General features: G+C 37.8%; 50 protein-coding genes and 1 riboswitch (2 of these 51 only partly in view). Of the genes, 6 read left to right on the top strand and 44 right to left on the bottom strand.

What is annotated here, in order from left to right; translation table 11 throughout:
* From FHY60_RS04725 to FHY60_RS17810, 11 genes are all read right to left on the bottom strand, one after another.
* Nucleotides 1–352: the start of a gluconeogenesis factor YvcK family protein gene (locus tag FHY60_RS04725; RefSeq protein ID WP_139903913.1), read on the bottom strand. It extends 986 nt beyond the left edge of the window; only the first 352 of its 1,338 coding nucleotides appear in the window; the start codon lies at nt 350–352; the stop codon falls past the left edge of the window.
* The gene (gene rapZ / locus FHY60_RS04720) at nt 349–1,233 is read right to left on the bottom strand and encodes an RNase adapter RapZ (RefSeq protein WP_139903911.1); all 885 of its coding nucleotides are present in this window, start codon (nt 1,231–1,233) and stop codon (nt 349–351) included. Before rapZ ends, FHY60_RS04725 begins: the two co-directional genes overlap by 4 nt.
* Before the next feature lie 411 nt (nt 1,234–1,644).
* Nucleotides 1,645–3,069: an NCS2 family permease gene (locus tag FHY60_RS04715; RefSeq protein ID WP_139903908.1), complete on the bottom strand. Its 1,425-nt coding sequence runs from the start codon at nt 3,067–3,069 to the stop codon at nt 1,645–1,647.
* A 204-nt stretch (nt 3,070–3,273) separates the two neighbouring features.
* Nucleotides 3,274–3,373: riboswitch (purine riboswitch) on the bottom strand.
* A 133-nt stretch (nt 3,374–3,506) separates the two neighbouring features.
* A complete protein-coding gene (murB, locus tag FHY60_RS04710; protein WP_139903907.1) occupies nt 3,507–4,430 on the bottom strand; it encodes a UDP-N-acetylmuramate dehydrogenase in 924 nt (307 codons plus the stop codon).
* A 122-nt stretch (nt 4,431–4,552) separates the two neighbouring features.
* Nucleotides 4,553–6,430: an excinuclease ABC subunit UvrC gene (uvrC, locus tag FHY60_RS04705; protein WP_139903905.1), complete on the bottom strand. Its 1,878-nt coding sequence runs from the start codon at nt 6,428–6,430 to the stop codon at nt 4,553–4,555.
* Nucleotides 6,431–6,458: 28 nt separating this feature from the next.
* Entirely contained in the window at nt 6,459–7,877 is a 1,419-nt protein-coding gene (locus FHY60_RS04700; protein ID WP_139903904.1) for a peptidoglycan D,D-transpeptidase FtsI family protein, read from the bottom strand.
* Between the two features lie 24 nt (nt 7,878–7,901).
* Nucleotides 7,902–9,101, bottom strand: coding sequence for an FtsW/RodA/SpoVE family cell cycle protein (locus FHY60_RS04695; protein WP_139903902.1), 1,200 nt, complete (start codon nt 9,099–9,101; stop codon nt 7,902–7,904).
* Nucleotides 9,102–9,154: 53 nt separating this feature from the next.
* Complete coding sequence (locus FHY60_RS04690) at nt 9,155–9,592, bottom strand: FHA domain-containing protein (protein WP_139903900.1); 438 nt, start codon at nt 9,590–9,592, stop codon at nt 9,155–9,157.
* Between the two features lie 66 nt (nt 9,593–9,658).
* Nucleotides 9,659–12,481 carry an excinuclease ABC subunit UvrA gene (gene uvrA / locus FHY60_RS04685; RefSeq protein ID WP_139906288.1) on the bottom strand — a complete coding sequence of 941 codons (2,823 nt, stop codon included), beginning with the start codon at nt 12,479–12,481 and terminating at the stop codon, nt 9,659–9,661.
* Between the two features lie 26 nt (nt 12,482–12,507).
* Entirely contained in the window at nt 12,508–14,502 is a 1,995-nt protein-coding gene (uvrB, locus tag FHY60_RS04680) for an excinuclease ABC subunit UvrB (RefSeq protein WP_139903898.1), read from the bottom strand.
* Nucleotides 14,503–14,909: 407 nt separating this feature from the next.
* On the bottom strand, nt 14,910–15,074 hold the full coding sequence (locus FHY60_RS17810) for a hypothetical protein (protein ID WP_163193845.1): 165 nt from the start codon (nt 15,072–15,074) through the stop codon (nt 14,910–14,912).
* A gap of 328 nt (nt 15,075–15,402) precedes the next feature.
* On the opposite strand from FHY60_RS17810, the gene FHY60_RS04675 reads away from it, so the two are divergent.
* Complete coding sequence (locus FHY60_RS04675; RefSeq protein WP_139903896.1) at nt 15,403–16,098, top strand: hypothetical protein; 696 nt, start codon at nt 15,403–15,405, stop codon at nt 16,096–16,098.
* 57 nt (nt 16,099–16,155) lie between these two features.
* On the opposite strand, the gene FHY60_RS18445 is transcribed toward FHY60_RS04675, so the two are convergent.
* From FHY60_RS18445 to FHY60_RS04600, 16 genes are all read right to left on the bottom strand, one after another.
* Nucleotides 16,156–16,290 (bottom strand): hypothetical protein, encoded by a 135-nt coding sequence (locus FHY60_RS18445; RefSeq protein WP_279230385.1) that lies wholly within the window; start codon nt 16,288–16,290, stop codon nt 16,156–16,158.
* Nucleotides 16,280–17,587 (bottom strand): IS91 family transposase, encoded by a 1,308-nt coding sequence (locus tag FHY60_RS04670; RefSeq protein WP_139903760.1) that lies wholly within the window; start codon nt 17,585–17,587, stop codon nt 16,280–16,282. Before FHY60_RS04670 ends, FHY60_RS18445 begins: the two co-directional genes overlap by 11 nt.
* Before the next feature lie 128 nt (nt 17,588–17,715).
* A complete protein-coding gene (locus FHY60_RS04665; RefSeq protein ID WP_139903894.1) occupies nt 17,716–19,050 on the bottom strand; it encodes a PDZ domain-containing protein in 1,335 nt (444 codons plus the stop codon).
* 16 nt (nt 19,051–19,066) lie between these two features.
* Complete coding sequence (locus FHY60_RS04660) at nt 19,067–20,407, bottom strand: S41 family peptidase (RefSeq protein ID WP_139906287.1); 1,341 nt, start codon at nt 20,405–20,407, stop codon at nt 19,067–19,069.
* Between the two features lie 253 nt (nt 20,408–20,660).
* A complete protein-coding gene (locus FHY60_RS04655) occupies nt 20,661–21,782 on the bottom strand; it encodes a murein hydrolase activator EnvC family protein (RefSeq protein ID WP_139903892.1) in 1,122 nt (373 codons plus the stop codon).
* 36 nt (nt 21,783–21,818) lie between these two features.
* Nucleotides 21,819–22,715 carry a permease-like cell division protein FtsX gene (gene ftsX, locus FHY60_RS04650; protein ID WP_139903891.1) on the bottom strand — a complete coding sequence of 299 codons (897 nt, stop codon included), beginning with the start codon at nt 22,713–22,715 and terminating at the stop codon, nt 21,819–21,821.
* On the bottom strand, nt 22,705–23,391 hold the full coding sequence (gene ftsE / locus FHY60_RS04645) for a cell division ATP-binding protein FtsE (RefSeq protein WP_139903889.1): 687 nt from the start codon (nt 23,389–23,391) through the stop codon (nt 22,705–22,707). The genes ftsX and ftsE overlap by 11 nt, the downstream gene beginning before the upstream one ends.
* A 148-nt stretch (nt 23,392–23,539) precedes the next feature.
* Nucleotides 23,540–24,391: a YitT family protein gene (locus tag FHY60_RS04640; protein ID WP_139903887.1), complete on the bottom strand. Its 852-nt coding sequence runs from the start codon at nt 24,389–24,391 to the stop codon at nt 23,540–23,542.
* An 80-nt stretch (nt 24,392–24,471) separates the two neighbouring features.
* Nucleotides 24,472–24,951, bottom strand: coding sequence for a peptidoglycan-binding domain-containing protein (locus FHY60_RS04635; protein ID WP_139903885.1), 480 nt, complete (start codon nt 24,949–24,951; stop codon nt 24,472–24,474).
* A gap of 191 nt (nt 24,952–25,142) precedes the next feature.
* Nucleotides 25,143–25,493, bottom strand: a complete 351-nt coding sequence (locus tag FHY60_RS04630; protein WP_139903884.1) for a type II toxin-antitoxin system PemK/MazF family toxin — start codon at nt 25,491–25,493, stop codon at nt 25,143–25,145.
* Nucleotides 25,453–25,773, bottom strand: a complete 321-nt coding sequence (locus FHY60_RS04625; protein WP_139903872.1) for a CopG family transcriptional regulator — start codon at nt 25,771–25,773, stop codon at nt 25,453–25,455. Before FHY60_RS04625 ends, FHY60_RS04630 begins: the two co-directional genes overlap by 41 nt.
* A 250-nt stretch (nt 25,774–26,023) precedes the next feature.
* Entirely contained in the window at nt 26,024–27,187 is a 1,164-nt protein-coding gene (alr, locus tag FHY60_RS04620; RefSeq protein ID WP_139903870.1) for an alanine racemase, read from the bottom strand.
* Nucleotides 27,188–27,256: 69 nt separating this feature from the next.
* The gene (locus tag FHY60_RS04615) at nt 27,257–27,862 is read right to left on the bottom strand and encodes a germination lipoprotein GerS-related protein (RefSeq protein ID WP_139903868.1); all 606 of its coding nucleotides are present in this window, start codon (nt 27,860–27,862) and stop codon (nt 27,257–27,259) included.
* A 194-nt stretch (nt 27,863–28,056) separates the two neighbouring features.
* Nucleotides 28,057–28,437 carry a holo-ACP synthase gene (gene acpS / locus FHY60_RS04610; protein ID WP_139903866.1) on the bottom strand — a complete coding sequence of 127 codons (381 nt, stop codon included), beginning with the start codon at nt 28,435–28,437 and terminating at the stop codon, nt 28,057–28,059.
* Nucleotides 28,438–28,586: 149 nt separating this feature from the next.
* On the bottom strand, nt 28,587–28,940 hold the full coding sequence (locus FHY60_RS04605; RefSeq protein WP_243122224.1) for a DUF6514 family protein: 354 nt from the start codon (nt 28,938–28,940) through the stop codon (nt 28,587–28,589).
* A gap of 222 nt (nt 28,941–29,162) precedes the next feature.
* Nucleotides 29,163–29,765 carry a hypothetical protein gene (locus FHY60_RS04600; protein ID WP_139903865.1) on the bottom strand — a complete coding sequence of 201 codons (603 nt, stop codon included), beginning with the start codon at nt 29,763–29,765 and terminating at the stop codon, nt 29,163–29,165.
* Nucleotides 29,766–30,178: 413 nt separating this feature from the next.
* Here FHY60_RS04600 and FHY60_RS04595 point away from each other — a divergent pair, with 413 nt between their 5' ends.
* Nucleotides 30,179–31,375: an NAD(P)/FAD-dependent oxidoreductase gene (locus FHY60_RS04595; RefSeq protein ID WP_139903863.1), complete on the top strand. Its 1,197-nt coding sequence runs from the start codon at nt 30,179–30,181 to the stop codon at nt 31,373–31,375.
* Nucleotides 31,376–31,434: 59 nt separating this feature from the next.
* Here FHY60_RS04595 and FHY60_RS04590 read toward each other — a convergent pair whose 3' ends face one another.
* Nucleotides 31,435–31,776 carry a single-stranded DNA-binding protein gene (locus FHY60_RS04590; RefSeq protein WP_139903861.1) on the bottom strand — a complete coding sequence of 114 codons (342 nt, stop codon included), beginning with the start codon at nt 31,774–31,776 and terminating at the stop codon, nt 31,435–31,437.
* A 111-nt stretch (nt 31,777–31,887) separates the two neighbouring features.
* Between FHY60_RS04590 and FHY60_RS04585 the strand changes: the two genes are divergently transcribed.
* The gene (locus FHY60_RS04585) at nt 31,888–32,613 is read left to right on the top strand and encodes a WecB/TagA/CpsF family glycosyltransferase (RefSeq protein WP_139903860.1); all 726 of its coding nucleotides are present in this window, start codon (nt 31,888–31,890) and stop codon (nt 32,611–32,613) included.
* Between the two features lie 405 nt (nt 32,614–33,018).
* Here FHY60_RS04585 and rfbD read toward each other — a convergent pair whose 3' ends face one another.
* From rfbD to FHY60_RS04570, 3 genes are read right to left on the bottom strand one after another with little or no spacing between them, the layout of a single operon-like run.
* Nucleotides 33,019–33,849: a dTDP-4-dehydrorhamnose reductase gene (rfbD, locus tag FHY60_RS04580; RefSeq protein WP_139903858.1), complete on the bottom strand. Its 831-nt coding sequence runs from the start codon at nt 33,847–33,849 to the stop codon at nt 33,019–33,021.
* Between the two features lie 36 nt (nt 33,850–33,885).
* Nucleotides 33,886–34,704: a YihY/virulence factor BrkB family protein gene (locus FHY60_RS04575; protein ID WP_243122223.1), complete on the bottom strand. Its 819-nt coding sequence runs from the start codon at nt 34,702–34,704 to the stop codon at nt 33,886–33,888.
* 20 nt (nt 34,705–34,724) lie between these two features.
* On the bottom strand, nt 34,725–35,000 hold the full coding sequence (locus FHY60_RS04570; RefSeq protein ID WP_139903855.1) for a hypothetical protein: 276 nt from the start codon (nt 34,998–35,000) through the stop codon (nt 34,725–34,727).
* Nucleotides 35,001–35,251: 251 nt separating this feature from the next.
* On the opposite strand from FHY60_RS04570, the gene FHY60_RS04565 reads away from it, so the two are divergent.
* Nucleotides 35,252–36,148, top strand: coding sequence for a zinc ribbon domain-containing protein (locus FHY60_RS04565; RefSeq protein ID WP_139903853.1), 897 nt, complete (start codon nt 35,252–35,254; stop codon nt 36,146–36,148).
* Nucleotides 36,149–36,257: 109 nt separating this feature from the next.
* On the opposite strand, the gene FHY60_RS04560 is transcribed toward FHY60_RS04565, so the two are convergent.
* From FHY60_RS04560 to secA, 9 genes are all read right to left on the bottom strand, one after another.
* Nucleotides 36,258–37,511, bottom strand: coding sequence for an ABC transporter permease (locus tag FHY60_RS04560; RefSeq protein ID WP_139903851.1), 1,254 nt, complete (start codon nt 37,509–37,511; stop codon nt 36,258–36,260).
* Complete coding sequence (locus FHY60_RS04555) at nt 37,508–38,713, bottom strand: ABC transporter permease (RefSeq protein WP_180375472.1); 1,206 nt, start codon at nt 38,711–38,713, stop codon at nt 37,508–37,510. The genes FHY60_RS04560 and FHY60_RS04555 overlap by 4 nt, the downstream gene beginning before the upstream one ends.
* Before the next feature lie 36 nt (nt 38,714–38,749).
* Nucleotides 38,750–39,391 carry a hypothetical protein gene (locus tag FHY60_RS04550; RefSeq protein WP_139903848.1) on the bottom strand — a complete coding sequence of 214 codons (642 nt, stop codon included), beginning with the start codon at nt 39,389–39,391 and terminating at the stop codon, nt 38,750–38,752.
* 30 nt (nt 39,392–39,421) lie between these two features.
* Nucleotides 39,422–40,219, bottom strand: coding sequence for a zinc ribbon domain-containing protein (locus FHY60_RS04545; protein WP_139903846.1), 798 nt, complete (start codon nt 40,217–40,219; stop codon nt 39,422–39,424).
* Nucleotides 40,220–40,551: 332 nt separating this feature from the next.
* Entirely contained in the window at nt 40,552–41,223 is a 672-nt protein-coding gene (locus FHY60_RS04540) for a sugar transferase (protein ID WP_139903845.1), read from the bottom strand.
* A gap of 154 nt (nt 41,224–41,377) precedes the next feature.
* The gene (locus FHY60_RS04535) at nt 41,378–42,586 is read right to left on the bottom strand and encodes a Coenzyme F420 hydrogenase/dehydrogenase, beta subunit C-terminal domain (protein ID WP_139903843.1); all 1,209 of its coding nucleotides are present in this window, start codon (nt 42,584–42,586) and stop codon (nt 41,378–41,380) included.
* A 39-nt stretch (nt 42,587–42,625) separates the two neighbouring features.
* Entirely contained in the window at nt 42,626–44,071 is a 1,446-nt protein-coding gene (locus tag FHY60_RS04530; protein ID WP_139903841.1) for an oligosaccharide flippase family protein, read from the bottom strand.
* 23 nt (nt 44,072–44,094) lie between these two features.
* Nucleotides 44,095–45,306: a polysaccharide pyruvyl transferase family protein gene (locus FHY60_RS04525; protein ID WP_139903839.1), complete on the bottom strand. Its 1,212-nt coding sequence runs from the start codon at nt 45,304–45,306 to the stop codon at nt 44,095–44,097.
* A gap of 127 nt (nt 45,307–45,433) precedes the next feature.
* Nucleotides 45,434–47,800: a preprotein translocase subunit SecA gene (gene secA / locus FHY60_RS04520; RefSeq protein WP_139903837.1), complete on the bottom strand. Its 2,367-nt coding sequence runs from the start codon at nt 47,798–47,800 to the stop codon at nt 45,434–45,436.
* 449 nt (nt 47,801–48,249) lie between these two features.
* Here secA and FHY60_RS04515 point away from each other — a divergent pair, with 449 nt between their 5' ends.
* Nucleotides 48,250–49,497 (top strand): MBOAT family O-acyltransferase, encoded by a 1,248-nt coding sequence (locus FHY60_RS04515; RefSeq protein ID WP_180375471.1) that lies wholly within the window; start codon nt 48,250–48,252, stop codon nt 49,495–49,497.
* Nucleotides 49,498–49,514: 17 nt separating this feature from the next.
* A complete protein-coding gene (locus tag FHY60_RS04510) occupies nt 49,515–50,993 on the top strand; it encodes an alginate O-acetyltransferase AlgX-related protein (protein ID WP_139903833.1) in 1,479 nt (492 codons plus the stop codon).
* A 324-nt stretch (nt 50,994–51,317) separates the two neighbouring features.
* On the opposite strand, the gene FHY60_RS04505 is transcribed toward FHY60_RS04510, so the two are convergent.
* The 4 genes from FHY60_RS04505 to FHY60_RS04490 all read right to left on the bottom strand — a co-directional run.
* Entirely contained in the window at nt 51,318–52,124 is an 807-nt protein-coding gene (locus FHY60_RS04505) for an SLAP domain-containing protein (protein WP_139903831.1), read from the bottom strand.
* Between the two features lie 124 nt (nt 52,125–52,248).
* Entirely contained in the window at nt 52,249–54,948 is a 2,700-nt protein-coding gene (locus tag FHY60_RS04500) for an Ig-like domain-containing protein (protein WP_139903829.1), read from the bottom strand.
* A gap of 750 nt (nt 54,949–55,698) precedes the next feature.
* Complete coding sequence (locus FHY60_RS04495; protein WP_139903735.1) at nt 55,699–56,925, bottom strand: transposase; 1,227 nt, start codon at nt 56,923–56,925, stop codon at nt 55,699–55,701.
* Nucleotides 56,926–57,023: 98 nt separating this feature from the next.
* On the bottom strand, nt 57,024–57,671 hold the 3' portion of the coding sequence (locus FHY60_RS04490) for a glycosyltransferase family 2 protein (RefSeq protein WP_139903827.1). It continues 243 nt past the right edge of the window; 648 of the gene's 891 nt are visible here — the last part of the coding sequence; the start codon falls outside the window, past its right edge; the stop codon is at nt 57,024–57,026.

Raw genomic sequence — 57,671 nt, 5'->3', positions numbered from 1 at the left:
TAAGCATAGTCGATAGACCTGTTCCACCACCAATTACAACTATTTTAGGTCCCTTTACCAACAACCTTTTCTCGTAGATAAGACTTTCAAGTTTTTTAGAATCCAATCTTACATTTATATAGCCTTTATTAATGAGGGCTATTATGGACCTCATTCCTTGGGTAATGGACACATAGATTACAAAAATGCCAATAATATTTAAGAAAAGCCAGAAGGCCTTGTAATAAATATTGTAAAACTGCCTTTCAACTATTTCCACCAGACCAAAAAATATTAGGAACACACCCATGATACCAAAGAGTATCCAGCGCTTAACCTTTATCCCCGGCTTTAGCCAGTCTGAAAACTTCATAGCTTCATACCACCTCTATTAATATCCTCATGAATATCCCTGTGCTCAATGGTTACCTTGTGGCCTTTAGCTTTCAATCTTTCATATATAGCGTTGGAGATGGCCACTGAGCGGTGTCTTCCACCGGTACAGCCGATGGATATAATAAGCTGTCTTTTGCCCTCTTTTATATAGTTAGGAATTAAAAAAGTAAACATGTCGTCAAGCTTGTCAATAAACTTAGTGGTAACTTCATGCTTCAGAACATATTCCTTTACCGGCTCATCATTCCCTGAATACTGTTTTAGTTCATGTATATAGAAAGGATTAGGTATAAATCTCACGTCAAATACTAAATCCGAATCTACCGGTATGCCGTACTTAAAGCCAAAGGAAAGCACTGTTATCATCAGTTCTACTTCAACCTGGCCCTCTTCTCCATAAATTTCAGTAATCTTCTGCCTTAAATCCCAAATGGACAGCTTAGTTGTATCGATGATGTTGGTAGCTCTGTTTCTGAGTTCATTTAGCTTGCTTCTCTCCAGTTCAATCCCCTGAAGAACTCTGCCTTCAGGCGCTAGAGGGTGCTTCCTTCTGGATTCTTTATATCTCTTTATAAGTACTTCATTGGAGGCATCCAAATAAAGAATTTCATATTCGTATTCCTGAGACTCCAGGTGCTTCAAACTTTCGAAAAGGGCATCGAAAAACATTCCACCTCTAATGTCCATCACTAATGCTATCTTATCTATTTTCCCACCGGTCTGGAAACATGCTTCTGCAAATTTTGGTATTAATGTAGGAGGTAAATTATCTACACAAAAATATCCAATATCCTCAAGGCTCCGCATAGCCTGTGTTTTTCCTGCTCCTGATAATCCAGTAACAATTACAAATCTCATATAAATCCTCCTTTACGCAAATACTTACATAAGTACTCTCTTACTATTAATGTCTATAATATTTTCAAGCTATAATGTATTCAATCTATAATATGTAGTAATGGCTATAAAGAATCATAAGTTGTCTATAAAATCAAAGTATTTTAACTACATATTTCTATTAGCTGTACCATAATTTTAATACAGATATATTTTTTATTATAACACAACGACTAAAGAAATAAATAGCATTTGCCAAAGAATTAGAGCAGGTAGAAGAGGTGGGGACGGTTCACAAGGTTTATACCTAATGGCTTATTAATTAGTGCAGCTTTGTTTTATATTATGTTTAAGCTGTTATGCCAAAATAATAAATAAAAGCAGCATAATATTATAATAAATATCATGCTGCTGTACTAATCAAATATATAATTATTGAGGTAATAGTATAAATCTTAAGATAAACAATCCTGCAAGAACGTACATTATAGTATGTACTTCCTTATGTCGACCTGTAGCCAATTTCATTATTGGATAAAAAATTATTCCTGCAGCAATACCATTGGCTATGCTGTAGCTGAATGGCATGATTGCTATAGTGAAGAAAGCAGGCAGGGCTTCTGTAAAGTCACTGAAATCCACATCTTTTATAGATTCCATCATAAGTATCCCCACAATAACAAGGGCCGGAGCAGTTGCCTCTGAAGGAACAATCCCAACAATTCCACCGAAGAATAAGGCTAATATGAATAATATAGATACAACAGTAGACGATAAACCTGTCCTACCGCCTTCTGCAATTCCGGCTGTAGACTCAACATATGTTGAAGTAGTTGTTAAGCCAAACATTGAACTTATTGTTGTTGCTATAGCATCTGTAAGTAGTGCCTTTCTCATATTTTTTATTTTCCCGTCAGGTAATACCATGTCAGCCTTTTGTGCTGTTCCAACTAAAGTCCCTATGGTATCAAATAGGTCAACTAAGCTGAAAGTAAGTACAACCATTATTACACTGGTTAAGGCTCCTATTATACCAGAACCATTGTGGCTCAATAAACCTTTAAAATCCATGGCCATAAAAGTTGGCGCAAAGGATTTAGGCATACCAATAAATTGTATATTACTAATATCCGTAACTCCTAGTGGAATTCCAATTATTGTAGTAATGATTATTGAAAGAAGCATGGCTCCTTTCACCTTTCTAGCCATCATAATTCCCATTAAAGCTATACCTATTATCGTTAATATGGGTTTAGGTTGAGTAAAATCGCCAAAGGATACCAATGTATCCGGATTAGATATAATTAAGCCACCACTTTTTAAGCCAATCAAGGCTATGAACAAGCCTATTCCTGCTGTAATGGCAATCTTAATGTTTTTGGGCAGGCAATCTACTATTTTTTCTCTTAAAGACGTAACAGTTATTAAGATAAATAATAATCCTGATATAAAAACAGCTGCCAAAGCCTGCTGCCATGTAAATCCAAGAGTCATACAAACTCCATATGTGAAAAAGGCCGTTAGTCCAATTCCCGGTGCAACGGCAAAAGGAAGATTAGCATAAAGCCCCATTATCAGGGTACTTATTGCTGATACAATACATATGGCTGTAAAAGCTGAAGCCACATAGGGGTCATTGATAATGCTCAAATCTTGTGAACCGTCCCCCATAATTCCAGCTGCGTTCATGCCGGAAATCTTCAAAACATTCGGTATAACCAATAATGCATAAGCCATTGTTATAAATGTAGTAAATCCCGCAATAACTTCTGTCCTTATGGTTGTACCATTTTCTGATAGCTTAAAGGTTCTTTCTAATAAGCCACCTTTTCCATCTTTTGTACTTTGTTGTTTCATTAAACTGTCCCTCCTAAATGCTCTTTTGATACGCTTTGAAACTTCTTTAGTACTTTTTAGTGCTTTCTTCTTATTGGTTCTTTGAGAACTGTTTGGACCTAGATACTAAAAAATAATAAAAGAATATGATTCAAAGGAAATAATAAAAAAATTATTAAAATCAAAAATTCCACCAGAAAATATGGATAAATCTCATGGTGGAATTGCATCCGGAAGATTACCCATAGGGAAGCATTATCGGTGCTTCGTAGAAACGTCTGAACCCTATTATCAGACTTATATGGATGGAATTATTTAGCTTTTACTTTTTTTCGCTTCATTTATATTAACACCTTGTTCATAATATATCAATGCAAAGAATATGTATCTTCTGTAATAAAAAGGTTTTACCAATAAATCTTGTAAAAAAGAGCCTGAGAAGTCCCAAGCTCTTGGTCTTAATTATTAAGTTCCTCGCCCATGATTCTTACCTCTGTATGAAGCTCAACGCCAAACTTTTCAAATACAGTCTTTTGAACGTAGGCAATTAAGCTTAAGATATCTTTTGCTGTGGCATTTCCGGTATTTATAATGAAACCACTGTGTTTATTGGAAACTTGCGCACCTCCAATGGACACACCTTTTAGGTTGGAGTCCTCGATAAGCTTTCCCGCGAAATAGCCCTCAGGGCGCTTAAAGGTACTTCCTGCAGATGGGTAATCCAGTGGCTGTTTGTCTGTTCTTCTTTTCTGCAAATCATCAATGAGAGTTTTTATGTCATTGTAATTTCCTGGTTTTAAGTTAAACACTGCTTCCAAAACAATAAAGCCCTGTTTTAGTATAATGCTGTTTCTATAACTCAGTTCCAGTTCCTGCAAATCCAATCTTCTTATATTGGCATCATTATCAATGACAAGTGCATTTTCTATTACATTTTTCATTTCGCTTATGTAGGCACCGGCATTCATAGCCACAGCCCCTCCTACACAGCCGGGAATTCCGCAGGCAAATTCGAATCCTGTGAGACTATGGTCCAAAGCACATGTGGACACATCACTGAGAAGAGCACCGCTTTGGGCAATAATTTTGTTTCCTTGAACCTCTATTTTGTTTAAAGCCGTAAGTTTAATAACTACCCCTCTTATCCCACCGTCTTTAACTAAAAGGTTTGAACCATTGCCAATGATAAAATAGGGTACATTCTGATCCTTGCAAACTTTAACTAATTGCTGTACTTCCTGATAGTCCTTTGGTATAACAAATATGTCTGCCGGGCCCCCCACCTTAAAGGAAGTGTGGTTTTTCATCGGCTCATCTGCTAGAACATTACTTTCTCCAACGATTTCCTTGATTTCACCTAATAGGTATAAATAATTCTTCATATTTCTTCCCCTAACACATATTGTTAACTAAACATATTAAGTCTAAAGACACCAACATCAGTATACATTATAGCAAACTAATCCATCAAGTATATTATTCAATTATTCTATACTTATCAGTATTAACCATTTTTTTGCCTTTGATACGTAAAATAGCATTTTATACTTTCCGCTGCCCTTCTATCTATAGAAGGTGTCTCCAGTAATTCTTCTATAGTCGCATTTTTGATATTTTCTACAGACCCAAATTTCTTTAACAGTGCAATCCTTCTCTTCTCGCCTATATTAGGAATCTCATCCAGCACTGAATGAAGGGTCCTCTTATCCCTTAGGGTTCTGTGATAGGTAATAGCAAATCTATGCACCTCATCCTGGATCCTTGTAATCAACTGCATAACCTTTGAATTAGGTTTAATGGGAAGCTCAATATTATTATATATTAAACCTCTTGTTTTGTGACTATCATCCTTTACCATGCCGGCAACGGGTATGTTGATGCCTAGCTCCTCCAATACCTCAAGGGCCACATTAACCTGGCCCCGTCCTCCATCCATCAATATGAGGTCTGGAAACACGGAGAACTTCCCATTGCTGAACTCCAGCTTTCTTTCCTGAATATTTTTGACTTCTTCAAGGCCGTGACGGAACCTTCTTTCTAATATTTCACGCATGCTGTCATAATCGTTGGCACCTATTACAGATTTTATTTTAAATCTTCTATAATCGCTGTTCTTGGCCTTGCCTTCCTCAAAGACGATCATACTTCCAACGGAATCAAAGCCCTGAATATTTGAAATATCATAACTCTCTATTCTGTGAGGCAGCTCATCCAGCTCCAGTAATTCTGCTAATTCCTTGAGAACCGTCCCCTGTATTTCTTTATCCATGAGCAGCTTCTGCTTGAACTGTTCCAGAGTCATCTTGGCATTCTTTTTTACCATCTCAAGGAATTGAACCTTTTCTCCACGCTTAGGTACCTTGAGAGATACCTTACTCCCCTTCTTAGTTGATAGCCACTCCTCCAGCAGGTCTTGGTCCACAATATCATGTATGTATATATGGGATGGAATAAAGGGGGTGCCGCCATAAAATTCTTTAATAATCTGGGAGATAATTTCTCCTGGTTCTTCACCGGCAGTGTCTTCAAGAATAAAGTGTTCTCGCCCTACAACCTTTCCCTGTCTCATAAAGAATACTTGAGCACAGGTATCTTTTTCATCGCTGTAGATATCGATATAATCTTCATCCTCAAAGCTACCGGTAATGATTTTCTGTCTTTCTTGAATTTTCTCCACAGCATTAATTTTATCTCTTAAGGCCGCCGCTTTCTCAAACTCCAGATTTTCCGCCGCGGCTTCCATATCCTTTTTAAGTTTTTTCAATACCTCCGTATCCCTTGCGGATAAGAGATTTATTACATCCAGGACTATCTTTCTATATTCCTCTTTTGATATCAGCCCTGCACAGGGAGCCTTGCACATGCCTATATGATAGTTTAAGCAGGGTCTTGTGACTTCTCCGTTTTCAACTATATTTCTCTTGCAGTTTCTTAGGGGAAATATTTTTCTTATCAATTCTAAGGTCTCATAAACTACAGACACATCGGTATAAGGGCCGAAATACTTATTTCCGTCCTTTACATAATTTCTTGTGGTGAATACCCTTGGGAAATCTTCATTGGTAGTTATCTTAATAAAGGGATAATGCTTGTCATCCTTTAATAAGATGTTATACCTGGGTCTATACTTTTTAATTAAATTACATTCTAGTATGAGGGCTTCACTCTCAGAGTCTGTCACGATGTACTCAAACTCAGCTATGTTTTTAACCATAGCCACAACCTTCGCAGAATGGTTGGATGAGTTTTGGAAGTATTGTCTGACTCTATTTTTCAGCACCTTTGCCTTACCTACATATATAACTTCACCCAGGGAATTCTTCATGAGATATACTCCCGGTTTATCCGGGAGCATTTTTAATTGGTATTCAAAATCAAACATTTCTCTCACTTCCTTAAAATTAAAGAAATTATCTCTTCTCTAGTGCCTTTTGAATAACTCGGGAGGCTATCTTTGAAGCAGCCCCGCCGCCGGTACCTCCTTTTTCCACAATAACCGCTATAGCTACTTTAGGATTTTCGTAGGGAGCAAAGCCGATAAACCAGGAATGAGGCTCACCTTCTTCACTATGGTCTGCTGTACCTGTCTTACCAGCTACCTGTACACCACTTACAGCGGCAGCTTTACCGGTACCGCTGGTAACAACGTCCTTCATGTAGCTGCCTATGGTATCTGCTACTTCCTTGGAAGTAGCCTGTGCCAATTTTTCATCGGGTATGACCCTTATACTCTCATTTTCAAAGGTCAAGACTTCACTAACAAGCTTTGGTTTCATCATCACTCCGCCGTTGGCTATGGTAGCTGCTGTCAAGGCCATTTCCATAGGAGTAGCCAATATACTGCTCTGGCCTATACCGCTTTGAGCCATATTTCCCGGCTCGGTCTTTGGTATCTCCGGGAATCTGCTGTTATCCACCACAATACCATCGCCCTTAATGTCCCGGTTAAAATAAAACTTCTCTGCCACGTCCTTTAATTTATCATTTCCTAATTCCATGGCCAAGGTTCCAAAAACCACATTGCTGGACTTCATAAAGGCAGTTCTCAAATTGATATTTCCCATGACACTGCCACCATAATTACTCAGTGAATACTTGCTGTTAAAAACAATCTTTCCCTTGTCTTCAAAGATCCTATCCTCTACCCCTTCAATATTTTCCAGTGCTGCAGCGGCCGTAATTACCTTAAAAATAGACCCCGGAGGATATAGGCCTGAAACAGAACGGTTCAGCAGTGGCCTATCCTCATTTGCATTTATATCCTTCCATATCTCTTCCAGATTATTAGGATCAAAGGAAGGCTTTGAAACCATAGCAAGAATTTCTCCGGTCTTAGGATCAAGCACTACAACAGAACCTTTACGGTCTCCCAATAAATCATAGGCTGCCCTTTGAACATCTGAATCCAGAGTAGTTTTTATGCTGTGGCCTATTTTTTCCTTAACTTCCCCCTTATTTCTGATCAGCTCAAAATATGAAAGAGAATTATCTGCCATGAGCTCCTGATCATAAGTGGCTTCCAAACCGGTTATTCCATATCTCTGGTCCACATACCCCAGAGCATGGGCAAATAAGGCCCCACCGGTATATTCTCTCTTTTGAGTTAAAGTACTCTCCTTCTCACTTTTAGTTAAGGCATTACCATCTCTATCATAGATAGTCCCTCTTAAAACTTCATTCCTCTTAGCCCAAAGTCTCTTATTCTGTGAATTGTTTGCGATGGCCGGCCCCTTCACTGCTATAAAATAGCTAAAATAAGATATCAGGGCCACAAAAAGCAACAAAAACACAATAAGAACTTTCTTTATATTAACAGACAAATCGCCCATAATAACCTCCTTATCCGATTAAAATCAACCTTCTTCCGAAATCTTCTGTATTATACCTAATGCAAAGAAGGTAGCAAACATGGAAGTACCTCCATAGCTGATAATAGGCAGAGTGATTCCGGTAAGTGGAATGGCACCTACCACGCCGCCTATAATCACTAAAACCTGACTGGCTATCATAGCACTGTAGCCCACTGCCAGCAGCTGAGAAAACTTATCTTCTACATATAGTGAGGCTCTCATGCAGCGATAGAAAAGAAGGAAGAATAAGATTATAATTCCAAACCCCATAAAGATACCAAATTCCTCGCATATGGCTGCGAAGATAAAGTCACTTTCAACCACAGGTATAAAATTTGGATGGCCCATACCTAGTCCCGTGCCAAAAAAGCCGCCGGAAGCTATGGCCATTAGTGATTCCACCAGCTGATAGCCCTTGTTGGTTGGGTCCGCCCAGGGATTTATCCAGATGTCTACTCTTGTCTGTACATGAGAGAACATCTTGTAACTGATAAAACCACCTGCCAAGAACAGCAGCAGACAAACAGCCACATACTTAAACTTAGAAGTGGAAATATACAGCATGGTCACAGAAAATCCAAAGAATATGAGAGCAGATCCCAAATCTCTCTGAAGCACCATGAAGCCCAAGGAAACCATCACTATGAGCGCGGGCTGGATCAGGGTTTTTATGTCCTTATAGTCCTTTAAAGCCGACGCCAGATAGGCAATGAGAAAGAGTTTTCCAAGTTCTGAGGGCTGAAAGCCGATGGGGCCCAAGGATACCCAGTTTTTTGCACCGCCTCTTTCCGTTCCTATAAAGGTAGCCATGGACATAAGAATTAATGTAATTATCAAATATAGGTACTTGTACTTGGCAAAGGTCTTTACATCCGGCAGCAGCACAACCAAAGCAATAAAGCCGGCCATGCCCAGGGTATACCACACCACCTGTTTTATTGCCAAGGCAGTATTAAGCCTATAGAGCATTCCAATGCCTATAACCGAAAATATTGCCGTAAACATTATTATGAATTTGTCCCCATCAGGAAAAAATTTTCGGATGATTATGTAGCCATAGGTAAAAAGCAGACATATGATAAGGGCCATTACCAGGGCCCCTTTATCAAAAGGCTGCTTTAATACAAATAGGTTTCCAAAAATAGCAAAGCATAATAAATAGGTCATGAACAAAAGCCTGAGTTCTCCTCTTCTGCTCTTCAAGTAATCACCTTCTTTTAAGCTTATTAATCTGCATAAATAATACTGACATTGAATTATCCTATTACCTTAAACAAGGTAGTACCAATGCGTATCTCATCTCCAGGTTCCAGCATGACCTTGCCTTCAACCTTTTCTTCATTTAGCAGAGTACCGTTGGTACTGTTCAGGTCCTCAAGATAGTAGTCCGTATTTCTTACATACACCTTTGCGTGATAGCCGGAAGCATAGGGATCATTTAAAATAACCATATTGTCTTCCTTTCGGCCAATGGTAATCAAGCGGTTTATAGGAATAATGCTGCCTTTGCCCAGATTGGAATTCTCAGGAGCTGCAATTACTTCTAACCCCCAGGACTTTTTTAAAATCTTCTTTTTATCCCCATTTTTAACATCCTTATACATAATCCTTAAAGCCATAAATATAATAATGTATATAATCAGTATGAATAGAATAATAAAAATAGGCCTGAAAATACTTGCATAATCTATCATAATATCACCTGCCATAATAATATTTTAAAGACTAGCATTAAATACTTTATGCTAGTCTAAAATTAATTATAACATCTTTTTAAGATATTGTCCCGTATAAGAATTTTTATTTACACTTATTTCCTCCGGTGTACCGGTGGCAATGACAGTTCCACCTTTAGCTCCGCCTTCAGGCCCTAAATCTATGATATAGTCAACACATTTTATAACATCCAGATTGTGCTCGATAACTATAACAGTATTGCCTGCATCTACAAGCCTTTGCAGTATTTGTATCAACCTTCTGACGTCATCAATATGAAGACCGGTAGTAGGTTCATCCAAGATGTACAGGGTCTTTCCGGTGCTTTTCTTCGAAAGCTCATAGGCCAATTTAATTCTTTGAGCCTCTCCTCCGGATAGTTGTGTTGAAGGTTGGCCAAGCCTTATATAGCCTAAGCCTACATCATATAAGGTTTGAATCTTATTTTTTACCCTTGGAATATTTTCAAAGAACTCCAAGGCCTCTTCTACAGTCATGTTTAAAAGGTCATCTATATTTTTACCCTTGTACTTCACCTCAAGAGTTTCTCTGTTATACCTCTTACCCTTGCAGACTTCACAGGGTACATAAACATCGGAGAGGAACTGCATTTCTATTTTAATTATACCGTCTCCGGAACAGGCCTCACAGCGGCCGCCCTTCACATTAAAGCTGAATCTTCCGGGCTTGTAGCCTCTTAGCTTTGCTTCTGAAGAGTTGGCATAGATTTCTCTTATGATATCAAAAACACCGGTATAGGTGGCAGGATTTGATCTTGGAGTTCTTCCTATAGGACTTTGATCTATGTCGATAATCTTATCTATATTTTCATACCCAAGTATCTCCCTGTGAGCTCCCGGGATGGCTCTTGACTTGTTGATCAGCTTATATAAGCCCTTATACAGGATTTCATTTACCAAGGTACTCTTTCCGGAACCGGATACTCCGGTAACTGCAGTGAATACCCCCAGCGGGAAATCCACATTTATATTCTTAAGGTTATTTTCCCTGGCCCCCTTAACCTTAATCCAGTTTCCATTTGGCTTTCTCCTCTGGTCCGGTACCTCTATCTTCTTTTTACCGGTCAAATATTGTCCTGTAATAGATGCTTCAGTGGACTTAATCACATCCAGTGGACCGGCTGCAATTATATTACCACCATGCTCTCCTGCTCCCGGACCGATATCCACTACAAAATCCGCTGCCCTTATGGTATCCTCATCATGCTCAACAACTACAAGTGTATTACCGATATCCCGTAAATGCTTCAAGGTTGCAATGAGCTTATCATTGTCCCTCTGATGAAGTCCTATGCTTGGTTCATCCAATATATAGAGCACACCTACCAAGGATGAGCCTATCTGAGTAGCCAGTCTGATTCTCTGTGCCTCTCCTCCGGAAAGTGTTCCTGCGGTTCTGGCCAAGTCCAGATAATCCAGCCCCACATCCACTAAAAATTTCAATCTGCTGCTTATTTCTTTCACAATCTGATCACTTATAATCTTATTCTTCACAGAAAGTTCCAGATTATTTATGAAATCCAGTTCATCTTTTATAGAAAGTCTGCAGAATTCATTTATATTTTTATTTCCTACAGTCACAGCCAGAGCTTCCGGCTTTAATCTGGCCCCCTTACATTTAGGACATGGGTTGTCACTCATGAACTGCTCTATTTCTGCCTTTATATAGTCGGAATTGGTCTCCATATACCGTCTCTTTAAGGAGTTAATTTCCCCTTCAAAGCTGTGCCAGAATTCACCGGAAGAAAACTCTTTATCATACTTTACAAGGACCTTTTCACCTTTAGTACCGTAAAGCAAAATGTCCACAATTTTATCAGGCAGTTCATTTATTGGAGTATTTAAATCGAATTTATATTTTTCACTCAAGGCTGTCATTACGCTGTAAGTCCAGGAGTCTTCCTTTAATCTTCCCTCCCCCCATGTGGCAAAGGCACCTTCTAAGATGCTCTTGCTCCTGTCCGGCAAGACCAGGTTCTCATCTATCTCCAATAAAGTACCTAGACCATCACAATGGTCGCACTTTCCGAAAGGTGAGTTAAAGGAAAATAATCTTGGAGCCAATTCATCTATACTGATGCCGCATTCAGCACAGGCAAACTTTTCACTGAATAAAATATCCTCACCGTCCATGACATTTATAATTACAAGTCCTTCTGCTAATTTTAGGGCGGTTTCGATAGAATCTGCCAAACGGCTTCTTATGTCTGCCTTTACTACCAATCTGTCTGCAACTGCTTCAATAGTATGCTTTATATTCTTTTGAAGCTTTACTTCGTCTTCGGACAAGTCGTAGATTTCCCCGTCAATTCTGGCCCTTACAAAGCCATTCTTCTTTATATTTTCGATTACTTTTTCATGTTCTCCTTTTCTTCCTCGGACTATAGGAGCAATGACCTGTATCTTGCTTCTTTCAGGAAGCTCCATAACCTTATCTACCATTTGGTCTACTGACTGCTGCTGGATTTCCTTACCGCACTTAGGACAGTGAGGTATACCTATTCTGGCATAGAGCAGTCTCAGGTAATCGTATATTTCTGTAACTGTACCAACAGTGGAACGGGGATTTCTGCTGGTAGTCTTTTGATCTATGGAAATAGCCGGTGACAAGCCTTCAATATAGTCCACGTCAGGCTTATCCATCTGTCCTAAGAACATTCTTGCATAAGAAGAAAGTGATTCTACATATCTTCTCTGGCCTTCAGCATATAGGGTATCAAAGGCCAAAGAAGACTTACCCGAACCGGACAATCCTGTAAATACCACAAGCTTATCTCTTGGTATTTCAAGGTCCACATTCTTAAGATTATGAACTCTGGCCCCCTTAATCTTTATAGTCTCTCTCATGTATTTCAACCTCAATTCTCTCTCAATTAACTTTTACTGATCCTGTTCAACTTTTTCCTTAACTCAAAGATTTGATCTCTAAGCTGTGCCGCCCTTTCGAATTGCAGGTCTTTGGAAGCGGCCCTCATCTCTGCTTCAAATTTTTCTATGGTCTTTTCTAAGTTTTCCTTGGTACCTTCCAAGGCCTCTTCAAAGCTGCGGTATTGTGCCCCTTCCTCGGATACCCTGGAAACTTCAATGATATCTCTAATCTGCTTTATTACAGTAGTTGGTGTAATTCCATGGTCTTCATTATACTTCATCTGGATTGCTCTTCTTCTGTTAGTTTCACTTATGGCCCTCTGCATGGAATTTGTAACCACGTCAGCATACATAATAACCTTGCTTTCACTGTTTCTGGCCGCTCTACCGATGGTCTGTATCAAGGAGGTCTCTGATCTTAAGAAGCCTTCCTTGTCAGCATCCAAGATAGCCACCAGGGCAACTTCAGGAATGTCCAAACCTTCTCTTAAAAGGTTTATACCAACTAGAACGTCAAATTCACCTGCCCTAAGATCTCTGATAATCTTCATTCTTTCTATAGTATCGATGTCAGAATGAAGATAAGTTGTCTTAACATTAAGATCCTTTAAATATTTAGTCAGATCCTCTGCCATTCTCTTGGTCAAGGTTGTTACCAGTATTCTAAAGCCCTTGGCTATGGTTTCCTGAATATTGGCATACAAATCGTCTATCTGACCTTTTACAGGCTTGAGTACTATCTCAGGATCTAACAGGCCTGTAGGTCTTATAATCTGTTCTGCAACCTCACTGGAATGGTCAAGTTCATAGGCTGCAGGTGTAGCACTGACAAAGACAACCTGCTTAATCTTTTGTTCAAACTCTTCAAATTTAAGAGGTCTGTTGTCAAAGGCAGAAGGCAGTCTGAAGCCATAGTCCACTAAAGTGTTCTTTCTGGACCGATCACCGGCATACATGGCTCTTACCTGTGGAAGGGTAACGTGGCTTTCGTCTATAAACAGCAGAAAGTCTTCAGGAAAATAGTCTAAAAGTGTCTGAGGTGGTGTCCCAGGGTCTCTTCCATCCAATATTCTGGAATAGTTTTCTATACCACTGCAGTAGCCAACCTCTCTCATCATCTCTATATCAAAATTTGTCCTTTGTTTTAATCGTTGAGCTTCCAGCACCTTATCCTGGGCTATTAGTTCTTTAAGTCTCTCCTCTAATTCCTCTTCTATTTTCCTTATGGCCACTTCAAGACGTTCTGCTGAAGTAGCAAAGTGGGAGGCCGGGAATATGGATACATGCTTTAGGTCCTTTAAAAGTTCTCCAGTCAATATATCAAATTCCCGGATTCTATCAATTTCATCACCAAAAAACTCCACCCTGATTCCTCTGGATACTGAGTTTGAAGGTACGATGTCTAACACGTCCCCCCTAACTCTGAAGGTACCACGGTGAAAATCTATTTCATTTCTTTCATATTGTATTTCTACAAGCTTCTTTATTATTTCGTCTCTATCCTTCTGCATACCCTGTCTCAAAGAAATAGTCAGGTTCTTATATTCTTCCGGATTACCCAAGCCGTATATACAAGAAACTGAAGCCACTATAATTACATCTCTTCTCTCAAAAAGAGCTGAAGTGGCAGAGTGTCTTAACCTTTCAATTTCATCATTGATAGAGGCATCCTTTTCTATGAAGGTATCTGTCTGCGGAACATATGCCTCAGGTTGGTAGTAATCGTAATAAGATACGAAATACTCTACGGCACTGTCCGGGAAAAACTCTCTAAACTCTGAACAAAGCTGTGCAGCCAGGGTCTTATTATGGGCCAAAACCAAGGTAGGCTTCTGAACTCTTTCTATAATATTGGCCATCGTAAAGGTCTTACCGGAACCGGTAACTCCCAAGAGGGTCTGCCCCCTATTGCCGGCCTGAATGGATTTAACCAATTTATCTATAGCTGCCGGCTGGTCACCGGTAGGCTTATAGCTGGATTTAATCTTAAATTCTCCCATACCACCATCTCCGCTTAACTTATTCTCTTTACATTATAACCTACTTTTAAGTGTATAATCATGAATAGAATCACGAATATAAGTTCGTCATCTAATATTCTATCCTTTTGCATTTTATATGTCAACTAATTAATTGTATGATAATGAAATTTGTTAGTCCACAAGTAAGTTGTGGTAATGGGGGCCTTAGATTAAATTAAAACGGAGCTGATGCATTAACGATTTTTTATCTCTAAAACATAAGCCTTGTTCCACTCTATATATCACTATAACAATAGATTTTGCATTTGCTATTCTTAAAATCGTTTGTCTGTGCATAAAACTTATTTTTACTATCTATTGCAATACTAACAATGCTTTCATTTTGTATGATTTTAAAAAATGCTGCCTAAATGGCAGCGTAGATATTATTCAAACTCATTCTTTATAACTCTTTTTACTAAAATATCATCAATAAGTTTTTTCTCATGAATATATCCTTCCAACAAGCATTTCTCACAAAGATTGTTTATTTTTCTAGGTATCCCTGCAGTATACTGAAATATCTCATTGATAGCTTCATCAGTAAACAATGGTGTTCCTAAACCTGCAACTTTAAGATGAGTTAGTATGTATTCCTCTGTACCAGGCCTATCTAGTCCATCAAGTCAGAATAGCTGTTGACATCCTTGAATAAATATAATATTATCATCTTGCTTAAGTGGAGCACTCTCATTCATATTTATGTCAGCCAGGACATATTGAGGGTGCTCTTACTTTTTTATCCTACACTATTTCCAGTTCCGGCGGAAGGGCATTGTAAGAAAAAAATATTACCTTTCGGTACTTTATAATTGCTAAAAACACTAATTATATAGTAAAATAATTACAAAAAATAATTAGTTTAATAGGGTGATTTATATGTTGAAGAAAGTAATGGCACTAACACTTGGATTACTCTTAATCACGGGAGTAATGATTGGTTGTCAGACGAAAGGAAAAACTAATGAAAGCTTCCAGAACAAAGCTTCAACGGAAACTTTAAGTACCACCAATGATAAAAAGACTAATGATTTTACATTAAAAGATACATTAATCAATGGTAAACCAATTCTACAAGCTAATTACAAAGACATAATAAGTAACTTGGGAGACCCAAAGGAGATAAAGCATTATAAAGTTACTCCACCTGCCTGTTCAGAGCCTCAATATTTTGCAGTAGCAGTATATGACGATATAGAAATAGATTTTGACTTAGGCTTTGATAATAAAAAAATAGAGGATAGTAATGCGTTAAGATATGTGATTACAGGAAGTAAATATTCTATTAATGGTGTTAAAGTAGGAGATAATATTGCAGATTTAAAGGAAATGAAGTTCAAGTCATTACCTAAGAACGCTGACAATCAAGACGCAAATATATATATAGTTTTGCACCAATTAAGACCAGATAATTACTTTAGCGAATATAGTGAAGGTACTTATATGGGCGGTATTATTACCGAAGACGAGATTAAGTCATACAACTGGAATATGTCAACTTGTATGGGATGTGTTTTATTAGTTAAAGACGGGAAAATAAATAAAATTGTGTTAGGTTATCCTACAGCAGCTTAATGCACTTAATAAAAAAATCCCCTAACGGGGACTCTCAATAGAGTGGCTAACGCCACTCTATTGCTTTTCAATGTCACCGGTAAAATAAAAGTCTGCATTACAACGAGGGCATACCAAAATAGGCATTCCCAAATCTTCACATTTAGAGTCTTCCTCAAGAATCTCATCCATGTATGCAATCTCATCTACCACAAAGGCTGGGGCCCACTCTTCGAAACCGCACTTGCGGCATTGATATTTGTACACAATTTCTTTCTCTATTGGATTGAGTTCGTAATAATATTCGTCTATTGGATCCATCTGGTTTATCCTCCTTATAGGTTGATTCCCTTATATCATATATCAAACCATAGTCATCATGCCAGATTTTCCATAATTCCATTTCTTTTTTACACTTTCTGCATTCTAATGGATTTCTATCAAAAGTCTCTATTATTCTCTGCTTCCACCTCTTTTTTTCTTGTTTCTTTTTTCTATTTAGAATATCTGAAATCTTTAACTGTTTAACAAACTTATACAAGTGTATTATTTCTTTAGCCAAAGCATTTTTCTTCCTTGAATATAGACCATACCTTCTAACGCACTTAAAGCCTTTTTTATGAATTTGTTGTACCAGCTTTCCAATGAACGTTAATACATCCAATGTAACTTTTATATGTTCACCGGTATCATGGTCTTCGTACCAAAAGGTTACATTCTCACCATCATAGCTTTCAATTCTATACTCTGCTATCGCAGCTCTTGCAAGATATCTCCCTATGTATTTAGTGGCTTTTTTCATATCTGTAAGGGCTCTGTCTGCATTAACATAAAAACCATCTTTATATACCCTGTACAAGGTACTAATTAATTTTCTAGTTTTATAATCCTTAAAATATTTCTTTATGATATCTAAAACAATTTTTTGCCAAGACTTCCTTAGGTATTCATATGGTATATATTCTACCGGCTTCCACCAGCTATATTTATTGTTAATAGCCCCTTCAGTAACAAGTGCATGCACATGAGGATTCCATTTTAAGTCTCGTCCAAAAGTATGAATTACCGCTATTACACCCACCTCATAACTCTTGCCCTTATGTTTTTTGTACCAATAGTCAATTACTTGATAGACTCCGTCCATCAGGTCTTTAAGCATCTCTCTTCTTTTATAAAAATAATTTCTAAGTTCCTCAGGTATAGTAAATACGCTATGTCTATGTACTACATTTAGCATATTCTCTTGCTGCTTTTCTACCCATTTCAGCGTGTATAGCCTTCCACATTTCACACAGAACTTACTTTTACAAGTGAACCCTACTTTAATACTCTCTCCACAATTGAAACACATGTACTCAGCGTAACCTTTATTAATTTCTCCACAATGAAGAGATTTTTCAACGACATTAAAGATATGCTCTCGCATATCTTTAGGCAATCTATATGATAACTTATCTTTGAATTCATACCATTTATGTTCCAGAATCATTTTTATGGTTATCTTATTCATAGCAATCACCTAGATAAATACAGATACACTTAAATAATCGAAGTTATCCACAATTTCTTAAATACATAATTTCCTATAGAGTAAAAAATACCGGAACTGACCTCCAATCAGTTCCGGTTCATCACCTTTTAATCCTCGTTATTTTCATCCTCGTCTTCATCTTCATCATTTTCTTGGATTTTGTCCATAAAATCCTTGAACTTCATATTTTCATAGCCCATTACCATACCTTCCTTTGGCACATATCGTGGGACAAATACTACTCCCAGTCTCTGACCTGCAGCAAAGGTTCCATATTGAAGCTCTTTTACAGCGCCATTTACCTGTTTGATCTTTACTTCCATCTTGCCCAGGGTTTGCTTTATGCCTTCAAGTACATCCTTTTCGCTTTCAATTATGCGGTTGTTGATTTCCATTAACCTGTCCCCGGCTTTGATTCCCATGTGAGCAGCCGGAGAATTTGGCGCTACCTCCAGCACCACAATTCCATCTTCGTCGCTGACGTATTTTGCTTTTCCCCTGACTTCCTTGAGAGCCTGAAGTTTTAACATAAGCTCATGGGCCAGAGGTGCAAATGCCACAACAAATAAAGAAATTACAATATTGTCAAACCTAGCAAGCTGTGCTACTGCAGTTAGTACTATGCCATATATAAATATATACAGGCCAGAGCTTAATGCCTTTTCCCTCTTGGTCTTTGTAAAGGTTACTGAACTATAGCCTAACATAGCATATATGGGAGCAGCTGCTAATACAGCGGTTTCCAGAAGTTTTGCCGCATGACTGGTCTTTATTACTGGCCACCAGTCCGGAGTCATTATGGTGGTAGTGGATACGTCGGTGCCATCTCCTGCTGTTACAACTGTAAGCAGCATCAAAACCACCGGGATTGGCCAGTATCTTTTTAGAGCATAGCCGCCGGCAATTTTTCCATTGGTGTTTGAAAAGACCGGTATGGCTCCCCTGTTTCCATCTAGTGCTACTAAAAGCCCTTCTACTATATGGAGTATACCAACCATAGTCATCAAGGCTGTAATGTCCAGTTTTAAAAATCCCTCTAAGGCCGGTTTTCCGGTAAAATAAATATATATATCATTGGTTAGTAAGGATAGGGCTCCAAGAACCGCCCCCGAATAGGCAAAACATATAAATCTGGGTTTTACAAGAGTCAAAACCACAGATGTTAAAAATATAAGCTCTATGCCAGACTTTTCATCAAACATGACCCCGGAATAGGTAAGAAGTATGCTGCCGAGGGCTCCACCAAGGATACCCAAAACCACTTGAGAAATTGTTAGTTCAAGAGGAGAGTTTATACTCTCCCCTATTATAGCCTTTTGCATGACAGCAGTTTTTCTATTTTGAAAGTAGAGAATCAGTGACAACATTATTAAAATAGTTGTATATCCAGAACCTACAATAGCCTGTGCTACTGCCTTTACCGTATATATTGCTAAATCCATTAATAGTGAATCCCCCTTATTTTAATTTGCTCTTTATAACCTCCACTGCCTTGCTAAACTGAGGATCTGTTGCTCTGTCATAGGTCTTAGTTAACAATTCCTTAGGATATTCAGCTTCAATATGAGGGTTAATACCAACTTTATCTATATTTTCTCCGTTAGGTGTATAGTATTTTGATATAGTAACCTTTAAGGCAGTTCCTGATCCGGTTTTTACTATTGTCTGAACCACTCCTTTTCCAAAGGTCTTGGTTCCCACAAGAGTTCCTATATTATAGTCCCTGATTACACCGGACAATATTTCTGAAGCACTGGCACTTCCTTCATTAGTAAGCACTACCAGCGGCATACCTATAAGCAAGCCTCCGTCATTAGCTTTGGTTGTGGATTCACTTCCGTCCTTGAACTTTTGAGATACGATCAGTTTCCCTTTCTCAACAAACTGAGAGCTGATATTTACACAGGTTTCCAAAAGTCCTCCTGGATTGCCTCTCAGGTCTAATATTAGTCCCTTCATTCCTTGAGCCTTCAGTTCTTTAGCAGCTTTTATAAAATCCTCATCGGTTTTCTCATCAAACATGCTCAGTTCTATGTATCCGATATTGTCCTCCAGCATTTCACCCTTCACTGTCTGGATTACTATAGTTGCACGTTTTACTGAAACCTCTATAAACCCGGTGCCTTCTCGGTAGATTGTCAAATTTACGACTTCTCCCTCTTTTCCCCTCATCATTGACACCGCTAATTCCAGGTCTTTTCCCGTAACGTCCTTGTCATTTACCTTTGTAATGACGTCACCGGTCAAGATGCCTGCTTTTTTTGCGGGAGAATCCTCAAAAGCAGAAATAACAGTTATTTTTTCATTCTTGACCCCAACCTGTAAGCCTACACCAACATAGGAGCCTACGGTGCCGGTATTGAATTCTTCATATTCCTTCTGATTCATAAATACAGTATATGGATCCTCCAGGGATTCTGTCAAGCCTTTAATGGCCCCTTCTATCATCTTATCTTCATCTATGTCTTCATAATAGTATTTTTCCAGCAGTTCCTTAATCTCAAAGAGCTTTTTAAATTTAAGTACTCCGCTGTACTGGCTCAAGGCCGCATTTAAATCTTCATTTTCCTCCTTATCTATAACCGACTCCAAGTCCTTTATTTTGTCATATTCCGATTTCTCCACCGCAACTTTGGCACCGGTTGATACAGCAATCCTATTGCCAATAAATACTGAGAATATATTAGTAAATAAAAATATCAGTACAAGAAAGAGTATCCTTCCCCTTCTGCTGGAAAGCTTCAACCTTTCTTTGTTAAGTAATTCGTCTTCTTTTTCTTCAATTCCGTTGTAATGCATCATTAACACCCCTATTCTTAACAGTATAGTAATACTATACATATTCTATATTTTATGCCGACTTTTAAAATATTTATTCCTTATTTTTATATTGTTCCATATTTAAGCCAAATTTATTTTAGCACTATTAATTTAATTTAGCTACAAGATTTTTATCAATGAGTAATTAGCAGTGAGTAATGAGTAATTAAAAAGAGATTTTTCCCAGTGAAACTGAGAAAAATCTCCCCAACTTAAAACTTTCAATTAACACCTATCTCACGTAATAATTCAGTGCATCCACCGTTTCACCGTTTGTCTTTCTTATTTCAAAATGCAGATGAGGGCCGGAGGATAGGCCTGTGTTTCCTGAGTAGGCAATAAGTTGTCCACCTTTAACCTGAGCCCCTTCATTTAGAACCAGGGAGGAATTATGTGCGTAGAGACTTATTATGTCGCCATGGTGTATCATTATTACCTTGCCGTAACCGCTCATGGTTCCTGAATAAACAACTACACCATCTTTCAAGGCGTATATTGGTGTTCCTGTGTATACTCCAATATCAATTCCTGCATGAAATCTATATGTACCTAGTACAGGATGAAGTCTGTTTCCATAGTAGGACGTTATGGTGTAAGGTTTTCCCGTAACGCAGTACATCTTGCCGTTACTCACCTTTATCGCCTCAAGCTTCTTGATCTTCTCTTTTAAAGCCTTGGCCGCTGCTTCTTCCTCTTCTATCAATTTTTCGTAGGCTGCCTTGTCATTTTCAAGCTTTTTCATGAAGCTCTTCTTTTCATCGGATTGCTTGTCCAATTCAGCCAGCTTTTGAGCACTGATAGCTTTAGCCTCTTCTAATTGGGCCTTTTTTACCTCTAAACCTTCCTTCTTATCCTCAAACTGCCTTTTGTTTTCTATTATGGACTCGATGAGCTTCTTATCCGTAGCTGCTATTTTTTCCACATATATAGTCCTCTGAAGCAGTTCTGAGAAGTCAGCAGAAGTAAAAATAACGCTCAAATAGCCTAAATTCCCCCTTTTATACATGGCAGAAAGCCTTTTATCCAAGAGTTCCTGCTGTTCCTCTATTTCTATAAGCTTAGCTTCAATTTCAGCCCTTATATTCTCAATCTCTTCACTGGTTAAGTCAATGCTGCTTCTCAGCTTATCAATTTCATCGGAAATTTCATTCATTTTGCTGTCTAAGGACTTAAGCTGCTCTTCTGTACTCTTCTGTTCAGCCTGTATGTCCTTTAGCTTTTCCTTGTTCTCTGTTATTGACTTCTTAGCTTCTTCTAATTGTCCCTTTGCATCTTTCAGCTCATCTGCAAAAACCTTAACGGGCAGCATAACTGCCAAAATGAAAACCAGTAAGCAGCTGACAGACTTTTTCATACTCCCACCACTTTTCTAATTAAGAATTAAGTTAAATTAAACTACCAGGAATTTTCTCAGGGCAATGACGCTGCCCACAGCTCCGATTGCAGCTCCTGCAGCGGCAAACTGCCAGGAAATTGTGTTTAAAACATATGAAGGATTTATAAGCTGAATCATTATTAAAGTTCCGCTGGTTATTCCTTTCACCGCATAGCTGTACACATAGTATAGGGAACCAACAGATACAGCTGCTCCAATGACTCCAATAATCACGCCCTCAATAACAAAAGGCCATCTTATAAACCAGTCCGTAGCTCCCACAAATTTCATTATTCCTATTTCTCTTCTTCTTGAGAATACGGTTAATCTTATTGTATTTACTATCAGGAACAGAGATACTCCGCCAAGCAGCAGGAATATGAAGAGGCCTATCCATTTTAAAGCCTTGGATATTGCAAGGATGCCCTCGATAAGCTCCCTGTCATTACCAATGGAGTCTACCCCCGCCATATCCTTTACTCTGTCACTTACAGTGTTAGCATATTCCGGAGACTTCAGCCTAACTATAAAGGCTGCAGGGAAGGGATGATTATTTTCATCATAACCGCTTAATAGGGCTTCGTTTCCTTCTCCCATTATCTCTTTCATATTTTCAAGAGCTTGACTCTTGCTTTCATATATAACTTCCTGAACCTCTGTACTATTTTTTAAGGTCACCTCTATATCTCTTTGATCCGTCAAGGTAATATCTTCATCAAGAAAGACCTTGATCTCAACCTTGGATTCTATTGAAGCCATCAGTGCCTGAGCATTGTCCATCACCAATAAAAAAACTCCAAAGATAAACAATGTAGCTGCAACAGTTATTACAGATGCAAAGCTGATGGTCAGATTCCTCTTCAAACTCTTAAAAGCGTCCACGGTAAAATGTTTGAAAGTGCTAATCTTCATAGCCGTATTTCCCCCTTGCTTCGTCTCTTGCTATAACTCCTTTTTCAATTGCTACAACTCTTTTCTTCATACTGTCTACGATATCCTTAGCATGGGTTGCCATCAGAATAGTAGTTCCTGCCCTATTTATATCATTTAAGGTATTCATAATATCTGCTGCAGTTTCAGGGTCTAGGTTTCCCGTAGGCTCATCTGCTATAAGTATAGATGGATTATTTACAAGAGCTCTGGCCAGGGATACTCTCTGCTGCTCTCCACCGGACAATTCATGTGGAAATTGCTTGTACTTTGATGAAAGTCCAACCAGGGACAGTGCCATAGGCACCTTCTTTTTTATCTCTCTCTGAGGGGCTTCTATAACCCTCATAGCAAAGGCCACATTTTCATATACACTAAGGGTTGGTATCAACCTGAAGTCCTGAAACACCATACCGATTTTTCTTCTATAAAAAGGTAATTCTCTTCTCTTTAACTTATTTACCACTGTATCATCAAGCATAATAGTTCCGGAGGATGGTTCTATCTCTCTAAGCAACAGCTTAATAAAGGTAGACTTACCGGCACCGCTTGGACCAACAAGAAAAACAAATTCACCTCTGTCAATCTTTATGCTTATGTTACTCAAGGCATACTGTTTATTATCATATGTTTTGCTAACACCCTTAAATTCTATCATTTTAGTTATCGTCCCTTCTACAATTTATTCCATAACATTTTGCCTTTCGCCATTTTTATTATAACATAACATTTCATCTTGTATCATTGAAATTTAAATTTATCTTATTTTTTTACAAAAAAATTCTGCAAGCTGCAGAATTTTATCTTTAATCCTCATCTAATTGTCCAAAACCCTCTCCTAAGACCTCATGGGAATCATTCACTGCTATAAAGGCCTTTTTATCCGTAGACATTATGTATTTTTTTAAAATAATATACTGCTTTCTGCTTAAAATTGTATACAGAATGTCAACTTCCTTATCACTGTATCCCCCTTTGCCATAGAACTTAGTATAGCTTCTGTCCAACTTCTTTAAAATATAATTTCCCACAGCCTCAGGCTGACTTGTAATAATAAAGATCTGTTTGCACATGTTGAAGCCATCGATGGCATAATCGATAATGAGGCCGTTAATTATCACTGCCAGCAGGGCATACAAGCCTTGATCAATACCAAAGGTCAAAGCTCCCAGAATGGTTACTATGAAATCCACTGCCAACAGGGACTTGCCTATATCCGTATGAAAGAACTTATGCAGGATTTTAGCCAGTATATCCGTACCGCCGGTGGATGCATTTTCATTAAAGACAAGAGCCATACCAATGCCGGAAGTAATGGTACCAAAGATAGCAGCCAGCATCAGATCCGAAGTCAGGGCCATGTCTGTGGTTATAAACTGGTCCATGAGCCAAATTATACCTGATAGGGTCAAGCTTGAATAAATAGTTTTTGCACCGAACTTGTTGCCTATTATAATAAAAGCAATTATAAATAGTATTGCATTCATAATCAGGACCAATAACCCTATCGAAATGAAGGGGATATAACTGTTGACTACTATGGCCAAACCGGTAACTCCTCCCGCAGCAATCTGGTTAGGGGCAAGAAAAAACTCTATACTGACTGCCACAAGAAATAGGCCAATGGTTATTTTTCCATATTCCTTAAAAATTTTCATTCCATCACCTTCAATCCTATAGAATAATTGGTAAAGCTACTGTTATATTTTATTAAATTGTTGATGTTTTTATACAAAACTTATTCTATAAGCTTCGACCAAGTTCCCAGGCCTATGACCCCATCAGCATCAAGCTGGTTTGCAGTTTGAAACTCTACTACAGCAGCTCTTGTAGCCTCGTCATATATTCCGGTGATTTCTCCATTATATAGATTCTTTTGCTTTAAAAGATATTGTATCCTGTTTACATCATCACCCTGTACGCCTAAAGTAATTAGCCTTGTATACTGTACTGTCTCATATGTATTTTCAGGAGCAGTAACCTGAGTATTTACAGAGTCAGCATTCTTGCTCTCCTCTTCCTCAAGAGGCTTGTCCTCTTTAACCTCTTGCTGGTCTTTCTCCTTCTCCTTTTGCTCCAGCTTTTCTTCTATGGCTCTTATCTCCTTCTTATATGTAAGATAATTGGGTTTTCCATTGAATACATTAATCAAACCTGCTGCGACCAATAAAAGCATATAAGCCGCCGCAGAAATTACCAGAATTCCATTTTTCTTCATTCCAATACCTCCAATTCTTGCTATCTTTATTATAATATCATTATGCAAGTGATGCAATGTTTCGACTTATATCTTAATATATAGCCATTTTTCCCACAGTTGTCATTAGTATCTATGAGACATACAAAAAACTACTCCTAACAGCAGTTGGAGTAGTTCATGTTGCCTTCTCTTCAATAAATCTATATATCTCAATTTAAACCCAGGCTTATTAGCAGCGCCTGATCTACCAGCGCCATATCTTCATCCTTCATGTGTCCTATTTTTTCTTTTAGTCTCTTTTTGTCTAAAGTACGTATTTGTTCAAGTAAAACTACCGAATCCTTGTTGAGCCCATACTCTTCAGAGGAGATTTCAACGTGGGTTGGGAGTTTTGCCTTATTTATCTGAGAGGTTATAGCCGCTACAATAACCGTAGGACTGTATTTGTTGCCAATATCATTTTGTATTATTATAACCGGTCTTACACCGCCCTGCTCAGAACCTACTACAGGACTTAGGTCAGCATAGTATATATCTCCTCGTTTCACTATCATAGTCATCAGGCAAATCACTCTCCGTAAGCCATACCTCATAATCTTGCAGGTTTTTAAAGTCATCGGCACATCCCATTTCTGCTAACTCAACATTAACGTCAGCCATTTCCATGTAACCTTTTTTCATTCTCTCTATATACTCGGCTTTTTTTCTTTCCTCTATATATAATATTATGGCATCCCTAATAAATTGACTATTTTTTTTGCCTTTTCCCTCAATTTTACCTTTCAATTCTCTATTAAGTGTTTCTGAGAGGTTTACCACTAATCTCTTTGAACCTGACATGTTTTACGCTACCTCCTATAACCGTTAAGCAAATTATGTACATAGATATATTACGCAATTTACTTTTTCATCCTAATTATAGGGTTTTAAACTCAACTATCCGTGCATATTCTGCGTTTAAACCCTGTAGACAGACACCACCCATTTTGGTATTATAAACATCATAAAACAATTATATCCCACGGCTTATGCTAAGTCAAAGAAATTATGGGTATGCCCATGAATTACCACTAAACCAAGGATAAGCCATTTACTCGATATAATTTCTTATCTCTACTACCTTATCATCTTTTATATATACTCTTGGCACTCGCTTGCTTACTGCACAAATTACCTCATAGTTTATTGTCCCTATATGCTTAGCGATATCATCGGCATTATATATAATATTTTTATCTTCTCCCATAATTATTACCTCATCGCCTATCTTTAATCCGTCTATACCAGTGACATCTATCATACACATATCCATACATATTCTGCCAACTATAGGAGCGAAGGATCCGTTAACAATTACCTTACCCTTATTAAAAAGCAATCTTGTGTATCCATCTGCATAGCCTATTGGCAAAGTAGCAATTACGCTTTCTCTTTCCGTCCTATATGTTCTGCCATAGCTTATGTACTCTCCTGCTGGTAACCTCTTGATGTTTATTATACTGGCCTTTAGAGACATTGCCGGTTTAATATTGATTTTTTCTTTTTGCACCTCGTCGGAAGGATAGTAACCATAGAGCAAGATTCCAGGTCTCACTGCATCCAAATGCATGGATGGCATATCTATAATAGCTCCACTGTTTGCTATATGTCGGAAGTTGTACTTAACCCCCTTTTCCTTTAACCTGTCACAAAACCAGTTAAATTTCTCAAACTGATAAATTGTATACTCTTTATCCTTCTCATCAGAGCAAGAGAAATGTGAAAATACACTTTCTATAATTATATTAGACAATTTGCTGATTTTATATACATCATTAGCACTATTGTCATTCGGCAAAAATCCAATTCTCCCCATTCCAGTATCCACAGCAATATGTACTTTAACGGTTCCGTTAAATTTCTCAGCCTCTTTTGACAATGCTTCAGCATATTCATAATCATAGACAGTGACTTCTATATTATTTTTAACTAGCTCCTCTGCATAATTAACCGGTGTATATCCTAAAATCATTATGGGAGCATTTGGGACAGCCCTTCTCAATTCAAGAGCCTCAGTCACCACAGCTACAGCAAGCCTGGTAGCTCCATTTTCTATTAATACCGGTGCCACTTCCAAGGCACCGTGTCCATAAGCATCTGCCTTTATAACCGCAATGATCTCCTTAGAGGCTGATATTCTCCTAACTTCTCTCATATTATGAGCTATGTTATCCAGGTTTACCTCTGCCCATAACGGTCTAAGTTTTTCTGTCATTTCTATTCCCCCTCTTCTGTGCCTGCAGCAAATATCCTTAAGTGAGTTTTAAGTCTGTTATATAAATTATTAAAAACTGAATAAATTATCATCCAGTTCTTCATTAGCTGCAAAATTTAAATAAGTAAACCTTATCCGTTCCTTACCCTTATTATCATATATCAATATCTTTTCAGGTACAAGGGCTTTGGTGTCAACATATAATACCGCCTTAGCCATATTTCTGTTGTTGTCTGGTATGGTCAGTTCTATTAATTGGTGCCTTTGGCCATTAGTTTCCTCTATGAAATATTTTGTATCTTCATTAACATACATCAGTTTTATGTATTCATTAATAAAGGTAAGGTAGAACAAGTCGTCAAAACTCTCATCTACTGTATATATTCTGTTGCTGACGTTGTCCTTGACCTCAATTATGTTGTCCTTATATAGGAAGACCCTGTCATGTCCAAGCTCTATCCGTCCTCCCTTACTGCTGTCATAGAACACGTTGCAATCATAATTTATGTCCTGTCTGCTGTTGCTTATGGTTATCCTGGCCTGGCAGGTGTAACTGTGGATAGTCTTGAAATAATCCACCACTTCCTTGTCACTTTTTTCCCTCCTGACACAGCCCACAGCGGCCATGGAAAAAACAGCTAGTACAATTAATAAGATCCGTTTAACAAATTTCATAAACCCCTCCGGCAACATACTTTGATGAAAGCCATAGCTTCCATCACTATCAATAATACTAATATTCCTCTGGGTGGAATTATATGATAAAAAGTACAATCTAATATGCCAAGCCAAGAATTGAAAGGGGACGTTGGGCTAAAAAAGTGCTTCGCACTTCCTTCAAATACGCAGCCGCCCCCGCCTTGCCTTAATTACTCATTATTAATTTCCAATACCGCGTATGCCACTGCATTATCTCTCCCATGGGATATGCTTAAGTGAATTTTGTAAGCTCCAAAGCTCTCCGCAATGTCCTTAGCTCCTCCCCGTAATTTCACAAAGGGCTTTCCCTTGTCATCCCGGTTAATCTCGATATCTTTGAGCGAAAACCCGCTTATACCGGTTCCCAGTGCTTTAGAAACTGCTTCCTTTGCACTGAACATTCCCGCAGCATGTTGTGCCCCAACCTTCTTTCCCACAATATACTCAATCTCTGAATCACAAAAAACTTTATTGATAAAATTATTGTTTTTTTTAATTGCAGCTTCTATTCTATCTATTTCAATAATATCTATACCTACTCCTGCGATCACACATATCTCCCCTTCCTAATTCATATTACCATTTTACTATAAAACACCAAGCAGAACAAAACAAAAGACCATTCCATTTATTCATAGAATGATCTTTCTAATGAGTCTGCTTTTCATAAGGCCTTTAACTGCTTGCAGCTTCTGCTACTTTAATTGCTTGTAGCTTCTGCTACATATGTGTCGAAATCTATTATATAGTCATCAATATATTCGCCGAGTACTTCTATAAGATGTATTGGAGATACGCCCTGTTCGTAAATCAATCTCAACAGGTTGTGAACTTTATGTCTTTGAGGGCTAATATTTTCAGCCCTGTCTCGTTCAATGTTAACCATTATTCCACTGATGAAGTCTTGCCTTTCTACTTCTATTCCATAGGTTTGTACCAGAACGTTTTCAGATTTTAGGTTCATGGAAATATGACCTCTAGTAAGTCTGTAACTATAAATATAAGTTATGTCTCCTAAGCTTTCTGTTCTGTTTAAAGATTCTACTACCATCATATGTATTCCCCCCGCGAAATTCTTTTCTATAATATACTCCATTTTCTCTCCTATAAATATAATATCACTAGAAGTCATAAAATAATGTCACTTTATGAAAGAAGCTTTTAAAACAACTCTTTATAAAGTGACATCAAAGTATAGATCATACTAGCTCTGCCCCTGATATTTCAGGATATTTTCCTAGTATTTTCCATTTATTTAGTTTATATTGTCGAAAAATCACAAAGATTGACTAAAACTTTTTCGAGCTTTCAGTGCAGAAATTGTTAATATATAAGTTTCATTTATACCTATGTACCTGATTATATCCTCCATTATCATAAGTACGGCAATAATCACCGTGGCATCTTCCTTATTATATGAAACCAGGTTATAGCGGTTCTTAAAATTATCTATGAGGTCTTTCTTGCATTTTACCTCTTTATACATCTCTCTTAAAGTTTCATAGAGTACGTCATAGCTGATACCTAGAAAATCTATTGCTGTCTTTTCTCCACCGGTGGCCACTGCCTTTACTATCTTATTTAAAGGTGTATTTTTATAATAGTTTTCTAATGTATTCTTATACTTAATAGCTATAAATCTTCCCACTAACGCCTCATCTATAATGGCGATATCACCTTCTGTATTAAACATGACACTGACTGAGGCCAATAGCCTTTCATTGCCCCTCAGCTCATCAATAATAACTTTCAGACCATGACTAAAGGCTTTTGTATATTCAGCGCTGAGAATCAGGTAACCAAGTTCTCTTGCTGAAGCTGCCGCAACTAGATCTGAAAAATGAGAATATCGTCTTTTCATGGTATATCCGTTTGCCATTTTCTCCCCTCCCGAAAATAAATAATGCAAATTTATTTTGTGATTTATAGTGAAAAAATATTCTTAAGTGAATTTTTGCCACTTGCATACCTTTATTGAGAATTATTTTCACAAAAGTATTGCAAAATTATTATACCCATAGTATAATTTTAAATAGATAATCATTATCACTTAATAAATTCCCTTAAAGCATAGAGCAGGATAAATTTTCATGACATTATCCGCCTCTAACTCCCTAATCGACGTGACTCCTGCCAGAGTCGCGTCATTTTTTGAATTTGAGGCGAGTGTTTATGTCTTCTTGACAAATTTAAAAAAGCATATGAATTTGATACAGTTTTTGGGAATAGACTATAAGTAAAGCTTGAAAAACTATCATAAGAAAAATTAGTACCTTTTGGAGGCGAAAATAAATGACTAATACAGAAAATTATGTAATCATAGGCAATGGTGCAGCGGGCTATTATGCCGCAAATACTATAAGAAAAAATAATAGCACTGCCAGCATAAAGATAATCTCTGCTGAGAAATATCTAACTTACTATAGACCACAATTATCTGAATATCTTTATGAAGAAATTCCGGAAAAAAAATTCTATCTCTCTCCGGACAGCTGGTATGTGGATAATAACATAGATTTGCAGCTGGGGACTTTTGTTACAGAAATCCACACAGCAAATAAAGTACTTAAATTGGAAGATGGATCCAAAGTTAATTACGATAAGCTTATTTTAGCCAACGGAAGCAGCAATTTCATTCCACCTATTAAGGGTACAGAATTGGAAGGCGTTTATACCTTAAAATACAAAAACGATGCAGATAGGATTAAGGAAGCCATAAAAAGTTCTAAGAAGGCTGTAGTGATAGGCGGTGGCCTGCTGGGCTTAGAGGCAGCTTGGGAAATGAAAAAGTCAGGCCTTCAAGTTACAGTTGTGGAATTCTTCCCCCGTCTGCTTCCAAGACAATTGGACGATACCGGATCGGAGCTTTTCAAGAATATAGTAAACAGCTCCGGAGTAGATATTATACTTGGCGATAGTGCTGAAGAAATAATATCTCATGATACAGTGAGTAAGGTCTCTGCCTTGAGATTAAAAAGCGGAAAGATTATAGACACTGATCTTGTACTATTCTCTGCAGGCATAAGACCAAATAAGACCCTTGCAGAGAAGTCCGGTATCCTTTGTCATCGGGCAATTGTGGTAAACGAAAAGATGGAAACTAATGTAAAAGATATATATGCCTGCGGCGATGTTGCTGAAATTAATGGGATTGTATATGGAACCTGGCCGGCAGCCATGGAAATGGGAAAGGTTGCAGGTAAAAATGCTACCGGAGAGAACAGTAAATTTAAGGAGTTTTCTTCTTCAGTAATCTTTAGAGGCTTAAATGCAGAAGTATTTTCCGCAGGCACAATAGATTTCAATGATGTATCCCTAAAACAATTTGCTCAAGAAGACAGTTCAAAGAAAATTTATAAAAAGATCTTCTTTAAGGACGGTGTATTAGCAGGAGCCATCCTCATCGGTGACACTAAAAAGGCGGCCAAAGTTATCAGCGGTATGAAAAACTCCGCCGGGGAAGAGATTGTTAATGAAATATTGGCTTAATTTCAAAAAACATGAGAGATATGCAACCCCTATTGCATACCTCTCATTTATGTCCTTGACTAACCAACATTTTCTTCAGCCTTTTTCAGATCTAAGAATTGGAAGCTGTCTGCTATTACCTCTGACACATACCTTCTTACTCCGTGTTCGTCCTCATAGCTTCTGTTAGCCAGTCTGCCACAAACGCTGATGAGACTTCCCTTTGTCAAACATTCAGAAGCCGCCTCCGCTCTCTTACCCCATACCACTACAGGAAAAAAGTCCACGTCTCTTTCACCGTTTGCATTTCTATATTCTCGTTCCACTGCTAGAGTGAACCTGGTAATAATTTTCCCCGTATCTTCAATTATCTTCTTATCTGGATCCTTTGTTAACCTACCAATTAAAAATATTCTATTCATTTTGACCTCCGGCTACCTTTTTTTTATAATTATAGCCAGCTTTTTTGTTTTATAAACACCTTGTTATAAAAATATTTAATGGCTATAATCTATATGAAGGAAGTGATACAGATGTCAGAAATTTTGGGCTATAAAATATTCGGCGGAAGTAAAGATGAGCTCTTGACCACAGTTTTTCAAAAAAAGGATAAAGTTAATATCATATCCGGAAATCCTGAGGTTTTATATAACGGACTTAAGGATGATCAGCTCCAAGAAAACTTTAATGATGAAAGGTCCATAATAATACCGGATGGAATTGGAGTAGTTTATACCTCAAAATTGCTGAGAGATCCTGTTAGGGAAAAAATCGCCGGCATTGAGGTCATGGAGGCCATCATCCAGCGGTGTGAGAGCGATGGCAAGTCCATCTACTTGTTAGGAGCAAATCAAGCCGTAGTTGAAAACTGCCGGTCAAAGCTTCTTGAAAAATACCCCAAATTACATATAGCTGGAATACATAATGGTTATTTTGATATAGATAACTGTGAATCCATAATTGATGAAATCAATGCCGCCTCACCGGAAGCACTGTTTGTAGCCATGGGGTCACCTAAGCAGGATAAATTTATTACTAAATACATGCAACGCTTAAATGTCAGGATTTTCATGGGAGTTGGCGGAAGTTTTGACGTTTTGGCAGGTAAGGTCAACCGGGCTCCTGAGTGGATGTTACAGTGCAATCTGGAATGGCTGTACAGAGTATATAAGGAACCTTTCCGCATAAAGAGACTAGGGGCTATTCCTAAGTTTATGTGGAAGGCAATAACGGATAGGCGAAGTGGTGGCAGCAAATAAGTGGATTGATGCATTTTAAAGGAAAATTACAATTTTCCCTATGGCTTAAATTAACATCAAAAATAGTAGAAATTCAGCTCCGCTGAATTTCTACCTTAATTACTCATTACTAATTGCTCATTATTCGTTTACTTTTTCTTATTTTGGCACTGTTTGCAGACCTGCTTTTTTGAACCGTCTGCACAAACTAGATCATAGAGGAGCTTTACTCCGGTTCTACCGCATACAGGGCAAGTCCCCCTTCCCCTTGCTGGTAGACTCCATAGTGCTTTTCCTCGGCGCTGTTTACTCATTTTATCACCCTTTCTATAAAATCCCCGTTTACATCCGTGCTGACTCTTATACTCTTATCAAACCCACCGACATAAACCCGTACTATATAATATTAAGGGTGATATGAAATTATTACCTTAAATACTCCTCTATTGCTTCCTGCCAGGTTCTCATTATGTCTCCTGTGGTAAGCTCTAACATGTAGTTTCTGAGTACTGAATACTTAGGCCTCTTTGCTGGTCTTGGGAATTCCTCTGTGGTACAGGGGACTACCTCTGTGTTGATGCCCTTTAATCTGAATATCTCTTTAGTGAACTCGTACCATGTGCACTGTCCCTTGCAGGTTGCATGGAATAGTCCATAATTTTTTTCTTCCACCAATTTAATTATAACTCTAGCCAAGTCCACTGTGCTTGTCGGGCTACCATGCTGGTCATTGACAACCTTTAGGGTGTTGTTTGTTTCACTTAATTTCAGCATAGTCTTTACAAAGTTGTTTCCGTCGCCATATAGCCAGGCAGTTCTCAGTATGTAATATTTGGGGTTAAACTGAGCTGTAAGCTTCTCTCCCTGCAGCTTTGAAGCCCCATATACCGTTTGAGGATTTGTGGCACAAAACTCTGTCAATGGTTCTGAATCTTCACCATCAAAAACATAGTCTGTTGAGACTTGAACTATCTCTGCCCCTATTGAGTAGGCTGCAGCAGATAAATTTTTAGGACCCATTGCATTGATTTTATAGGCATTATCTGCATCAGTTTCACATTTGTCTACTGCGGTATGAGCGGCGCAGTTGATGATTACATCCGGTCTATGGTGATGCACATAGTCATAAACCTGCTTTACATTTGTAATATCAAGATCAGCAACATCTGTCAACAACAGTTCCACATTCTTTTCTGAATACTGCTTCGTCAATTCGCGGCCAAGCTGTCCGTTGGCACCAGTTATTAATACCTTCATACTTAACCTCCAATGTATATAATCCTTTTTATTATATCACTGCTCAAGGTCCAGTGCCAGTGTGGCATTAATCTCCCCTCCAATTAAGAGTATCAGGGAACTTAAGTATATCCAAACCATCAGGATAAATATTGCGGCTATTCCGCCATATACTCTTGAATAATTTGCAAAATTATCTACGTAAAAGGAAAAGCCCATGGATATGATAATCCAGCCCGCTGTGGAGAATAATGCTCCGGGTATTACTTCCTTACGTATAAGCCTGCGGCTTGGCGTATAGTGATATATAAAGGTAAAAATCATTGCCATTACCAATACAATAATAACGTATCGAAATATATTCCATAATAATACAAAAACATCAGAAAATTCAAAGCAGCAGCTTAGATAGTTTCCTATAACATTTCCAAATACCAGCAGTCCCATAGTCAAGATCACTACTAGAACAAGCCCAAGTGTAAACAAAATATACAGAAGCTGTAACCTGAGAAAACCTCTTTTTTCCTTTTCATCATAGGCTTTGTTAAGACAGCGTACCACAGCCTTTATTCCTCCTGTGGCGGACCATAGGGTGGCAATCAAACTAAAAGATAACAAATCCCCCTTTTTTACATCAGTGACTTCCGCTATTATATCTTTTATGAGACTTAAAGATTCCCTTGGAATTATCCCTTCCATATAAACCAATAAATCTTTACTCCTTAAGGGCGTAAATCCAACTATTGCAAGCAAAAATATTAAGAAGGGCATAAAGGATAATATCATGCTGTATGCCAATTGTGAAGCCATTGCAGGAACTTCATCCTCTTTGATCCGTTTGATTAAAGCTGTAATAAACCATATAGTTTTATTCATTTGCATTACCTCATTGTCTGTCAGCTAGCCTTGCTCTCTAACAAGGCAACAATATGCTTCATTTCTGATAGGGACAAATCTCCTGAACGCCCCCTAAACTTCTTTATTTCCAGATATAATTCACTTTCTCTTCCCTTTGCATCTCTTTCCTCTATAGTCTTTAAGGCCTTTCTAATCCACCCGCTTAATTCATCATAGGTAGAACTGTATAAATCTTTCCCATAATCTCCGAAATTATACCTTATAGTAAAAGTCTTCAGTAGTTTGTTAGCCTCACAAATCAAGTCAGCATACATAATAACTCACCATCCCTTGCTACATAATAGCTACACTATAGTTAATATTCTATCATATACTTATAACGTTTTCAAACAAAGGCCTGCCAAACTCTGTAAAAAAATATATTTCTATTGTTTGTAATTTATACTTTTTTATTGTATAATAAAAATTGATTTGTAATATTAATATAAAAACGGCAACCTCTAGTCAACCTGCACTCATTTTTATTAGATGACTTCGATTGCCGAATTTAGAAGGAGGCTTTATTATGGCTTTTTGTTCAAATTGTGGCAGCCTTGTGGCTGACAGCGACAAATTTTGTGGCAACTGTGGCACTGTAGTGGATACTCAAACCACCACAAATTATAATCCGCAGCAACCGGTTCAACCAAACTTTCAACAGTACAGTCAAAATCCACAACAACCATATTTTCAGCAAAACTTTGGACAAGGTTATACTCAGCAATATGCATCACAGGCAACATCACAGTTCGGTATTGCCATGAGTCAACTGGGCAAGCAGTTATCAAGCTTCTTAAAGAATCCTGTAGCTGTTGTAACTCAAACCAGGTTTGAAATTTCTGCTTTGGCTACATACATCTTTTCCGTCCTTATGACATTATTACTAATTTTGTTAAACTTTTGGGGGGCTGCTCAAAACAAAGCCCTGGCAAATAATTATGATGGTAGGGGAACCATAAGCAGATTAAAGGTTAGCCCTGGTATCGGAATCTTTGGTGAAGATGCAAACTACGGTAAATTATTTTTGACATCTTTCTTCTTCGTAATAATTATGTTAGCGGCTATCTGGGCCTTATCCTTATTCATTAATGTGGTTATTTTAAAAGGAAGACTTAATGCCCTGCAAACCCTAAATTTAGTTGTATTTGCATCCATACCTTATGCTTCCTTATACTTACTAGCTACCTTATTCGGGTATATTGAAGGTAATGTATCCTATTTAATATATTTGGCCGGTATATTTGCTTCATTACTCCTGCTTTTTAAAGCCTTAGGCAGTAACATTCAGAAGTCTGAAACTGCCCATATGTATGCTTGTTTAATACTACCGGTAGCCCTTTATCTTCTTAACTTTATATTCTTCAAGGTTGCGGGCGTAGAAGTTGCCATATACTATAACGGAATATTCATGGGAATATTTTAACTGGTAAAAAAAACTCGGAAGTTTAAAACTCCCGAGTTTTTTATTTCTTCGTATTGTGAGTGAGAGATGTTACTTGTGAGGTGCCAGGCACCTCACGCGGCACGGCACCTCACGCAGCACCTGCCGCAGCACCTGCCGCAGCACCTGCCATGGCCAGCAGCACCGCGAAGTTATATAATATACCGTGAATGCTGCCCCCATATAATATTATTTGAGCCAGGCCATCATGAACCCAGTAGGTGGGCATGAAAGCAGCCAGTTTTCCTAAAGCTGCAGGCATCATTTCCAAACTCCATATGCAGCCTGAGAGTATGCCCATCACTAAGATTACTATGGGCATAAAGCTTTGAAAGGAAATATGTCTTGGAAATATTGAAGCAACCAAAATGAGCATAGTTGCCGCCGCTAAAGTATATACCAGCATAAGTAAGGCAATTGCAACCAAGCCTTGAAGGGATACTCCTTCCAGCACGGTATGCATCATTATAAACTGCAAAACCGTAATTATGATCCCTGCCAGGGCAACAGCCAAAATATCTGCAATTAGCAGCTTGCCGGAAGATACACCTGCTGTTTTTATCCTATTCCTCACCTTGTTTTCCCGCTCTTTTATTATGTTGCTGCAGCCCGTTAGCATAAAAATGGTGGTAAAGATAATAATGAGCCCTAAGCCAATAGAAACTGAAAAGGTGTCCCTGTTGTCTTTATTGTCCTCCTCTGCCTGGTCACCTGTCCACTGCGGTGTACGAGTATCCACCAGTACCGGAAGTTTAAATGTATCGTCACTTTGGTACTCTTCTATTCTCATGCTTATGCCTTCTATAATCCTTTGCCTTTCTTCCGAAGGCAGAAGGCCTTCCGCTGCATTGATAACCTTATACTGACAAATGGAAGGGATTATTTCCCCGGCAATTATATCACTGACACCCATGGCGGTAATGCTGCCGGGTACTGCATATACTGATACAATATCTTCGTACTGCCCTTTCTGAATGTTCTCCTCAAAACCACTTTCAAAAATATAGACGGCTATAACTCTTTCTTTTGACAAATACTCTTCTATTTCATTCTCTTCTATTGTATGTAAGTCAAGGGCCGGATTATCCTTGATATCCTCTACAAGCTTTTGAGACAGAGGTGAACCGTCCCTGTCAATAACAGCAATGGGTACAGCTTCGTAGAGATTAGTCTTTTCAAAGATCCTGTTTACCATTAAGGAAAAAGTCAAGGGCAGCAGGATGCAAAGTAAAATAAACAGTCGGTTTCTCAGCATTAGCTTGAATCTGTTACCTATAATGCTTAAAACTTGTGAACCGTCCCCCATCCTTTTCAAAACTTGTGAACCGTCCCCCCTCCTTTTCATCCCCGCACCACCTTTCTGAGCCTTACTGAGGCAATACCCAAAAGCAACAAACCTATAGCTGAGAAAGACAGCAATATTTCTTTTATACTGCTTGATGGATAATAGTTTACTATATACATGCTTCCCTTTATGATCCAATAGTTTGGAGTTACAGATGCCAGCTTCTGAATTTCTGCAGGCATCAGCTGCAGGGGCAAAAAACTTCCTCCAGCCAAGGCGCAGATGAATACAGATATATTTCCTGCAGCTATGAAGGCCTCCTCCCTTTGAAAGAAGGCAGCCAGGAATATAAATATACTTGCTATAAAGAGTATAGATATGGACATGTATAAGACCATCCTCAATATCAAGTCAGTATGCAGAACCTTCCCTGCTACGGCCAAGGGCAAGATAAAGATCAGGGCCTGAAGGATACCAAAAAATGAAAAAGAAATCCATTTACTTATGATTATTCTAAGCGGACCTGTCGAAGATACCAAGGTTCTCTTATAGCAGCCACTGTTTAATTCTTTTATAAGATAGTTTCCTGAGGTCACCCCACTGTACATCAATATCAGCACTAAAATAGCAGAGATAAAGTATTCCGTTGAGGCTGCGGAAGGAATATTATCCAGCTCCTTCTGTTCAAAGAGATTTCCTCTGGACAGGGCCGTAAATATGAGGTCTATAGACATCTTTTCATTGATGTCTATAAGCTGGTCCTGGGTAAAGTCGTAATCCTCGAGATAGTCAATAAAGGCCATAATGGATTTTTCTACTGATGAAACATAAACTCCATAGCTCTCCATCATGTTTTTCAGGACCGAACTCTTTAATGGTTCTCTCTTGTTCAATATGACCTCTATGGGGTAGTTTTCAAGATAGATCAAGCTTCTGGAGAAGCCTTCCGGTATCACAATTATGCCGGTGAGTTCATTTCTCTCGAAGGTTTTCTCTGCCTCCGGGTATTCCATAATTTCCATTTTCACCATCTTAGAAAAGGAGGTGTTATCCTTAAAATTACTGATGAGCATACGGCTTAAGGTACTCTTTTCCTTATCCACCACCGCAACCTTCATAGGGGTTATATCTGCCTCCCTCTCCATCATGTCAGAAAACACAAAGGCAAAAATTCCGTATAATAAAAATGGAAGACACAGGGAGGCAATAACTGCTCCCCTATGTCTTACAATCAGTTTTAAATCTTTTTTAATTAAGTTCACAAGACTATATAACATATTTAGCACCAACTTTATTTATTAAAAGCCACCGCCGAAAGTAGACATAATTGCTTGTTGCAGCTTTTCAGTAATAGATCCCATCATATCCATTAATTCATACTCATCCATTTCTGCTAAGTTTCTGGCGCCATCTGTGGATATCTTTTCTATTTCAACATCACCATCAAAGGCATTGTAGGTAGTTTCTATTACCAGGGATCCCTTTAAGCCAGCCATGCCCATGGCTTCTCCTAAAAGCTCTCCGGTCTCTATTTCATAGGTTATCTGTCTCAATCTGTTGTTTGAATCTATTCGGAATTTAGCATTTGAGTTAAACTGGAAATGAGCTAATTCTGACTCCAGTTCATCAAGGGCAGTTTCCAGCTCAGCCATAGCTTCATCCCAGTTAGTATCAAATCCATCTATGAATTCCCTGAAGGTCTCTTCATTCAAATCCAGTTCCTCCAGGTCCCCATTTTTCTCTGCTAAATCATAGAATTCCTGAACCTTGTCCTTTATTAAGGCCTTCAGGTCTTTATCATCTACAACTTTCTCCAACAGGCCTTTTATAACCTTCTTTATGAAAGCGTCATTTATTGTCATTTCAATTTCATCAGCATTGACAGTCTTTTCCTTGCCGCCTTCAACAACAGCTACCTTAACAGACCCATTTTTCTTCACATACTCTGAAAGAACCTCTTCAAAGAAGTCTCAGTAATTTTTTGACACGGTCTTGTACCTGCTGTCCTCTTGAATTTCCTCTATGAATTTTTCATAGGCAGCAAACTGGTCCATGTCAATAGTCATTGTTGGTGACATACCACTGAGGTCTTCCCCTGCCAATTCTTCCAGGTCCTCCAGGCTTGCATATAACGGCTCGTCCAGTAATTGCTCTGATTGTATTATGACTACATCCTCATCCATGTAGGCCTTCAATTCCACAACGGGCACTTTCTTGAAATTCAGTGCAATGTCAAAAGCACCTTGTTTTTTATTCTGATCATATTTTCCGCCTACCCTGATAGCCATTCCCTCAATTACATCTTTAACTAAGATGTTCTCACTGGAAGAACCTTCAAGCTTTAGCTTTAATTCTGTAGCAACATCTACAGCCTCTATCTTGGTAAGGTTTTTTAAGGCCTGCATTGTTTTATCTGCAGGAGTAGCAAACAATTTCCTGCCCAGGGTAAGGTATAGGCCTGCAAGAACTGCAATTACAGCCAGTGCAGCAAACAAACCAGCCAAAACTGGTGTCTTCTTTGATTTAGGTATTGGGGCGGGCTGCATTTGAGCACCGAATCCATCGTCAACAAAAGAGTTATTGTTAACGCTAAAATCAAGACCTTCGTTGTTATAAGCAGTATTGTTCATTCCGGGATTATAGGCAGACTGCTGAGTGGTATTATTGTCAACACTATCAGGTGTTTGACCATTATTTACAGCATATCCGCATACTGTACAGAATTTTGCATCAGCTTGCAGCTGCGCCCCGCACTTTTCACAAAACATTATGGGTCCCCCTTTAAAAATTATTAAAAGTATTACCAAAAAGTAATCTAAGGTATATTATACGATATTGCTAGATATTTTACCAGTAGGAAGATAAAAGTCATACTGGAAGATTTATGTAAACCTTACAAACTATTAAGCAAAACCTTGTTTCAATTTGTAATTAGTGATGAGCAATTAGTAATTAAGGAAGAAATTCAGCGGAACTGAATTTCTATTAAATTAATAAAGTAAAAGATTTTTCATAGTGAAATGGAGAAAAATCCTCCATAATTAATCATTGCTAATTACTCATTAATCATTAAAAACAGACAACCTCCGGTTGTCTGTTTTTACTTTGCTCCTTTTTTAGCTAAAACCACATACACTGTCTTAATCATTATCTTTATGTCATTCCATATGCTTCTCTTATCTATATATTCCATATCCAGCATAACTCTTTCTTCATAAGTGGTATCACTTCTTCCGCTGACCTGCCAGTTGCCTGTTAGGCCCGGCTTTACGGAAAGTAGCTTGTCTTTATATTTTCCGTACTTTTCCAGTTCCTTTTCCACTATGGGTCTTGGACCTACCAATGTCATATTGCCTATTAAAACATTAAAAAACTGTGGAAGTTCATCAATACTTGTCTTTCTTAAAAAACCTCCAATTCTGGTTATTCTAGGGTCATTTTCCAGCTTAAAGTTTTTTTCAAATTCTTTTTTCTCCTCTTCAGAAAGGTTATTTAACAATTCATCTGCATTGTGAACCATTGACCTGAATTTATATACCTTAATAATTTTACCGTTCTTACCGAGACGGTTATGACCAAAAATTGCTGGCCCTTTGGAATCCAGTTTAATGATGATGGCTACAATAAGAATTAGCGGACTAAATAATATAAGACCGACTACCCCTCCGATGATATCAAGAACTCTTTTCACTATATTATACATAGATATATCCTCACTAAAACTTAACTTTCCCTGTATATTAAACTTTTTTGCAGCTTGTACTTCTTTCATATAAAACTCCTCCTTGGTATTATATTTGCCAAGCATTAAAGAGTATTTCCAGTTTTCACTAATATATTCTTAAATATCAGCCTGCTGTCTCAAATCTCACGTTATTATTATAACCTACAAACTACAAATGTTTCAATAGTTATAGTTACCATGTCTACAATCGCTTGTCAATTATCCTCTTTGAGGTACCAGCAAAGGTTCTTGCCAAGTCTTTAATTTTGCTGTACTTAGCGGACTTAAACATAACCTTCCAACTATATATGGGAGTTTTTATATTAAAAAGCTTCATTGACAAAATTTTTGCTATTAATGTAGTTCTTCTGTCATATTGAAAGGGTTGAATATTCTTCATATACTTAAAGTCAACCTTTGATTCTAGGGCCACATAGTTCTGCTTAAGGGCCTCTTGGAAGATTTCTTTTCCCTTCTGATTTCTTATGACCACCAGGCTTCTTCCCTTTCCTTCTTCGAACTTAGGATATCCCTTTTCGTCTCCAAACCAGCCGTCACCACAGACAATATCCGCAAATTCCCCTATGCCATCTATACAGATCTTACATCTTCTTTGAAGAGTTCTGTTTAGAATCTTTCCCCAGGATTCTTCATACTTCATAGTATAGGTTCTTCCATCCTTTGTCACTATCTTAGTAAGTCCCGGCCAGCCCTCCCCCCTATATCTGAAGGACCTGACTTCCTCTTCTTTTACATTAAATTTTCTGAGTATGTTTCTGGTGCCCTCAGTACTAGGAACTCCGGCACAGAAAAAAGACAGTATATAGGGGATTCTTTCCTCCACTCTCTTATCCACCTTGGCAAACATCCTAAGGGCTCCTGCATCACAAGGCTTGCCAACAAAAGCATACACCTTATCCCTTTCCAGCAGGGCTGCTATGTTGCTCAGCGGGGCTGAAGGAGAGTATCTTGAGCCAGCATTGCTTAAAATCTCTTCCTTGGTATAACTTATTTTGACCTCATTGAGCAGGGGATTATCCTTTGCAACTCCTATATGAATAACAGCATCTATTTTTCCTGTTTCCAGCAGAAAAATTAACAAGGACGACAGGACTCCGCCGGATGAAGCCATTTCTCTAATGCCTTCATCGGTGGAATAGGAAAGCACAATATCTTCATGACTGCCCCAAACATAATCCTTAACGCCTACCAGGTTATGTTTTATTGTATAACCGGGGCAAAACTCTCCAAACATTTCATCTTCCTCTGCAGTCAGCTCCTCTTCTGTATATGGCCTTATATATCCTTTTTCACTATACTTTATATCAATTTTTGAAAAGACTGAGCCGCAAAGGCCGCAGCCGGCACATAGGTCATTTTGTTTAACTCTTTCAAATTTTGATGTCATCATGAACACCTCTTTTCCTCAGACTTCTGTCAACCATTGGCATTAAAGAGTTTTACCTCTTAACTTACCATAGTATTCCTTAATATCAATGAGTTTTAATTTACTGTATATGAGCAAGGACCCTGAGTATATTATTATACCAAAAACAAATAGAGATACAACCACATCTATTTTGAAAAAGCTAGCTATAAGGTAAGCTATTGCCGAAATTATGGATGGTACAATAAAAATTATAGCCAATGTCCTGTAGGGCAGAAGCTTTCTCTTTGGCACCTGCAAAAATCTGCTTATCTGATAGATTTGCAGAAAAACCAATAAATACTGGACTATTACATTGGAATAAGCCGGACCAGAAAAGCCTATCTTTTGAATCAAGAGATAGTTTAGTGTTATGTTTACAACTATACCGATGATCATGTTGTACATGGTATACTTCTGCTTTTTTATTGCTACCAATATATTTCCAAATACTGTGAAATATAGAGGAAACTTTATCAAATATATGACAAATATTGGGGCGCTTTCTATATACTTTTCAGAAAGCAGGGCTATTACGTAACCTTTGTTGAAGAAAAGCAGAATCCAAAAGATTGGAAACATAATAACAGCAGTTTTTTCGCAGGCCTTTCCCCAGGTTTCTAAAAGCTTATTGGGATTTTTCTCTGTCTTATATAACTGTGAAAGGCTGGGTAAAAGTACCGTAGCAATGGATACAGTTATTATTCCAACCAAGGGTATATCCTTAGCTGCATTGGAATAAATGGCATATTCCCTCTCTGTAAAATTGGCCATGATAAAGAAATTATCAATAAACATGTTCAGATTTTGCACAATGGCTACTATACCCAGTGGAATAGAAAATTTAATCTGCTTTATTAACAGTTCTTTATTTATAGTTAACTTAATCTTTTCCATCCTTATTATTATTATCAGCATGACTATGGATCTCACAGCTTCCACAATTATCATAAACTCCAGCAGCAGCCATAGATTGTTGAAAATAGCTATTGCCGCAATATTCAGGGAGAAGCTGATAATAATATATATGATATAAATCTTGCCCAGGACACTGGTTTTGTCAGCACTGACATACAGGTTTTCCAAAAATCCAAAGGCTACCATGATAACAGAATATAGTATGATAAAGATGTAATATTCGCCAAAATCCATCTTGCCTATGCTGCTTACTAAGCCCCTTAAGGGTATGAGCAGGGCCGCCATTATAAGAGAAATGGCTACAAGAACCAGCAGGGTGTTACCCACCAGTTCCTCCTTGCGCTTTTTATCAAATCCCTTATAGTAATAGCTTAGGGTTGTTGGAAACCCAAAAATAAATATAACTGCCAGTAAGTTGGTTACCAGAGTCAGGGCATTATAAACCCCCATTACATCTTCCGGCATCTTTCTAGCCATTACAAAGGTGAACAATATGACCAAAATTCCTCTAATCCCCTTACTGAGGGTCAGTATCATTGAATCCTTAAACACGTCATTCCTCCTACCCCCTAAGCTTAGCCCAGGGAGTTAATTAATTCTCTTATTGCATTTTTTACTTGGGGAACTTTCTCCCTAAGTTGCTGGTTTATATCTGCTCTCTCACTATACAAGCTATCAAATTTCACTATGATGTCCTCTTTAGATTCCTCTCTCGGATCTGAAACGCATCTTCCAAGCCCTAAGTCTTCCCAGATCCCTGCAAACTTTCTGCTGTAGGCTATGGGCATTGTTGGCACAGTGGTAGAGATTGCTGCAATACAAGCATGCATTCGGCTGCCAACAAAGAAATCACACTGAGAAATTATGCCCTTAAGCTCGTTCTCTGCGTAAAACTTATCCAAAGTCCTCACTCTACCCCTATATTTCTCTTTAATCTCTTCATATATTTTTTCGCAAAGTCTGAAATCATCTTCTATTTCAATATCCTTATCTAGTACATGAGGCACCAATATTACATTAGCATCCGTTTTTGTTAGAATATGGGCCAAAAAATCATCAATCAGTTCCTTATAATCGGTCTTAAGTGAGAACATATTACTCTTATTGTAGCCTCCATTATATAAAAGTGCGCTGATATTGACACCGATTAAGTTTTTTTCACCCTGGTAAAACAGGTCTTTAACCTTCATTGGTAGCACCGGCTCCATATAAAAGGCCATATCCGGAGAGCACTTTAGGTTTTGTGAAGACACCTTCAAGGAATCAGTTACAATGTTGTAGCTGATCTTATCCCGCGTATAGACCTTTTGGGATCGTCTTATAATATTAGCTGCGACTTTTTTAACAATGGGGTTTTTAAAAGGACCTATTGTCTGAGGCATGAGTATCAGGCCCTTCTTTAAATGAAGAGTGTAGAGTTTCAAAATGGAATGTAGAACAAATCGCTTTAAGCCGTAGATATCACTGAAGCTGTCTCCTTCGCTGATATCCAATACTAAATCAGCCTCTTCAATCTTCTCCCTGAAAAACTTCCCCGTGAAATTGCCCTTTCCCAAAAATCCCTTCACCAAGGTTTTCAAGCCTGCTGGATACTCATCTATCAAATATTTTCTCTCCTTATGGAAGTATTCATTTATACATTTCTCTTTTACCGTATAGGAAAACATCGTTATTTTTATATTATCTTCATATTTATCTAACAGGGCGTCAACGGTTCCCCTGGTGAGAGCATTGACTCCTTTGTTCCCGGAGTTCAGAGAGTAACCCATCAATAGAATATTTCTCATGACGTAACACCTTTCTTTTTTAATTAGTAATTATGGAAGCTTTTCCTCCGCCAGCGGAGGAAAAGCAACAATTATAAAATTTCTTCCTTAACTACTCATTATTTTCACTAATTACTCGTTATTTTCACTAATTATTAAATGATTTGTTTGTTTTTAAGTTATAGAAAAGCTGTTTAATAGTATTGTACTTAATACTATACAGCATTTCGTAGAAAATTTCCGAGGACTCTATTTGGAAGATTTGTACCGGATCTACTTGCTTGAAGGCTCTCAGGCCTATACCTTCCTTTAAGTATTCCATGTTGTCTATGTGCTCTATCCACTTCTCATCTACAGTCTTCAGGAGGGCTACCTTTTCTATGGTTCTGACTCTATCTTCGCCCAGTGTTTTCTCTGCTTCCTCATACACCTCGCAGGCTATGGAGTAAATTATCTCTTCTAGCTCATCATTGGTTTTACCTTTTAATTCTTCATAGCTTAACCTATTGCTCGGAATGCAAAGTTCTTCCGCAAATACAATCAGGTTCTTTAATTCTTCATCCCGTTCTTTTGAGGAAGCATCACCCAAAAATTCAGTTACCATCCTGTTGATGACTTCACTTAGCATGGACAGTATATCATCTCTCAGATCTTCACCGTCCAGAACCCTGTTTCTTTCATCATATATTACCTTCCTCTGAACATTGACTATGTCATCATAGCTTACCAAATTCTTTCTGGCGGCGAAGTTGTTAGCCTCAACAGCTTTCTGGGCACTTTCTATAGCCTTGTTCAAAAGCTTGCCCTCCAGTGGAACATTTTCATCCATAGCCATCTTCTCAACCAGTTCCTTGAATCTTTCCGGCATAAAATGTTTAAGCAGCTCATCCTCTAAGGAGATAATAAACTTGGAAGAACCGGGATCACCCTGACGGCCGGAACGGCCTCTCAGCTGATTGTCTATTCTTCTGGACTCATGTCTGTCTGTACCGATTACCTTAAGTCCACCTAATTCAGCTACTCCGGGGGCCAGCTTTATGTCCGTACCTCTGCCGGCCATATTGGTAGCAATGGTCACGGCACCCTTTTCGCCGGCCTTGGCAATAATCTTAGCTTCCAAGGCATGATTTTTTGCATTTAAAACATAGTGCTTTATGCCCTTTCTCTTTAAGAGGGCAGATATGTCTTCAGACTTTTCTATGGAAGAGGTACCTACAAGTACAGGCTGACCCTTTTCATGGCTTTCAATTACTTCCCTTACTATGGCATTGTACTTAGCCCTGGTAGTTTTATAGACCTCATCATTATGGTCGATTCTTTTTACAGGCTTGTTTGTTGGAATAACCACCACGTCCAGGTTATAGATTTCTCTGAACTCCATCTGCTCAGTATAGGCTGTTCCTGTCATACCGGAGAGCTTGTTATACAACTTGAAAAAGTTTTGCAATGTTATGGTAGCCAGAGTTTTTGATTCATTGTTTACTTCTAGACCTTCCTTGGCTTCTATGGCCTCGTGGAGGCCTTCGTTGAACCTTCTGCCGTCCATAACCCTGCCGGTGAATTCGTCAACTATGAGAACCTCACCGTCATTTACTATATAGTCTCTGTTATTCATCATGATATAGTTGGCTTTTAAGGCTTGAACTACATGATGCTGTATATTTCTATTTTTTTCATCTGCCAGGTTTTCTATACCAAACTCTTTTTCACAAAGCTCAACACCTGCTTCTGTAAGAGTTACCGCCTTTACCTTATTATCTACCACATAGTGTTCATCTTTCTTAAGTTTTTTTACAAAATTGTCCGCAGCATAATAGACCTCTGAAGGTTCGTCCCCTTCCCCGGCAATTAACAACGGTGTTCTGGCCTCATCGATGAGTATGGAGTCAATTTCATCCACGATGACATAGTTCAGGGACCTCATTACTCTCTCTTCCCTGCTGATAGCCATATTATCCCTCAGATAGTCAAAGCCCAGCTCATTGTTTGTACCGTAGGTGATGTCCATATTATAGGCTGTCCTTCTTTCCTCAGGCTCCATATCATGGAGAATTACTCCTACGGTTAAGCCAAGGAACTCATGGATCTGGCCCATTTCATCTCTGTCTCTTTTTGCTAGGTAGTCATTAGTAGTAACTATATGTACCCCTTTTCCAGTTAAAGCATTGAGATACGCCGGCAGTGTAGCAACCAGGGTCTTTCCTTCTCCTGTCTTCATTTCCGCTATTCTACCCTGGTGAAGCACAATACCTCCAATAAGCTGCACCTCATAGTGTTTCATGTTCAAAACTCTATAGGCAGCCTCCCTGACCACTGCAAAAGCTTCCGGCAGTATATCATCTAAAGTCTTTCCCTTTGAAAGCTTAAACTTGAAAACTTCAGTCTTATTTCTAAGCTCCTCATCGGTCAGCTTTGACATTTCTTTTTCATAGCTCTCTATTTTCTTAACTATGGGCATAATTCTCTTTATTTCTCTGGCACTATAATCTCCAAACACATCCAGCAGGTTGCTCATTATTTACACTCCTTCAAAGTAGTCTTAAATTCCCCTTCTTATTATATATACACAGGCTGATTTGCACAACATTTTATAATTAGTAATTAGTAATGAGCAATGAGTAGTTATGGAAGCTTTTCCTCCGCTGGGGAGGAAAAGCAACTATAATTACTCATCACTAATTACTCATTGCTCATTCATGAAACATTGCTGTCGCATAGTGTATAAAGCATATCAAAGGTTATACATTTATCAATTTTAGTGTATAATATATAATTATATACGGAATTTTTATCGAAAGGAGAATGGTCTTGTCTTTTAATTCAATAATTTTTATTCTCTTATTTTTACCCCTTTCCTTACTATTTTACAATTTAATTAAGGAAAAGTACAGAAATATAGTTCTTTTATTGCTTAGCATTGTATTTTATCTGTGGGGTTCTCCATATACCTTCTCAGTAATACTTTTGAGTATCATTATTAATTATTTTCTTGCAATTATATTGGACAAATCTACCGGCGGCAGGAAAAAGGTGGTACTTTTTATCTCTATAGCCTTAAACCTTATTCTGCTTTTTACCTATAAGTATACAAACTTTGCCATTGATTTTATCAACAGAATACTAAATGACTTTACTACTAAGCAGCTTAAGGAAGTAAAGCTTTTGGTTCCCCTGGGAATATCCTACATGACCTTCCAGCAGATAAGCTGCATAGTTGATATTTATAAAAACAAGGAAAAACCTCTTAAGTCAATTTTCGATTTTGCACTTTATATATTATTCTTTCCCAAGCTTCTGGCGGGCCCTATTGATAAGTTCAATCACCTGGCACCTCAAATCCGCAAGAGAGAACATACCGCAGATAGATTTGCAGAGGGAATCTACAGATTTTCAATTGGCCTAGGCAAAAAGGTTATCCTGTCCACAGCTCTTGAACAGGTGGCAAACAAAATTTTCGAAACAGCTCCCAATTCACTTGGGACAAGATATGCCTGGTTAGGTATGCTTCTCTATACCCTGCAGATCTATTATGACTTTTCCGGTTATACAGATATGGCACTGGGAGTTGGAAAGATGTCAGGCTTTGAACTTACAGAGAACTTCAACAGGCCTTATATTGCTAAGAGTATTTCAGATTTTTGGAAACGCTGGCATATATCCCTTACCTCTTTTTTAAGGGAATATGTTTATTTCCCCCTTGGCGGCAGCAGGATATCTCCAAGCAGAACCCTGCTCAATACTATGATAATTTTTCTGCTAAGCGGACTGTGGCATGGTGCCGGTTATACCTTTGTAATCTGGGGAGCCTACCATGGTATATTAAGCTGCCTTGAAAGAGTTGGCGGCGGAAAACTTCTTGGTAAGCTGCCGGGCTTTATAAGTCAGCTCTGGACCTTCTTCCTGGTTGCCCTGGGCTGGGTATTCTTCAGGTCTGTGGACCTGCCTTACGCACTAGGTTTTGTGAAAACCCTCTTTAACAATACACCGGCTTCGGCTTTAAGCAACGCAGCACTGGGTATTGATACTAAATTTATTGTAATATTGATAATTTCCTTAGTGCTGAGCCTGATGCCATCTATAAAATTTGAAGGCAGGATAAATGCAAGTTTGCTTGGCTTTACAAAAAGTTGTTTTTCGTTAGCATTATTAATTTATAGTTTGGCATTGTTAACCACCGGAAGCTACATGCCCTTCATATACTTTCAATTCTAGAAGGGGGGATAATAGATATGAGAGAAAATATAAGAAAAAATTTATTTAAAAAGCTATATATTGCAGCTTTTTGTGTCATAATTGCACTGCCGCTCTTTCAAATGAATACGCAGCTCTTTAAAGCCGATATATTAAACGAAAAAAGGGTCAAGGCTCAGAAGCCTGTCTTTGATATTAAGCAGCCTCTGGCTAAGTTTACTCAGACTTACGAAACCTATTATAACGACAACTTTGGCTTCAGAGACCATCTGATACGTTTGTCCAATACTATAGATGTAAACCTGTTTAAAAAGTCTACCCATGAAAAGGTCCATATGGGGACTAATGATTACCTCTTTCATGGCGATGAGATGGCGGATTATCATAGGACTAACCTCTTAAAAGATGAAGATATAGAACTCATAGCCAACAAGCTCAGGGTTTTTCAGGATAATCTGACCAGGGAAGGGATTGATTTTATCTTCTATGTAGCACCTAATAAAAGTACAATCTATCCTGAGTTTGTTGGGATACCCCAGAAAAATCCCAATGCTGAGAGCAACTATGAAAGACTTATGAAGGCATTGGAGCATAAAAATATTAATACCTTAGATGCTAAGAAAGTCTTAATTGAAAATAAGGATAAGTATTCTCTGTACTATAAGAGAGATACCCATTGGAATGATATTGCTGCAGCCTTAGTAGCCAATGAGTTCATGTCCAAGTATGCAGCTAAATACAATTTTGAAGGAAATTTGTCCATAGAAACCGTATCAACTAAGAATTACGACGGTGATCTGGACGGGCTTTTGGGTATAGACAGCAATATCCTGGAAGCCACAGCTGATATTAAGCTGGCTGAAACCAAAAACCTGTTGCCAAAGACCTTGGCCTATTTTGACTCCTTTAGCTACAACTTACTGCCTCTTATTACTCCTTATTTTGGTATGAGGCTGGATTATCATTATTTAAATAATCCTCTTATAGACACTCTGCCTGGAAAGTTATCCGATACTAAGCTGGTTTATTTTGAAATAGTAGAGCGCCATATATCAAACCTCTTAACCTATAACCTTAACGTATTTGATGATGATCTTAAGGTTCTGGAAGATAAACAGCTAGTACAATCATTAGATATAGCCTATACTGGGGATAAAACAGACATAAAGCTCAACGACACCTTCCATCAGCCCGGCGTTAATAATACAGAGCTGTATGTATCCAAGGGCAACGACAGCCAGATAATCTGGACCTTCCCTGCTGTGGATCTGAAATATATACGCCTTGACTTAGCAAGGGTAAGCTCCAGAGAGCCTGTGCAAATCTTCTGGGCCTCTGCTGAAACCGAAGGGAAATTTACTGAGGCAGGCAGCAGGACTATAACTGTGGTTCCAGGAAAGGATAACTATATTATTGAGTTTGGGAAGGAACTGAAGGGTGTGACCAAGTTCAGGTTTGATATAGGTAATAGAGCAAATATAGAAGTAAACCTGAGAAGTATAGAGTTCTATAAATAAGAAAAAGCTGCCCTAAGGGACAGCTTTTTTTACTGCTGGAAAGGGAATAAGAGTCAACTTTTGGTCGACTCTTACTATTATCTAAATAGAAGCAATGGTTTGAACTTCCATTTTGCAAATTAAAACTAACTTTTCTTTACATTTTTATTATAGCACATACTATTAGAAAATTGAAGTGTTTTTTGTGCATTTATCCAAGTTTATTTTATTTTTCTTGAATTGGTATCAAAATCAAAATATTTCATATAACTGGATAAACATCCACAGTATAGCATTAACAATTTAAATTATCAATCTTTTTTTATGATATTATGGCAATTTAAATTAATTAAAAACTACTCTGAATTTTGATAAATCTGTATCAGTAATTGGCTGTAATTCTTTCGGTATTTTAACAATAGTTAAGATTGAAGAATTCGCCTTTATGGCTAACTCCCTTGCATTAAATTCACCATGATATATAAGCACGTCATCGGCATTATATATTCCCAGTGGGAACCTCTTTACTCTTAAATTTCTATCATAACCGTTTCTTATGAAAAGTACTACATTTATATTGCCCTCTTCATCATAGAAAACATCATAGGCATTTAAGTCAACAGAATCTTTCTTTAGTCTCGGTAGATTGGCTGCATATTTCTCAATAGTTCTTCGGTATTTACTTTGTAAGTTTTCAGGAATATTGTCTATATCTACTTCCACTGTTTTTATCGCTGCAAATTCTACTTCGTTAGAGAACTGAATTTCTACATTAGCAAGATCTTCTGTTTCCACTCTCACATCTTTGAAGACTACCAATGCGGGTACAGCTGAAAATGGTGGTATATTACCAACTTCCCGTAAATCTGCATCTATTGTAGCGATAACTAAACATTCCTTAACCAACATAAGAGCTACTTGATCAAAATTGATCACTCTATCACAACTATTCCTTATATAAAATTCAACCTCAATGCCCTCATCTGTATTTAAGGCATAGGATATATGTATATCCACAGTATTTTTTTCTATTGGATATTTTTCATTTATAGCCTTCAATTCTTCTTTCATCAAATTCAATCTAAAGTCAGATATCCTAGCTTTTGCTGAATCGGAAATATAGAGTTCTATATTTTTATTAGCTGCTGCCATTCTTTCACCTCCAGAAAATAAGAACAATCTAGTATTAATATAATATTCTTACAAACATTAGTCAATGTATACTCTGCTAAAAAAATAAGGATGGGACTAACCCACCCTTACTTTTATATTGAAATTATTTTATTTCAACAGTCTTAGCAGCAACACTATTTACAGTATTACCAGCAGCATCCTTGATGTAAGTTACTGTTGACTTAGTGCTTACAGTTACATTACCCTTATAAGCATCATCTAAGTCAATTGTTAGTGTCTTTCCGCTAGCAGATACAGTATAGCCTATACCAGCAACAAGAGTCTTGCCATCCTTATCAACTACAACAACATCTGTAGCTGCAAGTGTATGCAATGTTATATCCTCATCGAATACAATCTCAACTGCTGCACCAGTACCCTGCTTAACTTCCTTAACAGCTGGAGCGATTCCATCAGCAGCAGTAATACCAGTTATATTGCCAACAACCTGGCCAGTTAAAGTCTTTAGCTTGTCAGCCTTTACTTCGAAAGTTAATGCAGCTAAAGAACTAGCTTCCTTGTCAGCTAAAGCTTCTGTTGACTTTAATGTACCAGTGATAACTGTTTCACCCTTATCATTGATTACATAAGTAGCAGCAGCGAAAGTATTTGCAGCAGCAGCTCCTTTCTTAGCTAGGAATGCATCAGCAGTTACGTTAGTAAGCTTAGCCTTAACTGTGATTTCAACTTTGTTCAAGCCAACCATCTTAGCGCTGAAGTCAGCTTTTACTGGAGCTGCAGCAGCCTCTAAAGCAATGTTTGCGGACATTGCAGTTGGTACGTTACCAGCAAGGTCAGCTATTCTTCCTACAGTTACTACTCTGTCAGCAGCTGCAGATGCTAAGTCAACAGCTTCTGCTAATGTAATCTTAACAGTCTTGTCGTCAAACTTTTCAATCTTATCAGCTGACTTTAATGCAGCACCTTGAACTAGGTAGTTATCCTTGTTTAATGCTGAATATGAACCAGTCACTGCAACAGCTTCTGGGAATGTAACATATACATACTTAACCTTTGTAGAATCTAATACGTAAGCAGCTTTAACTTCTGAAAGTGTTATAGCAGTCTTATCAGTTACAGTAATTGTAAATGTTGCAGGAGCCATCTTGTTTGCTGATAATGCCTTATCAACTACATCTTTTATTTCAACAGTGTAATTTCCACCGTCTAACTTCTTGGATAATGTCAAGTTGTAAAGTTTGCTGTTATCAGCATCTTCATCAACCACTGTTACTTCTGCAGCAACCTTTCCATCTTTATTCTTAATAACGAAGTTTCCAGTAAGTGGCTTAACAACATCTTCTGAGAATGTTACAGCAACTTTATTTTCTGCTGTAGCTTCAACCTTAGTAACTGTTGGTGGAGTTACGTCGTTAACGATTGTAGCAACTAATTTAGCATCTGCTGCCATCTTATTGCCCCAAGCGTCTTTAACTTCTACATCTCCAACTTTAGCTAATACAGTTATAACTACATTACCTTCTTGTAAGTACTGATTTGAGAAATCTAACTTATAAGTCTTTCCTCCATCAGTAGTTTCGATTGCTCTTGGCTGCCATGCAGAATAAGTGTGATAGAAGTTCTCCTTAGTTAAGCCAGTAACAGCCTTACTGAACTCTATAACAACTTCCTTCTGTGAAGCCTTCTTTATTGATGCAACTGGAGCAGTTGTATCTTTAACAAATGCTAATGTGAAAGTCTTTGCTAATCCTTTGAAAGCAGCATAATCTTCAAAGTCAGTAACCTTAACCTTGTAGTCTCCTGCTGCCAAGTCAGTTCCAAGTGTAACTGTTAATGACTTTCCATCAGCTGAAAGATCGCCAACAGTAGCACCATAGATACCATTTTCAACTTCTACAGCTGGCTTAACCTTTAATGGTTCGCTGAAAGTTAACTCGAATGTTCTTGGTCCAGTTAACTTTATAGCTTCAGCTACTGGTAAAGTTGTATCTATAACATTTATAGTCTTAGTTTCATCAGCTACTAAGCCTAATACTTTCTTAACTGTAACTTCTACATCTCCTTGTTGAGCTATAGCAGTTCCTAAAGTTAGAGTAGCAACCTTCTTGTCTGCTGAAAGAGCTATATTTGCTACAGTGTTATTCTTTGCAGCAAAATAATCAGATGCTGGCTTAGTTGTATCAACATTAACCGGCTTGCTGAATGTAACAACAACTTCCTTTAAGTTTGAAGCAGTTACGCTAACCACCTTAAGAGCAGCTGTTCCATCAACTAACTTCTTTTCAATAAGTACTGCCCAAGCCTTAATGTTTGCATTAGTTGAAGACTTAACTTCATTAACCAATGCTGTAGCTGCATCTACATCAGCCTGTGCTTGAGTTTCTATAGCCTTCTTTACAGCCGCATCAACTTTTGCGTTTAATGCACCTTGTACAGCGTCAACAGCTGAGCTGTAAGAATTTCTGTATACAGCTGGTAGTTCTGGTTCGATTAATGCTCTTACAGCATCAACGTCTGCTTGCTTCTGGCTAGCCTTAGCTTTAGCAATACCATCAACTATAGCCTTGAATTTTGGTCCTTGTACTGTATCAACTTGCTTTGAGAATTCGCCGATTGCCCAAGCAGCACCTGTGCCTTTAAGAGCCTTTATAGCTTCTCTTGCTTCATTGATAGCTTTTTGAGTTCTTTCGGTCTTAGCTTTAACTACTGCGTTGTAAGCAGCTTTGTAAAGTATATCAGCTGATGATGCTGTAGCAGCATTTGCTGAAACGCCTGCAGCCATGCTAACAGCTAAACTTGCTGTCAAAGCTTTACCTAGAGCTTTTTCAACTTTTTTGTTCATTTGAGTTTCCCTCCTATTTAGATAATATATATTATATTTATTTTTAAAGCCTAAAAAATAAATTAAGGCTTATAAAACACGTGATGCTTGTCCGACCGTACACCCCAGGAATACAATCGTGAAATTTATATGTACATATGGTTAAGATACTTCATATTTACTATGTCCTTATAATATATTGGAATCCTTGCCAATATATAACCAAACTGTAGTATTTTAAAGATTTATTCTTTATTTGAATAAACTTTCAAATATTACAATTTAAATTATAATACACAGCTTAGTGTTTGTCCACATTTTTTTTAGAATTATTTGCTTTAGCTGGGGCAAATAGACTATTTTGTCCAATTCGCACCAAACATGAAAAAATATTTCCATTAGTACCAATTAGGACAACCAGTACCAATTAGGACAAGTTTTTACCTTTCTTTAGTAATTATACACCCATTTTATAGAATTATCAAATAAAAGTTTTTCAGCAAACATTTCACGAACCTACCATATCATGGATGGATATATTCACTAGTTTTGGTTCCTACATTATATACGTAGTTATAAAGGAAAAAGTTCTAATAAAAACCAGCTTTTTTTAAAAAAATATTCCTTTTGAGGAAATTGCACAATTAAACTTCCTCAATTATATTTAAAAATCATTACTTTTTGTTAATAATTAACTATTTTGTTCAGAAAAAGATAATAGCAAAGCCAAGGTGCTATTGCACCTGTGGATAACTTTTAAAACTAATAAATTTATCCTGCTTGCTTTAAATTTAAGTCGTTAGACTTCTGATTAACAGCAATAGTGCCTGCTACTAAAGCCATACAGTTTAGTAGAGCTACAACTTTTGCTTTTCTAATACCTGCTGAACGCAGATTATTAACATTTAGGTACTCTTTCAATCTTGAGTTACACCTCTCGATAGAGGTGCGTTGATTATAGAGTTTTTGCCAATCTTCACTGCTCCTAAGAGGATAAGAGTAATACCTATTATTCTCTTTATAGTTTACCTTTAGGCAAAATCCATAGTTTGAATTGCTACAATGCTTTGTTCCAAATGGACAATTAACCTTACCGGTTGCTTGGGGACATCTAAATTTAAGGTAGTCACCATCTTTTCCCCAGTAAGTTAATGGATATCCCATTGAGCATATGGGTTCAAACTTCTCATTAAATCCTTCTGGTGGAGCATACTGTGCCCTAGGATTGTAAGCTATAATTGGTTGTGCTTTAACATCGTGAGTAACATAATCATAAATCTTTTGAAAATCATAACCTTTATCCATAATAAAATGCTTAGGACTCAAAACTCCAGAGTAGTTGGTGATGAACTTTTTTATCAGCGGAATAGCTAAATCTCCATCACTATAACTAGCGGGAGATAGCAATATGCTTAAGGGTAGTTCACTCTTGCAATCTGCCAGTATGTGAAGCTTAAATCCGAACCAACGTATTTTATTACCATCAGTATCGTTCTTAGCTCCCCAGTTTGGAGAAACAGCATCATTCTTAAGTTTGGATTTAGGTCTAGCTTTTTCAAAAGAATCAATTTTAGTAGAATCGATTGCTACATTTGAACCATCAACAATTCCTATACTAATGGCCTTTTTAACTAAACAATCGAAGTCATATTCCAATGAAGGTATTTTGGATAGCTTAGTTAAAAATCTACTAAAGGTTGATGCTGAAGGTGTTTTCTCTAAAATGTTAAAACCACAATTATACCTAAATATAGGATCAGTCTTAAGTCTATCGACTAACTTATTAAAATATTTAATTTTTTCAACTTGCATAGCAACTAAAGCATACAATAGTGCTAGCTCATTATGCCCTTTCGGGCCACGCGTAGCGTGTAGCTGGGCTAAACCATTTAATACATTTGAAAAATCTAGTTGGGCTAGAATTAATTCAAGCCTAGTTTTAGGTTGTAATTTTATTATTTCTTCAAAGGAAAATAGGCATTCTTGTCGAATATACATAAGTATTCACTCCTCTTTGTTGTGTATTTTTGGTGATACTTAAATATTCGACATTTTGGGGTGAATTTCCTTTTTGAATAATAAAAAAGTTAGTAAAATCAATGATTATAAAATATGAAATTTACTCCTTTTATTAATGCTTTTACTTTGTCTATACGTCCTTTTGATATATATCCTGCAATTTTTCCTATACGGGTTATATAAAAAAATAACATTAACTTTATATAGCTCAAAAAATTGATTCTCTTTTTATACTTTCTGATAAATCTGATTCTGTTTCTTGTATTCCACTCTACTGCAAAGGCAGACTCCTCTTCTCCGCTGGAAGCGCTGACCTTGTGATATATTACCGCACTGGGTTCATAGAGGATTGTGAAGCCTTGCTCCTGGATCATTGCGCAAAAATCTACATCCTCGTAGTACATAAAATATTCTTCCGGCAGGAAGCCCGCCTTATCAAACACCTCTGCCTTGATGAGCATAAGACAGCCGGTGGCAAAGGTTACCTTTCTTAGGCCACCCTTGTCTTCGGTATTTTCTCCTTGATAATGGCTGCCATAAAATCTCTTCCAATTTATTTCTCCGCCGCCATACCAGATCTTGTCTCTGTTTCCCTCATAGAGTATCCTGCCTGTAACCAAGCCTGCCTCAGGATGCTCTTCCGCTGCACCTACAAGCTTGCTTAAGAAGTCCGGTTCCACCAAGGTATCCGTATTTATCAATAATATGTACTCCGCTCCCTGTTC

It is taken from the genome of Clostridium thermarum (genome assembly GCF_006351925.1).
In the GTDB taxonomy this organism is placed as follows: domain Bacteria; phylum Bacillota; class Clostridia; order Clostridiales; family Clostridiaceae; genus Clostridium_AU; species Clostridium_AU thermarum.
This window is presented reverse-complemented; position numbering and strand designations above follow the sequence as displayed.

Bases quoted from the DNA above. Each gene is read 5' to 3' on its own strand.
- rapZ (WP_139903911.1), bottom strand. From the start codon at position 1,233: ATGAGATTTGTAATTGTTACTGGATTATCAGGAGCAGGAAAAACACAG.
- FHY60_RS04715 (WP_139903908.1), bottom strand. From the start codon at position 3,069: ATGAAACAACAAAGTACAAAAGATGGAAAAGGTGGCTTATTAGAAAGA.
- murB (WP_139903907.1), bottom strand. From the start codon at position 4,430: ATGAAGAATTATTTATACCTATTAGGTGAAATCAAGGAAATCGTTGGA.
- uvrC (WP_139903905.1), bottom strand. From the start codon at position 6,430: ATGTTTGATTTTGAATACCAATTAAAAATGCTCCCGGATAAACCGGGA.
- FHY60_RS04700 (WP_139903904.1), bottom strand. From the start codon at position 7,877: ATGGGCGATTTGTCTGTTAATATAAAGAAAGTTCTTATTGTGTTTTTG.
- FHY60_RS04690 (WP_139903900.1), bottom strand. From the start codon at position 9,592: ATGATAGATTATGCAAGTATTTTCAGGCCTATTTTTATTATTCTATTC.
- uvrA (WP_139906288.1), bottom strand. From the start codon at position 12,481: ATGAGAGAGACTATAAAGATTAAGGGGGCCAGAGTTCATAATCTTAAG.
- uvrB (WP_139903898.1), bottom strand. From the start codon at position 14,502: ATGGGAGAATTTAAGATTAAATCCAGCTATAAGCCTACCGGTGACCAG.
- FHY60_RS04675 (WP_139903896.1), top strand. From the start codon at position 15,403: ATGTTGAAGAAAGTAATGGCACTAACACTTGGATTACTCTTAATCACG.
- FHY60_RS04670 (WP_139903760.1), bottom strand. From the start codon at position 17,587: ATGAATAAGATAACCATAAAAATGATTCTGGAACATAAATGGTATGAA.
- FHY60_RS04665 (WP_139903894.1), bottom strand. From the start codon at position 19,050: ATGGATTTAGCAATATATACGGTAAAGGCAGTAGCACAGGCTATTGTA.
- FHY60_RS04660 (WP_139906287.1), bottom strand. From the start codon at position 20,407: ATGCATTACAACGGAATTGAAGAAAAAGAAGACGAATTACTTAACAAA.
- FHY60_RS04655 (WP_139903892.1), bottom strand. From the start codon at position 21,782: ATGAAAAAGTCTGTCAGCTGCTTACTGGTTTTCATTTTGGCAGTTATG.
- ftsX (WP_139903891.1), bottom strand. From the start codon at position 22,715: ATGAAGATTAGCACTTTCAAACATTTTACCGTGGACGCTTTTAAGAGT.
- ftsE (WP_139903889.1), bottom strand. From the start codon at position 23,391: ATGATAGAATTTAAGGGTGTTAGCAAAACATATGATAATAAACAGTAT.
- FHY60_RS04640 (WP_139903887.1), bottom strand. From the start codon at position 24,391: ATGAAAATTTTTAAGGAATATGGAAAAATAACCATTGGCCTATTTCTT.
- FHY60_RS04635 (WP_139903885.1), bottom strand. From the start codon at position 24,951: ATGAAGAAAAATGGAATTCTGGTAATTTCTGCGGCGGCTTATATGCTT.
- FHY60_RS04630 (WP_139903884.1), bottom strand. From the start codon at position 25,493: ATGACTATGATAGTGAAACGAGGAGATATATACTATGCTGACCTAAGT.
- FHY60_RS04625 (WP_139903872.1), bottom strand. From the start codon at position 25,773: ATGTCAGGTTCAAAGAGATTAGTGGTAAACCTCTCAGAAACACTTAAT.
- alr (WP_139903870.1), bottom strand. From the start codon at position 27,187: ATGACAGAAAAACTTAGACCGTTATGGGCAGAGGTAAACCTGGATAAC.
- FHY60_RS04615 (WP_139903868.1), bottom strand. From the start codon at position 27,862: ATGAAATTTGTTAAACGGATCTTATTAATTGTACTAGCTGTTTTTTCC.
- FHY60_RS04605 (WP_243122224.1), bottom strand. From the start codon at position 28,940: ATGATGGTAGTAGAATCTTTAAACAGAACAGAAAGCTTAGGAGACATA.
- FHY60_RS04600 (WP_139903865.1), bottom strand. From the start codon at position 29,765: ATGGCAAACGGATATACCATGAAAAGACGATATTCTCATTTTTCAGAT.
- FHY60_RS04595 (WP_139903863.1), top strand. From the start codon at position 30,179: ATGACTAATACAGAAAATTATGTAATCATAGGCAATGGTGCAGCGGGC.
- FHY60_RS04590 (WP_139903861.1), bottom strand. From the start codon at position 31,776: ATGAATAGAATATTTTTAATTGGTAGGTTAACAAAGGATCCAGATAAG.
- FHY60_RS04585 (WP_139903860.1), top strand. From the start codon at position 31,888: ATGTCAGAAATTTTGGGCTATAAAATATTCGGCGGAAGTAAAGATGAG.
- rfbD (WP_139903858.1), bottom strand. From the start codon at position 33,849: ATGAAGGTATTAATAACTGGTGCCAACGGACAGCTTGGCCGCGAATTG.
- FHY60_RS04575 (WP_243122223.1), bottom strand. From the start codon at position 34,704: ATGAATAAAACTATATGGTTTATTACAGCTTTAATCAAACGGATCAAA.
- FHY60_RS04570 (WP_139903855.1), bottom strand. From the start codon at position 35,000: ATGTATGCTGACTTGATTTGTGAGGCTAACAAACTACTGAAGACTTTT.
- FHY60_RS04565 (WP_139903853.1), top strand. From the start codon at position 35,252: ATGGCTTTTTGTTCAAATTGTGGCAGCCTTGTGGCTGACAGCGACAAA.
- FHY60_RS04560 (WP_139903851.1), bottom strand. From the start codon at position 37,511: ATGAAAAGGAGGGGGGACGGTTCACAAGTTTTGAAAAGGATGGGGGAC.
- FHY60_RS04545 (WP_139903846.1), bottom strand. From the start codon at position 40,219: ATGTTTTGTGAAAAGTGCGGGGCGCAGCTGCAAGCTGATGCAAAATTC.
- FHY60_RS04540 (WP_139903845.1), bottom strand. From the start codon at position 41,223: ATGAAAGAAGTACAAGCTGCAAAAAAGTTTAATATACAGGGAAAGTTA.
- FHY60_RS04535 (WP_139903843.1), bottom strand. From the start codon at position 42,586: ATGATGACATCAAAATTTGAAAGAGTTAAACAAAATGACCTATGTGCC.
- FHY60_RS04525 (WP_139903839.1), bottom strand. From the start codon at position 45,306: ATGAGAAATATTCTATTGATGGGTTACTCTCTGAACTCCGGGAACAAA.
- secA (WP_139903837.1), bottom strand. From the start codon at position 47,800: ATGAGCAACCTGCTGGATGTGTTTGGAGATTATAGTGCCAGAGAAATA.
- FHY60_RS04510 (WP_139903833.1), top strand. From the start codon at position 49,515: ATGAGAGAAAATATAAGAAAAAATTTATTTAAAAAGCTATATATTGCA.
- FHY60_RS04505 (WP_139903831.1), bottom strand. From the start codon at position 52,124: ATGGCAGCAGCTAATAAAAATATAGAACTCTATATTTCCGATTCAGCA.
- FHY60_RS04500 (WP_139903829.1), bottom strand. From the start codon at position 54,948: ATGAACAAAAAAGTTGAAAAAGCTCTAGGTAAAGCTTTGACAGCAAGT.
- FHY60_RS04495 (WP_139903735.1), bottom strand. From the start codon at position 56,925: ATGTATATTCGACAAGAATGCCTATTTTCCTTTGAAGAAATAATAAAA.